The organism is Streptomyces sp. DI166 (genome assembly GCF_900091315.1).
GTDB lineage: Bacteria > Actinomycetota > Actinomycetes > Streptomycetales > Streptomycetaceae > Streptomyces > Streptomyces fuscus.
The window spans coordinates 1-56,912 of sequence record NZ_FLSP01000052.1 but is presented as its reverse complement, the minus strand read 5'-3'; the positions used below and the strand labels follow the sequence as shown (position 1 = coordinate 56,912).

The 56,912-nt window shown below is 71.0% G+C and carries 50 protein-coding genes and 1 pseudogene (1 of these 51 running past the window's edge); 17 read left to right on the top strand and 34 right to left on the bottom strand.

The annotated features are described in order from the left end of the window. A protein-coding gene (locus tag GA0115233_RS24080) for a bifunctional [glutamine synthetase] adenylyltransferase/[glutamine synthetase]-adenylyl-L-tyrosine phosphorylase (protein WP_093722357.1) crosses the window boundary here: on the top strand, window positions 1-1,306 show its 3' end. It extends 1,691 nt beyond the left edge of the window; only the last 1,306 of its 2,997 coding nucleotides appear in the window; the start codon falls outside the window, past its left edge; its stop codon occupies window positions 1,304-1,306. A 10-nt stretch (window positions 1,307-1,316) separates the two neighbouring features. Here GA0115233_RS24080 and GA0115233_RS24075 read toward each other — a convergent pair. Together GA0115233_RS24075 and GA0115233_RS24070 are read right to left on the bottom strand one after the other, a co-directional pair. Then, window positions 1,317-2,182, bottom strand: a pseudogene (locus tag GA0115233_RS24075) (phosphatase PAP2 family protein). A 108-nt stretch (window positions 2,183-2,290) separates the two neighbouring features. After that, window positions 2,291-3,325, bottom strand: coding sequence for a LacI family DNA-binding transcriptional regulator (locus GA0115233_RS24070; RefSeq protein ID WP_093722356.1), 1,035 nt, complete (start codon window positions 3,323-3,325; stop codon window positions 2,291-2,293). A gap of 380 nt (window positions 3,326-3,705) precedes the next feature. On the opposite strand from GA0115233_RS24070, the gene GA0115233_RS24065 reads away from it, so the two are divergent. From GA0115233_RS24065 to GA0115233_RS24035, 7 genes are all read left to right on the top strand, one after another. Further along, window positions 3,706-4,974 (top strand): extracellular solute-binding protein, encoded by a 1,269-nt coding sequence (locus GA0115233_RS24065; RefSeq protein WP_093722355.1) that lies wholly within the window; start codon window positions 3,706-3,708, stop codon window positions 4,972-4,974. A gap of 104 nt (window positions 4,975-5,078) precedes the next feature. Then, on the top strand, window positions 5,079-6,083 hold the full coding sequence (locus tag GA0115233_RS24060) for a carbohydrate ABC transporter permease (protein ID WP_093722354.1): 1,005 nt from the start codon (window positions 5,079-5,081) through the stop codon (window positions 6,081-6,083). A 13-nt stretch (window positions 6,084-6,096) separates the two neighbouring features. Continuing rightward, window positions 6,097-7,005, top strand: a complete 909-nt coding sequence (locus GA0115233_RS24055; protein ID WP_093722353.1) for a sugar ABC transporter permease — start codon at window positions 6,097-6,099, stop codon at window positions 7,003-7,005. Window positions 7,006-7,216: 211 nt separating this feature from the next. After that, a complete protein-coding gene (locus tag GA0115233_RS24050; RefSeq protein ID WP_093722368.1) occupies window positions 7,217-8,896 on the top strand; it encodes a glycoside hydrolase family 13 protein in 1,680 nt (559 codons plus the stop codon). Window positions 8,897-9,104: 208 nt separating this feature from the next. Further along, window positions 9,105-10,481 (top strand): alpha-amylase, encoded by a 1,377-nt coding sequence (locus GA0115233_RS24045; RefSeq protein WP_176711921.1) that lies wholly within the window; start codon window positions 9,105-9,107, stop codon window positions 10,479-10,481. Window positions 10,482-10,610: 129 nt separating this feature from the next. Then, window positions 10,611-16,001, top strand: a complete 5,391-nt coding sequence (pulA, locus tag GA0115233_RS24040; RefSeq protein WP_093722352.1) for a pullulanase-type alpha-1,6-glucosidase — start codon at window positions 10,611-10,613, stop codon at window positions 15,999-16,001. A 61-nt stretch (window positions 16,002-16,062) separates the two neighbouring features. Continuing rightward, entirely contained in the window at window positions 16,063-16,422 is a 360-nt protein-coding gene (locus tag GA0115233_RS24035; protein ID WP_093722351.1) for a 5-carboxymethyl-2-hydroxymuconate Delta-isomerase, read from the top strand. A gap of 3 nt (window positions 16,423-16,425) precedes the next feature. Here GA0115233_RS24035 and GA0115233_RS24030 read toward each other — a convergent pair whose 3' ends face one another. From GA0115233_RS24030 to GA0115233_RS24005, 6 genes are all read right to left on the bottom strand, one after another. Beyond that, window positions 16,426-16,863 carry a hypothetical protein gene (locus GA0115233_RS24030; protein ID WP_093722350.1) on the bottom strand — a complete coding sequence of 146 codons (438 nt, stop codon included), beginning with the start codon at window positions 16,861-16,863 and terminating at the stop codon, window positions 16,426-16,428. Then, a complete protein-coding gene (locus GA0115233_RS24025) occupies window positions 16,860-17,552 on the bottom strand; it encodes a TetR/AcrR family transcriptional regulator (RefSeq protein WP_093722349.1) in 693 nt (230 codons plus the stop codon). The genes GA0115233_RS24030 and GA0115233_RS24025 overlap by 4 nt, the downstream gene beginning before the upstream one ends. A gap of 57 nt (window positions 17,553-17,609) precedes the next feature. Further along, entirely contained in the window at window positions 17,610-18,656 is a 1,047-nt protein-coding gene (locus tag GA0115233_RS24020; protein ID WP_093722366.1) for a PDR/VanB family oxidoreductase, read from the bottom strand. After that, the gene (locus tag GA0115233_RS24015; protein WP_093722348.1) at window positions 18,656-19,570 is read right to left on the bottom strand and encodes a metal-dependent hydrolase; all 915 of its coding nucleotides are present in this window, start codon (window positions 19,568-19,570) and stop codon (window positions 18,656-18,658) included. Before GA0115233_RS24015 ends, GA0115233_RS24020 begins: the two co-directional genes overlap by 1 nt. A 70-nt stretch (window positions 19,571-19,640) precedes the next feature. Beyond that, window positions 19,641-21,563 (bottom strand): hypothetical protein, encoded by a 1,923-nt coding sequence (locus GA0115233_RS24010; RefSeq protein WP_093722347.1) that lies wholly within the window; start codon window positions 21,561-21,563, stop codon window positions 19,641-19,643. 49 nt (window positions 21,564-21,612) lie between these two features. Then, window positions 21,613-22,113 (bottom strand): tetratricopeptide repeat protein, encoded by a 501-nt coding sequence (locus GA0115233_RS24005; RefSeq protein ID WP_176711920.1) that lies wholly within the window; start codon window positions 22,111-22,113, stop codon window positions 21,613-21,615. Window positions 22,114-22,212: 99 nt separating this feature from the next. On the opposite strand from GA0115233_RS24005, the gene GA0115233_RS24000 reads away from it, so the two are divergent. After that, complete coding sequence (locus tag GA0115233_RS24000) at window positions 22,213-22,653, top strand: hypothetical protein (RefSeq protein ID WP_176711919.1); 441 nt, start codon at window positions 22,213-22,215, stop codon at window positions 22,651-22,653. Window positions 22,654-22,746: 93 nt separating this feature from the next. Here GA0115233_RS24000 and GA0115233_RS23995 read toward each other — a convergent pair whose 3' ends face one another. The 9 genes from GA0115233_RS23995 to GA0115233_RS23955 all read right to left on the bottom strand — a co-directional run bounded on the left by GA0115233_RS23995 (window position 22,747) and on the right by GA0115233_RS23955 (window position 32,714). After that, complete coding sequence (locus GA0115233_RS23995) at window positions 22,747-24,318, bottom strand: DUF1996 domain-containing protein (RefSeq protein WP_093722346.1); 1,572 nt, start codon at window positions 24,316-24,318, stop codon at window positions 22,747-22,749. Between the two features lie 147 nt (window positions 24,319-24,465). Next, window positions 24,466-25,122 carry a LuxR C-terminal-related transcriptional regulator gene (locus GA0115233_RS23990; RefSeq protein ID WP_093722345.1) on the bottom strand — a complete coding sequence of 219 codons (657 nt, stop codon included), beginning with the start codon at window positions 25,120-25,122 and terminating at the stop codon, window positions 24,466-24,468. Further along, window positions 25,107-26,360, bottom strand: coding sequence for a sensor histidine kinase (locus GA0115233_RS23985; RefSeq protein ID WP_093722344.1), 1,254 nt, complete (start codon window positions 26,358-26,360; stop codon window positions 25,107-25,109). Before GA0115233_RS23985 ends, GA0115233_RS23990 begins: the two co-directional genes overlap by 16 nt. A gap of 52 nt (window positions 26,361-26,412) precedes the next feature. Then, on the bottom strand, window positions 26,413-27,432 hold the full coding sequence (locus tag GA0115233_RS23980) for an NAD-dependent epimerase/dehydratase family protein (RefSeq protein ID WP_093722363.1): 1,020 nt from the start codon (window positions 27,430-27,432) through the stop codon (window positions 26,413-26,415). A 59-nt stretch (window positions 27,433-27,491) separates the two neighbouring features. Beyond that, window positions 27,492-29,234, bottom strand: coding sequence for a HEAT repeat domain-containing protein (locus GA0115233_RS23975; RefSeq protein ID WP_093722343.1), 1,743 nt, complete (start codon window positions 29,232-29,234; stop codon window positions 27,492-27,494). A 66-nt stretch (window positions 29,235-29,300) separates the two neighbouring features. Then, window positions 29,301-30,329, bottom strand: a complete 1,029-nt coding sequence (gene glnII, locus GA0115233_RS23970; protein WP_093722342.1) for a glutamine synthetase — start codon at window positions 30,327-30,329, stop codon at window positions 29,301-29,303. Window positions 30,330-30,627: 298 nt separating this feature from the next. Continuing rightward, window positions 30,628-31,323, bottom strand: a complete 696-nt coding sequence (locus GA0115233_RS41180; RefSeq protein WP_093722341.1) for a hypothetical protein — start codon at window positions 31,321-31,323, stop codon at window positions 30,628-30,630. A 117-nt stretch (window positions 31,324-31,440) separates the two neighbouring features. Next, on the bottom strand, window positions 31,441-32,277 hold the full coding sequence (locus GA0115233_RS23960) for a hypothetical protein (protein WP_107406457.1): 837 nt from the start codon (window positions 32,275-32,277) through the stop codon (window positions 31,441-31,443). A gap of 74 nt (window positions 32,278-32,351) precedes the next feature. Beyond that, window positions 32,352-32,714, bottom strand: coding sequence for an arsenate reductase family protein (locus tag GA0115233_RS23955; protein ID WP_176711918.1), 363 nt, complete (start codon window positions 32,712-32,714; stop codon window positions 32,352-32,354). A 233-nt stretch (window positions 32,715-32,947) separates the two neighbouring features. Between GA0115233_RS23955 and GA0115233_RS23950 the strand changes: the two genes are divergently transcribed. Then, window positions 32,948-33,262 (top strand): hypothetical protein, encoded by a 315-nt coding sequence (locus GA0115233_RS23950; RefSeq protein WP_093722361.1) that lies wholly within the window; start codon window positions 32,948-32,950, stop codon window positions 33,260-33,262. 46 nt (window positions 33,263-33,308) lie between these two features. On the opposite strand, the gene GA0115233_RS23945 is transcribed toward GA0115233_RS23950, so the two are convergent. Continuing rightward, complete coding sequence (locus GA0115233_RS23945) at window positions 33,309-33,836, bottom strand: DUF1269 domain-containing protein (protein ID WP_093722339.1); 528 nt, start codon at window positions 33,834-33,836, stop codon at window positions 33,309-33,311. Between the two features lie 119 nt (window positions 33,837-33,955). Here GA0115233_RS23945 and GA0115233_RS23940 point away from each other — a divergent pair, with 119 nt between their 5' ends. Next, a complete protein-coding gene (locus tag GA0115233_RS23940) occupies window positions 33,956-34,213 on the top strand; it encodes a hypothetical protein (protein ID WP_093722360.1) in 258 nt (85 codons plus the stop codon). A 22-nt stretch (window positions 34,214-34,235) separates the two neighbouring features. On the opposite strand, the gene GA0115233_RS23935 is transcribed toward GA0115233_RS23940, so the two are convergent. The 4 genes from GA0115233_RS23935 to glnA all read right to left on the bottom strand — a co-directional run bounded on the left by GA0115233_RS23935 (window position 34,236) and on the right by glnA (window position 37,609). Beyond that, on the bottom strand, window positions 34,236-34,823 hold the full coding sequence (locus tag GA0115233_RS23935; RefSeq protein ID WP_093722338.1) for a PspA-associated protein PspAB: 588 nt from the start codon (window positions 34,821-34,823) through the stop codon (window positions 34,236-34,238). A gap of 23 nt (window positions 34,824-34,846) precedes the next feature. Then, entirely contained in the window at window positions 34,847-35,755 is a 909-nt protein-coding gene (gene htpX / locus GA0115233_RS23930) for a zinc metalloprotease HtpX (RefSeq protein ID WP_093722359.1), read from the bottom strand. Window positions 35,756-35,835: 80 nt separating this feature from the next. After that, the gene (locus tag GA0115233_RS23925; RefSeq protein WP_093722337.1) at window positions 35,836-36,099 is read right to left on the bottom strand and encodes an SCO2583/SCO2584 N-terminal domain-containing protein; all 264 of its coding nucleotides are present in this window, start codon (window positions 36,097-36,099) and stop codon (window positions 35,836-35,838) included. Between the two features lie 100 nt (window positions 36,100-36,199). Further along, complete coding sequence (gene glnA / locus GA0115233_RS23920) at window positions 36,200-37,609, bottom strand: type I glutamate--ammonia ligase (RefSeq protein ID WP_093722336.1); 1,410 nt, start codon at window positions 37,607-37,609, stop codon at window positions 36,200-36,202. A 209-nt stretch (window positions 37,610-37,818) separates the two neighbouring features. Here glnA and GA0115233_RS23915 point away from each other — a divergent pair, with 209 nt between their 5' ends. From GA0115233_RS23915 to GA0115233_RS23905, 3 genes are all read left to right on the top strand, one after another. Continuing rightward, window positions 37,819-38,286, top strand: a complete 468-nt coding sequence (locus tag GA0115233_RS23915; protein ID WP_093722335.1) for an RDD family protein — start codon at window positions 37,819-37,821, stop codon at window positions 38,284-38,286. A gap of 102 nt (window positions 38,287-38,388) precedes the next feature. Then, a complete protein-coding gene (locus GA0115233_RS23910; protein ID WP_093722334.1) occupies window positions 38,389-39,540 on the top strand; it encodes an acyl-CoA dehydrogenase family protein in 1,152 nt (383 codons plus the stop codon). Between the two features lie 66 nt (window positions 39,541-39,606). Then, window positions 39,607-40,110, top strand: a complete 504-nt coding sequence (locus tag GA0115233_RS23905) for a flavin reductase family protein (RefSeq protein WP_093722333.1) — start codon at window positions 39,607-39,609, stop codon at window positions 40,108-40,110. 16 nt (window positions 40,111-40,126) lie between these two features. Here GA0115233_RS23905 and GA0115233_RS23900 read toward each other — a convergent pair whose 3' ends face one another. The 4 genes from GA0115233_RS23900 to lipB all read right to left on the bottom strand — a co-directional run bounded on the left by GA0115233_RS23900 (window position 40,127) and on the right by lipB (window position 43,207). Continuing rightward, on the bottom strand, window positions 40,127-40,828 hold the full coding sequence (locus tag GA0115233_RS23900) for a DUF4191 domain-containing protein (RefSeq protein ID WP_093722332.1): 702 nt from the start codon (window positions 40,826-40,828) through the stop codon (window positions 40,127-40,129). A 58-nt stretch (window positions 40,829-40,886) separates the two neighbouring features. Beyond that, window positions 40,887-41,087 carry an SCO2195 family GlnR-regulated protein gene (locus GA0115233_RS23895; protein WP_093722331.1) on the bottom strand — a complete coding sequence of 67 codons (201 nt, stop codon included), beginning with the start codon at window positions 41,085-41,087 and terminating at the stop codon, window positions 40,887-40,889. A 248-nt stretch (window positions 41,088-41,335) separates the two neighbouring features. Continuing rightward, the gene (lipA, locus tag GA0115233_RS23890; protein ID WP_093722330.1) at window positions 41,336-42,301 is read right to left on the bottom strand and encodes a lipoyl synthase; all 966 of its coding nucleotides are present in this window, start codon (window positions 42,299-42,301) and stop codon (window positions 41,336-41,338) included. 108 nt (window positions 42,302-42,409) lie between these two features. After that, window positions 42,410-43,207, bottom strand: coding sequence for a lipoyl(octanoyl) transferase LipB (gene lipB, locus GA0115233_RS23885; RefSeq protein ID WP_093722329.1), 798 nt, complete (start codon window positions 43,205-43,207; stop codon window positions 42,410-42,412). A gap of 233 nt (window positions 43,208-43,440) precedes the next feature. Here lipB and GA0115233_RS23880 point away from each other — a divergent pair, with 233 nt between their 5' ends. After that, on the top strand, window positions 43,441-44,874 hold the full coding sequence (locus tag GA0115233_RS23880) for a regulator (protein WP_093722328.1): 1,434 nt from the start codon (window positions 43,441-43,443) through the stop codon (window positions 44,872-44,874). Between the two features lie 60 nt (window positions 44,875-44,934). Here the strand turns inward: GA0115233_RS23880 and GA0115233_RS23875 are convergent, their stop codons facing one another. Beyond that, complete coding sequence (locus tag GA0115233_RS23875; RefSeq protein ID WP_093722327.1) at window positions 44,935-46,272, bottom strand: NAD(P)/FAD-dependent oxidoreductase; 1,338 nt, start codon at window positions 46,270-46,272, stop codon at window positions 44,935-44,937. A gap of 171 nt (window positions 46,273-46,443) precedes the next feature. Continuing rightward, window positions 46,444-47,340: a TIGR01777 family oxidoreductase gene (locus tag GA0115233_RS23870; RefSeq protein WP_093722326.1), complete on the bottom strand. Its 897-nt coding sequence runs from the start codon at window positions 47,338-47,340 to the stop codon at window positions 46,444-46,446. Between the two features lie 72 nt (window positions 47,341-47,412). On the opposite strand from GA0115233_RS23870, the gene GA0115233_RS23865 reads away from it, so the two are divergent. Next, window positions 47,413-47,910: a GNAT family N-acetyltransferase gene (locus tag GA0115233_RS23865; RefSeq protein WP_093722325.1), complete on the top strand. Its 498-nt coding sequence runs from the start codon at window positions 47,413-47,415 to the stop codon at window positions 47,908-47,910. A gap of 148 nt (window positions 47,911-48,058) precedes the next feature. Here the strand turns inward: GA0115233_RS23865 and GA0115233_RS23860 are convergent, their stop codons facing one another. Beyond that, window positions 48,059-49,243: a MarP family serine protease gene (locus GA0115233_RS23860; protein ID WP_093722358.1), complete on the bottom strand. Its 1,185-nt coding sequence runs from the start codon at window positions 49,241-49,243 to the stop codon at window positions 48,059-48,061. A gap of 198 nt (window positions 49,244-49,441) precedes the next feature. On the opposite strand from GA0115233_RS23860, the gene GA0115233_RS23855 reads away from it, so the two are divergent. Continuing rightward, the gene (locus GA0115233_RS23855; RefSeq protein ID WP_093722324.1) at window positions 49,442-50,260 is read left to right on the top strand and encodes a peptidoglycan recognition protein family protein; all 819 of its coding nucleotides are present in this window, start codon (window positions 49,442-49,444) and stop codon (window positions 50,258-50,260) included. A 25-nt stretch (window positions 50,261-50,285) separates the two neighbouring features. Here the strand turns inward: GA0115233_RS23855 and GA0115233_RS23850 are convergent, their stop codons facing one another. From GA0115233_RS23850 to sucB, 5 genes are all read right to left on the bottom strand, one after another. Continuing rightward, window positions 50,286-50,810 (bottom strand): DUF4240 domain-containing protein, encoded by a 525-nt coding sequence (locus GA0115233_RS23850; protein WP_093722323.1) that lies wholly within the window; start codon window positions 50,808-50,810, stop codon window positions 50,286-50,288. A gap of 56 nt (window positions 50,811-50,866) precedes the next feature. After that, window positions 50,867-51,853, bottom strand: coding sequence for a helix-turn-helix transcriptional regulator (locus tag GA0115233_RS23845; RefSeq protein ID WP_093722322.1), 987 nt, complete (start codon window positions 51,851-51,853; stop codon window positions 50,867-50,869). Window positions 51,854-51,911: 58 nt separating this feature from the next. Then, window positions 51,912-54,614, bottom strand: a complete 2,703-nt coding sequence (aceE, locus tag GA0115233_RS23840; protein ID WP_093722321.1) for a pyruvate dehydrogenase (acetyl-transferring), homodimeric type — start codon at window positions 54,612-54,614, stop codon at window positions 51,912-51,914. Between the two features lie 483 nt (window positions 54,615-55,097). Continuing rightward, a complete protein-coding gene (locus tag GA0115233_RS23835; protein WP_093722320.1) occupies window positions 55,098-55,727 on the bottom strand; it encodes a GntR family transcriptional regulator in 630 nt (209 codons plus the stop codon). Between the two features lie 174 nt (window positions 55,728-55,901). Beyond that, window positions 55,902-56,912, bottom strand: a 1,011-nt coding sequence (gene sucB, locus GA0115233_RS23830) for a 2-oxoglutarate dehydrogenase, E2 component, dihydrolipoamide succinyltransferase (RefSeq protein WP_093722319.1), incomplete at its 5' end; no start/stop codon positions are given.

Below are 56,912 nucleotides of genomic sequence, written 5' to 3'. Positions count from 1 at the left end.
CGGCAAGACCCCGTGGTACCTCCGCCTGCTGCGGGACGAGGGCGCGGCCGCCGAGAACCTGGCCCGCGTACTGTCCGCCGGACGCCTCGCCCCCGACCTGCTGATGCGCGCCCCCGAGGCGGTCGCGCTGCTCGGCGACGGCGACGGCGGCGGACTGGAACCGCGCTCCCGCGCCCACCTGGAGCAGGAGATCCTCGCCGCGGTCAACCGCGCCGACGGCGCCGCCCAGGCGGTCACGGCGGCCCGCGGCGTCCGCCGCCGCGAGCTGTTCCGCACGGCCGCCACCGACATCGTCGGCTCCTACGGCACCGAGGCCCAGCCCGCCCAGGCCGACCAGGGCGCACTGGTGGACCTGGTCGGCGACGCCGTTTCCGACCTGACCGCGGCGACACTGGCGGGCACCCTGCGCGCGGTGGTCCGCGAGGGCTGGGGCGACACCCTGCCGACCCGGTTCGCGGTGATCGGCATGGGCCGTTTCGGCGGCCACGAGCTGGGCTACGGCTCCGACGCGGACGTGCTGTTCGTGCACGAACCGCGCGAGGGCGTGGACGAGCAGGAGGCCGCCAAGGCGGCGAACCGCGTCGTCGCCGAGATGCGCAGGCTGCTGCAGATCCCGAGCGCCGACCCGCCGCTTGAGATCGACGCCGACCTGCGCCCGGAGGGCAAGTCGGGCCCGCTGGTGCGCACGCTGAAGTCCTACGGGGCGTACTACCGGCGCTGGTCCCTGGTATGGGAGTCGCAGGCGCTGCTGCGGGCCGAGCCGGTCGCCGGGGACGAGGACCTCGGCCGCCGCTTCGTCGAGCTGGTCGACCCCCTGCGCTACCCGGCCGCCGGGCTCGGCGACGAGGCGGTCCGCGAGATCCGGCGCCTGAAGGCGCGCATGGAGTCCGAACGCCTCCCGCGCGGCGCCGACCCCAAGCTGCACACCAAGCTCGGCCCGGGCGGCCTCTCCGACGTCGAGTGGACGGTCCAGCTCCTCCAGCTGCGGCACGGGGCGCACGAGCCGGGCCTGCGCACCACCCGCACCCGGGCCGCGCTCGCCGCGGCAGCCGCCGCCGACCTGATCTCCGCGGAGGACGCGGCCACCCTGGACGAGGCCTGGGTCCTGGCCACCCGGGTCCGCAACGCGGTCATGCTGGTCCGGGGCCGGGCGGGCGACACCTTCCCCTCGGAACCCCGCGAGCTGGCGGCGGTGGGCCGCTACCTCGGCTACGGCCCGGGCCACGCCGGCGACATGCTGGACGACTACCGCCGCACGGCCCGCCGGGCACGGAGTGTGGTGGAGGAGCTGTTCTACAGCGGCTGACAGGCCGCGCCTACCGCCGCTTCAGCAGCCGCGAACCCCGACTCGCCGCCTCCTCGGGCACCGCCTGCGGCAAGGCGTACGGCAACGCCCCGTACCACACCCGCGCCACCCCGTAACCGAAGGCCAGGCACAGCAGCCCGCCCACCGCGTCCAGCCAGAAGTGGTTGGCGGTGGCGACGATGACGACGAGCGTGGCCGCCGGATACAGCAGCCCCAGGACGCGCACCCACGGCACGGAGGCCAGCGCGAAGATGGTCAGCCCGCACCACAGGGACCACCCGATGTGCATCGACGGCATCGCGGCGTACTGGTTCGACATGTCCTTCAGGTCGCCCGAGGCCATGGAACCCCACGTCTCGTGCACGAGAACCGTGTCGATGAAGCCGCCGCCGGTCATCAACCGAGGGGGAGCGAGCGGGTACAGGTAGTAACCGAGCAGGGCCACACCCGTGGTGGCGAACAGCACGGTGCGGGTCGCCGCGTAGCGGCCGGGATGACTACGGTAGAGCCACACCAGGACACCCAGCGTCACCACGAAGTGCAGGGTGGCGTAGTAGTAGTTCATGCCGACGATGAGCCAAGTCACCGAGTCCACGGCATGGTTCACGGACCGCTCGAAGGCGAGTCCCAGGGTGTGCTCCGCCTTCCAGATCCAGTCGGCGTTGCGCAGGGCCTCGGCCCGCTGCTCGGGGACCGCGTTGCGGATCAGGGAGTACGTCCAGTAACTCACCGCGATCAGCAGGATCTCGAACCACAGCCGGGGCCGCCGGGGGCGCGCATCCGGTGCAGCAGACCCGGCCCCCGCGATGCCGTGACGGGCTGAGGAACGGCCGCCTGTGTGCGGTCTTCCGCCTCGGTCACGGTCGTGTCACCCATAGGCACAGAGTTTGCCAGAAACGCCTTCCCCCACCGATCATCCCCTGGTCCGGTTCCGGTCGCACGTCCTACGCCAGGCGTACCGTACCGGCGGCGAGTCCATCCGTCCTAGGGACGATTCTGGTCACCAGGGGCCGAAGCGGTCGAACCGCGCACCACCAGTTCCGGCATGAACACGAACTCGCTGTGGGGCGCCGGAGTCCCGCCGATCTCCTCCAGCAACGTGCGCACCGCGGCCTGTCCCATCGCCGGCACCGGCTTGCGGATCGTCGTCAGCGGCGGGTCGGTGAAGGCGATCAGCGGGGAGTCGTCGAAACCGACCACCGAGATGTCCGTGGGGACCTCAAGCCCCCGCTGCCGGGCCGCCCGTATCGCGCCCAGGGCCATCATGTCGCTGGCGCAGACCACCGCGGTGCAGTTCCGGTCGATGAGCGCCGTGGCCGCCGCCTGGCCTCCCTCCAGGGAGTACAGCGAGTGCTGGATCAGCTCGGTCTCCACGACCTCCGGGGCCAGGCCGAACTGGTCCTGCATGGCGCGGACGAAGCCCTCGATCTTCCGCTGCACCGGCACGAACCGCTTGGGACCGAGCGCCAGGCCGATCCGGGTGTGCCCGAGCGAGGCGAGATGCGTCACCGCCAGCGTCATCGCCGCGCGGTCGTCGGGGGAGATGAACGGCGCCTGCACCTTCGGGGAGAAGCCGTCGACGAGGACGAAGGGCACGCCCTGGGCGCGCAGCCGCTCGTAGCGCTGCATGTCGGCGGTGGTGTCCGCGTGCAGCCCGGAGACGTAGATGATGCCCGCGACCCCGCGGTCCACCAGCATCTCGGTCAGCTCGTCCTCGGTGGAGCCGCCGGGTGTCTGGGTGGCGAGCACCGGCGTGTAGCCCTGCCTGGTCAGCGCCTGGCCGATGACCTGGGCGAGGGCGGGGAATATCGGGTTCTCCAGCTCCGGTGTGATCAGGCCCACGAGGCCCTCGCTGCGCTGGCGCAGCCGTACCGGCCGCTCGTAGCCGAGGACGTCGAGGGCGGCCAGCACCGATTGGCGGGTGGTGGCAGCGACGCCCGGCTTCCCGTTGAGGACGCGGCTGACGGTCGCTTCGCTCACCCCCGCCTGCGCAGCGATGTCCGCAAGCCGTGTGGTCACGGCACTGGACTGTACCGGCCGTATGCCGCCTTGCACACCAATCGGGCGCCGGGTGCGGACGGTTGACCGGCGCGTAGCGCCTTGCTGCGACATGGCGTCCCCTCGATGAAACGGATAGCAAGAGCTTGCAAGTCTTGCACAACACCACCCAACACCGCTCAACCCCGCAGAACAACGGTCTCGTGAGGATCGCCCGGAGGTCACGCAGAGGTAACTTCAGTGATGCCTTGCACTTTTTTCTGCAAGGTCTTTCGCAGCGCTTACATGGCTGTTACGTTCACGTCGCCCGGCGGCCGCAACGGCGCAGTCGGCAAGACAGCAGGAACGGCAGACGGGGCCGATTCCTGCATCACACGGGCTTTCACCCTCAAGGAGAACTCATGCGGCGTGGCATAGCGGCCACCGCGCTGGTGGCGTCCCTCGCCCTCGCGGCGACGGCCTGCGGCGGAGACGGCGACAGTGGCGACAAGGCCGACGGCCCGGTCACCATCACTTGGTGGGACACCTCCAACGCGACCAACGAGGCGCCGACGTACAAGGCCCTGGTCAAGGAGTTCGAGGCCGCCAACAAGAACATCAAGGTCAAGTACGTCAACGTCCCCTTCGACCAGGCGCAGAACAAGTTCGACACCGCTGCCGGTTCCAAGGGTGCCCCTGACATCCTGCGCTCCGAGGTCGGCTGGACCCCGGCCTTCGCCAAGAAGGGCTTCTTCCTGCCGCTGGACGGCACCGAGGCCCTCGCGGACCAGAGCAAGTTCAAGTCCAACCTGATCGAGCAGGCCAAGTACGAGGGCAAGACCTACGGCGTTCCGTTCACCACGGACACCCTGGCCTTCGTCTACAACAAGGAACTGTTCGAGAAGGCCGGCGTCCAGGTCCCCAAGACCTGGGAGGACCTGAAGAAGGCCGCCGCCAAGATCAAGAGCAAGACCGGCGTCGACGGCTACTGGGGCTCCACCCAGGCCTACTACGCCCAGTCCTTCCTGCACGGCGAGGGCACCGACACCGTCGACGCCGCCGCCAAGAAGATCACCGTGAACTCCGCCGAGGCCAAGAAGGCGTACGGCACCTGGCTGGGCCTGTTCGACGGCAAGGGCCTGCACAAGGCCGACACCACCGCCGACGCGTACGCCCACATCCAGGAGGCGTTCGTCAACGGCAAGGTCGCCTCGATCATCCAGGGCCCCTGGGAGATCACGAACTTCTACAAGGGCTCCGCGTTCAAGAACAAGGAGAACCTCGGCATCGCCCGCGTTCCGGCCGGATCGGCCGGCCAGGGCGCCCCGACCGGTGGTCACAACCTCTCGGTCTACGCCGGTTCCGACAGCGCCCACCAGCAGGCGGCCCTGAAGTTCGTCAACTTCATGACCTCCGCCAAGGCGCAGGAGACCATCGCCCTGAAGAACTCCACGCTGCCCACGCGTGACGACGCCTACAGCGTCAAGGTCGTCGCCGACCCGGGCATCGCGGGCTACCAGGACGTCCTCACCGTCGCCCAGCCCCGCCCGGCGCTGCCGGAGTACAGCTCCCTGTGGGGCCCGGTGGACACCGAGCTGCTCGCCATCGCCGGTGGCAAGAAGTCCCTCGACGAGGGTCTGAGCAGCGCTGAGACCGCCATCGCCAAGCTGGTGCCGGACTTCAGCAAGTAACCAGCCCGTGACCGCCGGGTCCCGTCTCGACAGAGGGGGAGGGACCCGGCGGTCCACGAGCAAGGCCTGGCCCAACTCCTGATCTCCAGAAGGTGTCGAGAACCATGACAGTCGCCATCGACCGCGCCACCGGCAAGCGCCGCGGTGACCGCGCGCCGCGGCCCGGGCTGGGCCAGCGCCTCAAGCACTCCTACCAGAAGCACTGGTACGCCTACGCGATGATCACCCCGGTGGTCGTCGTGCTCGGTGTGCTCGTGCTCTACCCCCTGGCCTACGGCTTCTATCTGACGCTGACGGACGCCAACAGCCTCAACACGGCCCGCACGATCGGCGTCAACGAGATCGCGGCCACCTACAAGTTCATCGGCTTCGACAACTACGCCGACATCCTGTGGGGCGAGACCTCCTACGAGCGGTTCTGGTCCCACTTCATCTGGACGATCTTCTGGACGGCGGCCTGTGTCACCCTCCACTACACGATCGGCCTGGCTCTCGCGCTGCTGCTCAACCAGAAGCTGCGCGGCCGCACCTTCTACCGGCTCGTCCTGATCCTGCCGTGGGCCGTGCCCACCTTCGTCACCGTCTTCGGCTGGCGGTTCATGCTCGCCGACGGCGGCGTGATCAACTCCGGTCTGGAGTTCCTGCACCTGCCGACCCCGCTGTGGCTGGAGGACACCTTCTGGCAGCGGTTCGCCGCGATCATGGTCAACACCTGGTGCGGTGTGCCGTTCATGATGCTCTCGCTCCTCGGCGGCCTGCAGTCCATCGACTCCACGCTCTACGAGGCGGCCGAGATGGACGGCGCGAGCAAGTGGCAGCAGTTCCGCTACGTCACCCTGCCGGGCCTGCGCTCGGTCAGCTCGACGGTGATCCTGCTCGGCATCATCTGGACCTTCAACCAGTTCGCCATCATCTTCCTGCTGTTCGGCGACACCGCCCCCGACGCGCAGATCCTGGTCACCTGGGCCTACTACCTCGGCTTCGGACAGCAGCCGCGCGACTTCGCGCAGTCCGCCGCCTACGGCATGCTGCTGCTGGCCATCCTGATCGTCTTCACCTCCTTCTACCGCCGCTGGCTGAACCGCAATGACCAGCAGCTCGCGATCTGAGGCAGGAGCTTTGATGAGCACTACCGTTGAGACCCCTGCCGAGCCGAAGAAGGAGATCCGCGTGGCCCCCACACCGGGTACCGTGCGCCGCCGCGGCGAACGCAGCCGCGCCGCCTCCGCCGTCTCGCACGGCATCCTGATCGTGGCGAGCCTGGCCGCGCTCTTCCCGATCGCCTGGCTGGTCTTCCTCTCCCTCGGCCCGGACAAGGACGACTATCTCCACCCCGGTGACATCTGGGGGAAGATGACGCTGGAGAACTACTCCTTCGTCCTTCAGGAGACCAACTTCTTCGACTGGCTGTGGAGCACGCTGATCGTCTCGCTCGGCACCACGGTCATCGGCGTCATGATCGCCGCGACCACCGGGTACGCGGTCTCCCGGATGCGCTTCCCGGGCTACAAGAAGTTCATGTGGGTGCTCCTGGTCACCCAGATGTTCCCGATCGCCGTCCTGATCGTGCCGATGTACCAGATCCTGTCGGACCTCCAGCTGGTCGACACCTACCTCGGTCTGATCCTGGTCTACTGCTCGACCGCGGTGCCGTACTGCGCCTGGCTGCTCAAGGGCTACTTCGACACCATCCCGTTCGAGATCGACGAGGCCGGCCGGGTCGACGGACTGAGCCCCTTCGGCACCTTCGTCCGGCTGATCCTGCCGCTCGCCAAGCCCGGACTCGCGGTCGCCGGCTTCTACAGCTTCATCACCGCCTTCGGTGAAGTCGCCTTCGCCTCGACGTTCATGCTGTCGGACACGAAGTACACCTTCGCCGTCGCCCTGCAGACCTTCGTCAGCGAGCACGACGCGCAGCGGCAGTACATGGCCGCGACGGCGGTTCTGATCGCGATACCGGTCTCGGCGTTCTTCTACCTCGTGCAGAAGAACCTGGTGACGGGCCTGACCGCGGGTGGCACGAAGGGCTGACCCCGCCGGGGGCAGAGCGCCCCCGGGGAGTCCTCCTCACCCCCAGAGGAGCGTTGCCCTTCCTCCCCTCCCCAAAGGGGAGTCGCCCCCTTTCCCCCCAACCCGAGGCGGCCGCGGTGGCCATCCGACCCCGCTGCCACCGCGGCCGCCTCGACAGCCGTCGCTTCACCGCAGCCCCATGACCTCGAACCGATCACGCATCAAGGACACCATGAGCCAGCACTCCGCCGACCCGGCAACGACCTCCGCCGTCGCCACCGTCGCCCACCGCCGCGACTGGTGGCGGGACGCGGTGATCTACCAGGTCTATCCGCGCAGTTTCGCCGACAGCAACGGCGACGGCATGGGCGACCTGGAAGGCGTACGCTCCCGACTTCCCTACCTGCGCGACCTCGGCGTGGACGCCGTGTGGCTGAGCCCCTTCTACGCCTCGCCGCAGGCCGACGCCGGCTACGACGTGGCCGACTACCGTGCCGTCGACCCCATGTTCGGCAATCTGCTGGACGCCGACGCGCTCATCCGCGACGCCCACGAGGTGGGCCTGCGCGTCATCGTCGACCTGGTGCCCAACCACTCCTCCGACCAGCACGAGTGGTTCAAGCGGGCGCTGCGCGAGGGCCCCGGTTCGCCCCTGCGGGAGCGCTACCACTTCCGCCCCGGCAAGGGCGAGAACGGCGAACTGCCGCCCAACGACTGGGAGTCCATCTTCGGCGGCCCGGCCTGGACCCGGGTCACCGAGCCGGACGGCACCCCCGGCGAGTGGTACCTGCACCTCTTCGCGCCCGAGCAGCCCGACTTCAACTGGGAACACCCGGCGGTCAGCGACGAGTTCCGCTCGATCCTGCGCTTCTGGCTGGACATGGGCGTCGACGGCTTCCGCATCGACGTCGCCCACGGCATGGTCAAGGCGGAGGGTCTGCCCGACCTCGGCTCCCACGACCAGCTGAAACTGCTCGGTAACGATGTCATGCCGTTCTTCGACCAGGACGGCGTGCACGACATCTACCGCAACTGGCGGCTGATCCTCGACGAATACGACGGCGAGCGCATCTTCGTCGCCGAGGCGTGGACGCCGACCGTCGAGCGCACCGCGCGCTATGTGCGCCCCGACGAGCTGCACCAGGCGTTCAACTTCCAGTACCTGGGCACCGAGTGGGACGCGGCCGAGCTGCGCGAGGTCATCGACCGCACCCTGGAGGCGATGCGCCCGGTGGGCGCCCCGGCCACCTGGGTGCTGTCCAACCACGATGTGACCCGGCACGCCACCCGGTACGCCAACCCGCCCGGCCTCGGCACCCAGATCCGCACCGCGGGCGACCGCGAACTGGGCCTGCGCCGCGCCCGCGCGGCCACCCTGCTGATGCTGGCGCTGCCCGGTTCGGCCTACGTCTACCAGGGCGAGGAGCTGGGCCTGCCGGACGTCGTCGACCTGCCCGACGAGGTCCGGCAGGACCCGGCGTTCTTCCGCGGCGCGGGCCAGGACGGCTTCCGCGACGGCTGCCGGGTGCCGATCCCGTGGACCCGCGAGGGCTCCTCGTACGGCTTCGGCAGCGGGGGCAGCTGGCTGCCGCAGCCGCCGGAGTGGGCCGAGTTGAGCGTGGAGGCGCAGTCCGGCACGCCGGGCTCGACGCTGGAGCTGTACCGTGCTGCCCTGGCCGCCCGCCGGGAGCACCCGGACCTGGGCGCCGGTGACTCGGTGGAGTGGCTGAAGGCGCCGGAGGGTGTACTGGCCTTCCGTCGCGGTGAGTTCGTCTGTGTCGCGAACACCACCTCCGAGTCGGTGACCGTGCCGGCCCACGGCCGCCTGCTGCTGGCGAGCGGCGAGGTGGCCGAGGTCCAGGGCGAGGCCAAGCTGCCCGCCGACACCACGGTTTGGTGGACGACCGCCTGACCCGGTCGCACACCTGTGAGGGGCCCGCTTCGGCGGGCCCTTCGTATACCAGGGCGCAGAACAGGGTGGCGGAGTTGAGAAGGGCACGTCAATAGAGAGTTGAAACAACTTGCTATGAGTTTCAACTCTCTTGCTGTAAACCTTTCGTTAGCGGTACGTTCCGCGGACGCCGGGCAGGGACGCCCGGCGATCCCCACAAGGAGCCACCGTGATAACCAGATGGTCCGTCACAGCGACCGCGCTAGCCGCCACGGCGGCCGGCGTCCTTTCCCCCACTGCCGCGTACGCCTCCCCGCCCGGCACCAAGGACGTCACCGCGGTCATGTTCGAGTGGAACTTCGCCTCCGTCGCCAAGGAGTGCACCAACACCCTCGGTCCCGCCGGTTACGGCTACGTCCAGGTCTCCCCGCCCGCCGAGCACGTCCAGGGCTCGCAGTGGTGGACCTCGTACCAGCCGGTCAGCTACAAGATCGCCGGACGGCTGGGAGACCGCACCGCCTTCCGGAACATGGTCAACACGTGTCACTCGGCGGGCGTGAAGGTCGTCGTCGACACCGTCATCAACCACATGTCCTCGGGCAACGGCACCGGCACCGGCGGCAGTTCGTACACGAAGTACAACTACCCGGGACTGTACTCCTCCTACGACTTCGACAACTGCACGTCGGAGATCACCAACTACGGCGACCGATGGCACGTGCAGAACTGCGAACTCGTCGGCCTCGCCGACCTCGACACCGGGGAGTCCTACGTCCGCGGCGCCATCGCCGGGTACATGAACGACCTGCTCTCCCTCGGCGTCGACGGCTTCCGCATCGACGCGGCCAAGCACATCCCGGCCGCCGACCTCGCCAACATCAAGTCTCGCCTGACCAACCCCAACGTCTACTGGAAGCAGGAGGCCATCTACGGCAGCGGGGAGGCTGTCCAGCCCACTGAGTACACCGGCAACGGCGACGTCCAGGAGTTCCGCTACGCCTACGACCTCAAGCGGGTCTTCAACAACGAGAAGCTCGCCTACCTGAGCAACTACGGCGAGGGCTGGGGCTACATGAGCAGCGGCGTCGCCGGTGTCTTCGTCGACAACCACGACACCGAGCGCAACGGCTCCACGCTCAACTACAAGGACGGCGCCAACTACACGCTGGCCCATGTCTTCATGCTCGCCCACCCCTACGGCGCCCCGGACATCAACTCCGCCTACGAGTGGTCCTCGATCGACGCGGGCCCGCCCAACGGCGGCCAGGTCAATGCCTGCTGGCAGGACGGGTGGAAGTGCCAGCACAAGTGGCCCGAGATCATCCGCATGGTGGGCTTCCGCAACGCCACCCGCGGCCAGGCCGTCAGCAACTGGTGGGACAACGGCAATGACGCCATCGCCTTCGGGCGCGGCAACAAGGGCTACGTCGTCATCAACCACGAGTCGGGCAGCCTGAACCGCACTTTCCAGACATCGCTGCCCTCCGGGACGTACTGCAACGTGCAGAACAACACGACCGTCACGGTGAACGCGAACGGTCAGTTCTCGGCCACTCTCGGTGCCAACACCGCGCTCGCCATCTACGCGGGCAAGTCCAGCTGCTGAGCCGTGAACGGCACTTGGAGCTGAAAGCTCTTACCAATCATTTCAGGACTCTTGCTGTAACGCTTACGGCGGCGATACGGTCGCGCGGGGTCGGACCCAACAGAGCCGTATCGCAAGGAGTTCACGTCAGTGATACCTAGATGGTCGGCGCCGCCCAGGCGTCGCACAGCTCAGGCCGGACGGGTCGCCGCGGTCACCGTGACCGCGCTGGCCGCGGCGCTCGTCCAGCCACTGGCGGCCAGGGCCCAGACCCCGCCCGCCCCACCGTCGGACGCGAAGCTCGCCGCCGAGCCCGCCCGGCACGACGTCACCCGTGAGCAGTTCTACTTCGTCCTGCCGGACCGTTTCGCCAATGGCGACACCCGCAACGACAAGGGCGGTCTGACCGGGTCCCGGCTCAGCACCGGGTTCGACCCCACCGACAAGGGCTTCTACCAGGGCGGCGACCTCAAGGGCCTGACCAAGAAGCTCGACTACATCAAGGGCCTCGGCACCACCTCCATCTGGATGGCGCCGATCTTCAAGAACCGTCCCGTCCAGGGCACCGGCGCGAACGCCTCGGCCGGCTACCACGGGTACTGGATCACCGACTTCACCCAGGTCGACCCGCACTTCGGGACGAACCAGGACCTGAAGGACCTCATCGCCAAGGCGCACGCCAAGGGCATGAAGGTCTACTTCGACGTCATCACCAACCACACCGCCGATGTCGTCGACTACGAGGAGAAGTCCTACGACTACCTCTCCCAGGGAGCCTTCCCGTACCTGACCAAGGACGGGCAGCCCTTCGACGACGCCGACTACGCCGACGGAAAGCGCCGCTTCCCGTCCGTCGACAACGACTCCTTCGCCCGCACCCCCAAGGCGGCGAAGAACGCCAAGGTCCCGTCGTGGCTCAACGACCCGACGATGTACCACAACCGGGGCGACTCCACCTTCGCCGGGGAGAGCTCCGAGCACGGCGACTTCTCCGGCCTCGACGACCTGTGGACCGAGCGTCCCGAGGTGGTCAGCGGCATGGAGAAGATCTACCAGCGGTGGGTCAGGGACTTCCGGATCGACGGTTTCCGCATCGACACCGTCAAGCACGTCAACATGGAGTTCTGGACCCAGTGGGCCACCGCCCTCGACGCCTACGCGGCGAAGCAGGGCCGGGACGACTTCTTCATGTTCGGTGAGGTGTACTCCGCCGACACGAACATCACCTCCCCGTACGTCACCCAGGGCCGCCTCGACGCCACGCTCGACTTCCCGTTCCAGGAAGCGGCCCGCCAGTACGCCTCCCAGGGCGGCAGCGCGCAGAAGCTGGCCTCGGTCTTCGGCGACGACTACAAGTACTCCACCGACAAGGCCAACGCGTACGAGCAGGTCACCTTCCTCGGCAACCACGACATGGGCCGCATCGGGTTCTTCCTGAAGCAGGACGCCAAGGACGCGACCGACGCCGAACTGCTGAAGAAGGCGAAGCTCGCCAACGAGCTGATGTTCCTCAGCCGCGGCAACCCGGTGGTCTACTACGGCGACGAGCAGGGCTTCACCGGCTCCGGCGGCGACAAGGACGCCCGCCAGACGCTGTTCGCCTCGAAGACCGCCGACTACCTCGACGACGACCAGATCGGCACCGACCGCACCCACGCCGTCGACGCCTACGACACCAAGGCCCCGCTGTACCGCCAGATCAGCGCCCTCGCCGAACTGCGCAAGGCCCACCCGGCGCTGGCCGACGGCGTGCAGACCGAGCGCTACGCGGCCGACGGCGCCGGCGTCTACGCCTTCTCCCGCTTCGCCACCAACCGCACCGAGTACGTCGTCGCCTTCAACAACGCCGACGACGCGAAGTCGGCGACCTTCGCGACCGGTTCGGCCCGGACGGGCTTCAAGGGCATCTACGGCACCGACGCCTCGGTGACCTCCGACGCCGACAAGAAGATCACCGTCACGGTCCCGGCCCGCTCCGCGATCGTGCTGAAGGCGGACGCCCGCCTCGGCAACCCCGCCGCCAAGCCGAAGGTCACCGTCAAGGCCCCGGCCGCCGGTGCCACCGGCACCGTGGAGATCGGCGCCGACGTGGACGGCGGCCAGCTCAACCGGGTCGTGTTCGCCGCCCAGGTCGGCAACGGCAAGTGGCGCACCCTCGGTTCCGTCGACCACGCCCCGTACAAGGTCACGCAGGTCATCGGCGAGGACGTGCCCTCCGGCACCGCCCTGCGCTACAAGGCCGTGGTGATCGACTCCCTCGGCCGCACCGCGAGCGCCACCGCCGCCTCCACCACGGGCACCCCGCCCGCCGAGGAGAAGCCCACCGCCTCCTCCCGGGACTACGCGGTCGTCCACTACAAGCGCGCGGACGGCGACTACGACGACTGGGGCCTGTACACCTGGGGCGACATCGCCGACGGCGAGGCCACCGAGTGGCCCAAGAGCCACCCCTTCATCGGCCGGGACGCCTACGGCGCCTTCGCCTACGTCAAGCTCAAGCCGGGCGCGTCCAGCGTCGGCTACCTGGTCATCGACAAGGACGGCAACAAGGACGTCTCCGCCGACCGCACGATCGACGTCACCAAGAGCGGTGAGATCTGGATCGAGCAGGGCAAGGAGGACGCCCTGACCGAGCGGCCGGAGTACCCGGCCCAGGACAAGACCAAGGCCGTCCTGCACTACCACCGCGCCGACGGCGACTACGACGGCTGGGGCCTGCACACCTGGACGGGCGCCGCGAACCCCACCGAGTGGTCGAACCCGCTCAAGCCGGTGCGCACCGACGCCTTCGGCGCCGTCTTCGAGGTGCCGCTCGCCGAGGACGCGAGCAGCCTCAGCTACATCCTCCACAAGGGCGACGAGAAGGACCTGCCCTCCGACCAGTCGCTGGACCTCAAGGCCAACGGCCACGAGGTGTGGCTGCTCAGCGGCCAGGAGAAGTACCTGCTGCCGCAGCCCGCGGGCAGCGCCGCCGCCCTCGACCTGACCACCGCCAAGGCGGTCTGGATCGACCGGAACACCGTCGCCTGGAACGGCTCGGAGGCCGCCGCCTCCACACAGCTCGTGTACTCCCGCACCGGCTCCATCGCCGCCGAGGACGGCGCCCTCACCGGTGCCGACCAGCGCTGGCTCCGGCTGAACAAGGCCACGCTGACCGACGCCCAGAAGGCGAAGTTCCCGCACCTGAAGTCGTACACCGCCTACTCCGTCGACCCCCGCGACCGCGACCGGGTCCGTGAGGCGCTGCGCGGCCAGGTCGTCGCCTCCCAGCGCGCCGCCAACGGCGCCGTGCTGACCGCCACCGGGGTGCAGATCGCCGGTGTCCTGGACGACCTGTACAACGCCACCAAGGCCGACCTCGGGCCGGTGTTCTCCAAGGGGAAGCCCACCCTGTCGGTGTGGGCGCCCACCGCGCAGCAGGTCAAGCTGGAGATCGGCGGCTCCACCGTCGCCATGCGGCGCAACGACACCACCGGTGTCTGGTCCGTGACCGGCCCGGCGTCCTGGAAGAACAAGCCGTACCGGTACGTCGTGAAGGTGTGGGCGCCCAGCGTCCGCAAGGTTGTCACCAACAAGGTCACCGACCCCTACTCCGTCGCCCTGACCACCGACTCGGCGCGCAGCCTGCTCGTGGACCTCGGCGACAAGTCGCTCAAGCCGGCCGGCTGGACGACGTACACCAAGCCGAAGGCCGTCCCGCTGAAGGACGCGCAGATCCAGGAACTGCACGTGCGTGACTTCTCGGTCGAGGACCGCACCGCGGACCACCGGGGCACCTACCTGGCCTTCACCGACAAGCTCAGCGACGGCTCCAAGCACCTGCGCAGGCTGGCCGAGGCGGGCACCTCCTACGTCCACCTGCTGCCCGCCTTCGACATCGCCACCATCCCCGAGAAGAAGTCCGACCAGCAGTCGCCCGACTGCGACCTGGCCTCCTACCCGGCCGACTCCGAGGAGCAGCAGGCGTGCGTGGCGAAGTCCGCCGCGAAGGACGCCTACAACTGGGGCTACGACCCGTACCACTACACGGTCCCCGAGGGCTCCTACGCGACGAACCCGGACGGCACCACCCGTAACGTCGAGTTCCGCAAGATGGTCAAGGCGCTCAACGAGGACGGCCTCAGGGTCGTGATGGACGTCGTCTACAACCACACGGCGGCCAGCGGCCAGGCGTCGACCAGCGTCCTGGACCGGATCGTGCCCGGCTACTACCAGCGGCTCCTGGCCGACGGCTCGGTCGCCAACAGCACCTGCTGCGCCAACACGGCCACCGAGAACGCCATGATGGGCAAGCTCGTCGTGGACTCCATCGTCACCTGGGCCAAGGAGTACAAGGTCGACGGCTTCCGCTTCGACCTGATGGGCCACCACCCGAAGGAGAACATCCTCGCCGTCCGCAAGGCCCTCGACGAGCTGACCCTGAAGAAGGACGGCGTCGACGGCAAGAAGATCATCCTGTACGGCGAGGGCTGGAACTTCGGCGAGGTCGCCGACGACGCCCGCTTCGAGCAGGCCACCCAGAAGAACATGGCCGGAACGGGCATCGCGACCTTCTCCGACCGGGCCCGTGACGCGGTGCGCGGCGGCGGCCCCTTCGACGAGGACCCGGGCATCCAGGGCTTCGCGTCGGGCCTGTACACCGAGCCCAACTCCTCGAAGAACAACGGCACCGAGGCCGAGCAGAAGGCGCGGCTGCTGCACTACCAGGACCTGATCAAGGTGGGTCTGTCCGGCAACCTGGCGGACTACCGGTTCACCGACACCAGCGGCAAGGAGGTCAAGGGCGCCGAGGTCGACTACAACGGCCAGCCCGCCGGTTACGCGGACGCCCCCGGAGACGCGCTCGCCTACGCCGACGCGCACGACAACGAGTCCCTGTTCGACGCCCTCGCCTTCAAGCTGCCCGCGACGGTGAGCGCCGACGACCGGGCCCGGATGCAGGTCCTCGCCATGGCGACCGCCACCCTCTCGCAGGGCCCGGCGCTCTCCCAGGCCGGCACCGACCTGCTGCGCTCGAAGTCGCTGGACCGCAACTCCTACGACAGCGGCGACTGGTTCAACGCCATCCACTGGAACTGCCAGGACGGCAACGGCATGGGACGCGGGCTGCCGCCCGCCGCGGACAACCAGTCCAAGTGGTCCTACGCCAAGCCGCTGCTCGGCGCGGTGAAGGTGGGCTGCGAGCAGATCGACGGCGCCTCGGCAGCGTACCGGGACCTGCTGAAGATCCGCTCGACGGAGAAGGCCTTCTCCCTCTCCACCACCGGGCAGGTGCAGTCCGAGCTGTCCTTCCCGCTGTCCGGCGCGGACGAGACGCCCGGCGTGATCACCATGAAGCTCGGCGACCTGGTCGTCGTCTTCAACGCCACGCCCGAGGAGCAGGAGCAGCGCGTGGCCGCGCTCGCCGGGACGGGCTACGGCCTGCACCCGGTGCAGGCGGCGGGCGGGGACGCGGTCGTGAAGACCTCGTCCTACGCCAAGGGCACCGGCACCTTCACGGTTCCGGCGCGGACGGTGGCGGTGTTCACCACCACCGGCTGATGCCCTGAACCACTGCGGCTAGTGTGAGCCCTCCTGACCTCGAACAGGAGGGCTCACGCTCATGCCGCAGATCACCGTCGACTACTCCGAGGACCTGGCGGAGTCCTTCGACCGCCCCGCCTTCGCCCGTGACCTGCACACGGCGGTCGTCGAGATCGCGGCGGCGAAACAGCCCGCCTGCAAGACCCGCTTCCGCCGCACCGAGACCACCGTGGTGGGCCAGGAGCCCGAGGGCCACGCCCTGATCCACGTCCACATCGCCCTGCTGGCGGGCCGCACGGACGAGACGAAGTCCCGGCTCACGGAGGCGGTCCTGGACCTGCTCCGCAAGCACATCACGCCGCCCGACGGCCGCCGTCTCCACGCCTCCGCCGAAATCCGCGACCTGGACCCGTCGTACGCCAAGTACGAGACCGAGTAGACCTCAGCCCAGGTCCGGCCGGCCCAGCCAGGACGGCACGACGGGCACTCCGTCCTCGTCCAGCTCGGGCGGCCGCTCCGCCGCCGGGCGGGCTTCGGCGGGCGGCTCCTCCTCGGTGACGGGCTCCGGTTCGGCCGGTGCCTCGACGACGACGGGCGCGGCGGAGTCCTCCAGCAGCTCCGCGACCGTGAACCGGGTGAGGAACGAGCTCCACGCGCCGTCGACGACGAGCAGGAACCCGTCACGGTCCCTGAGCAGGCGACGCCGCTTGGGACTCAGCGGGTGGGCGGGCTGATGGGCCCGAGCCCGCCGCTCCAGCTCCGCGAGCGCCTCCTCCCGCGTTCCCTCGACGTGCGCCACCACCGAGGCTTCGGTGCGCTTGCGGTCGGCGCTGCCCACGGTGGTCTCGACGACCAGGCCCCACGTCGTCGTACCGGTCATGAGGACGCCAGGCTCAGCAGCCGCGCCGCCAGGTCGGTGAAGGGGCCGTCGCCCGGTTCCTGTTTGAGGAGGTTGCTCAGGAGGGTGGCCAGTTCGGTGTCGTGGGCCGCTGCCACCGCGGCCAGGGCGGCGAAGTCCTGGACGAGCTGGACCTCCAGCTCGGCGCGCGGGATGCGGCGGCCGTCCAGCCAGATCAGGGCCGTCGACTCGGCGAGCGAGATCCAGGAGCGGACGACCAGCTCCAGTCGCGCGGGCGGGTTCTCGACCCGCAGATGCGACATGATCTGGTCGTACGCGGCCTGGCGTACCGAGTCGATGAGGGCGTTCGTGGTGGAGGAGCCGACCGCCGGGCCGCCGCGCATCAGGGCCGAGAAACCGGGGCCGTGGTCGTCGACGAAGTCGAAGTAGCGCCCCATCACCCGCAGCAGCCGCTCGCCCAGCGGGCCCTCGTGCGGCTCCACGAACCGGGACGCCAGATCGTCCGAGGCACGCTTCAACGCGGCCTCGTACAGGCTGAGTTTGCCCGGGAAGTAGTGGTAGACCAGCGGGCGGGAGATCCCCGCGGCGGACGCTATCTCATCGATGGAGACATCGTCCGGCGAGCGTCGGCTGAAGAGGTCGAGAGCGACACCGATCAGCTGCTGCCGTCGCTCCTCGACCCCCATTCTGCGGCGTACCCCGGTAGTCATACGAACACCTTACCGATCGGATTCGGCCGCCGAACGAGCCGCATCGTGCACGGGCGTTCACATGTCCAGCACCAGCCGCGCGCCCCGGGCCCGGGACACACAGATCAGCATCGAGTCGTCACGCTCCGCGTCCGTCAGCAGCTCGTCCCGGTGCTCCACCTCGCCCTCCAGCACCCGCTGTTGGCAGGTCCCGCAGAACCCCTGCTCGCAGGAGTACAGCGTGTCCGGCAGCTCGGCGCGTACGGCGGCCAGCACCGTGGAGTCGGCGGGCACCGTCAACACCCTCCCGCTGCGCCGCAGTTCGAGCTCGAAGGCGCCGTTGCCCCGGGTCGAGGTGCTGGGCGCGAACCGCTCAAGGCGGACATCCGGCACCCGTTCCGCCACCGCCGCCATCAGCCCTTCGGGACCGCAGCAGTACACGGCAGCGTCCTTCGGCGCCGCCGCGAACAGCGCGTCCAGATCCGGCCGCCCGTCCTCGTCCTCGGCGACGACCCGTACCCGGCCCCGCCCGGCGTCCAGTTTCGCCAGCTCCTCCAGGAACGGCATCGACGCCCGGCTCCGCCCGCCGTACAGCAGCCGCCAGTCGGTGCCCTCGGGCAGCGCCCGCAGCATCGGCAGGACCGGTGTGATCCCGATGCCCCCGGCGACGAAGACGTACGCGGGCGCCTCGACGAGCGGGAAGCGGTTCCGCGGCCCGCGCACCTCCAGCTCCAGCCCCTCGCACACCTGCTCGTGCACCTCGCGCGAACCGCCCCGCCCGTCCTCCACCAGCCGTACGGCGACCGTGTACGAGGAGGTGTCCTCCGGGTCCCCGCACAGCGAGTACTGCCGTACCAGCCCCGACGGCAGCACCAGGTCCAGATGGGCCCCGGGCTCCCAGCGCGGCAGGTCGTGCCCCTCCAGACGCAGCAGGACGACCCCGTCGGCGACCTTCTCGTGCGCGGTCACCGGCAGCCGCAGCGCCCGCGACCGGGGCCGCCCCGAGGTCGGTTCCGTCAGCGCCGGCATCGGCCACAGCGGGGAGTCCTGGATCCGGCGGCGCAGGGCCCGCCGGGCGAGCAGCGCGGCGCCCGCGACCACCGCCAACGTCCGCAGCCCCGGCATCACTTGGCCCCCTTCTCCGCGGCGAGCGCGGCGAGGGCGGCGGGGGAGGAGGCCAGATAGGCCACCGCCTGCTCGGTGGAGCCCTCCTGGGACGGGTGGTACTCCCGGCTCAGATAGCGGGGTATGGAGCGCAGCATGGCCCCCGTCGAGGGCAGTACGCCGCGCCTGCCGCGTACGTAGAAGTCGCGGAAGCTTCCCTTGCCCTCCAGCAGGGTCGGGTCGTTCGCCAGGAAGAACCGGATTCCGCGCTGCCAGAGGAACACCAGCGTCGTGAACGCCAGCGCCCAGGTCCGCGCCCGCCGCCGGTAGGAGCCGTCGACATGCATGAACAGGTCGAAGGCCACCGACCGGTGCTCGACCTCCTCGGCGCCGTGCCAGCGCAGCAGGTCCAGCATGGTGGGATCGGCGCCGCGCCGGTCCAGCTCCCGCGCGTTGAGGATCCAGTCGCCGAGAAACGCGGTGTAGTGCTCGATGGCCGCGATCAGCGCCACCCGCTCCATCAGCCACCAGCGCCTGGCCCGCCCCGGCGGCAGCGTCCGGTCGCCGAGCAGCTTCTCGAAGAACCAGTCCACCTGCGCGGTGTACGGCGTCGGATCGAGCCCCTGCTCCCTCAGGTGCGGCAGCACCTCGTCATGGGCCTGCGAGTGCACCGCCTCCTGCCCGATGAACCCGAGGACGTCCTCGCGCAGCCGGTCGTCCCGGATGTACGGCAGGATCTGCCGGTACACATGCACGAACCACCGCTCACCGGCGGGCAGCAGCAGATGCAGCACATTCATGGTGTGCGTGGCGAAGGGGTCGCCCGGCACCCAGTGCAGCGGGGTCTCCTCCCACGAGAAGGACACCTTGCGCGCCTTGAGCGCGACCCGCTCACCGGTTACGGGCAGGGGCACCCGGGCCTGCTTGTTAGACATGCTGTCAATGTACTGATGGGTAAGTCCCAGCAGAAGCCCTGTGCCGTACGTAGTTTCCCGGCCGGGACGGCTACTTCAGCCCGCTGATCTCCCGTCCGTCCGTCAGCGTCCCCGTCAGCCCGGCCCGCGCGCCCTGCTCCGCCCGCGCCGTCAGCAGCGGACCCGGCCCCGAGGCGGTCACCCCGCCCGACGCCTCGATCGACGCCGTGTCCCGGCTGCCCGCCGCCAGCAGGTACCAGGACTCGTCCTGCGCCTTCCACAGCACCCCGGCCAGCACATGCGGATCACGCGGACCGCACGCAGGGACGTCCTGGCCCTGCGCCGCCACCGCCCCTTGGGGACCGCCCGGCGTGCGGAACTGGGCCAGCACCTGGGTGCCGCCGCCCCGCCAGGTCTCGGCACGGGTGCACACCCAGTCCGCCGACCCGCTCGCGTCCGGCAGCGGCTGCCGTGCGAACTGCCAGGCGTTCACCGCCCGCACCCCCTGCGCCCGCGCCGCCGACAGCGAGCAGGCGTACGGCGCCCAGGTACGCAGCCCGGCCGCCCCGGCGGCGTCCTTGGCCGAACCGGGCCGGCCCGCGGTCAGCCGGGCCGGGACCAGCTCGGCGAGGTCGGACAGCAGGCTCGTACCCGCCTCGCCGGTCACCTGGAGCACGTTCCACGAGGTGCAGCCCGACTGCTGGGCCGCCGGGCTGGCCAGCGGCGAGGTGGCCCCGTCGGTCAGGGTCAGCGCCATCGCCCCGGAACCGGGCTTGAGCAGATCCCGCTCGGCCGCCTTCTTCACCCACGGCGCCATCAGATAGCGGACGTTGCCGTCGGCCCGCCCCAGCACCACGGCGCTCGCCTCGGCGCCGGTCGCGCCGTCGACCCGCGCGAAGTCGACGGCGGCACCGGCCGTGCCGTCCTTGGGCTCGGCGTAGCGGGCGATGCGCAGTCCGTCGTAGAGGATCACCACGCGGGCGTTGTCGACGGTGCCCGCGTAGAGGAGCTGGGGCGGTCCGGCGGGGCCGCCGGACGGGGTGCCGGGGGTGGCCGAGACGCGGACCTTCTCTCCGGGGCGCGCCCACACGGCGAGGGCGCGGCGCAACAGGGCCTGGTCGCCGGTGAGTTCACCGCGCGCGGGCCAGACGGAGAAGTCCAGCCGGGCGGCGCTCTCCCAGGCGGCCGGCGCGGCCTTCGCCAGCCGGCTCGGGTCCAGGGCGGCCTGCGCCGCCGGGTTCTGCGCGTACGGGGGAGCCGCCGCGCCGTCCGGCGCCCAGCCCTCGCCGGGCAGCCCGAGCAGCGCCCCGCACACCACCAGCGCGGCCCCGGCGACCAGCGCCGCCTTCAGGTGCTGCCTGCGCCGCATCAGGTCCGTCGGCCGGGCCTGGAGCGAACAGGCGTCGAACTCGGGGGAGGCCAGCAGGGCGTACCGCGCGGGGACGGCGTCGGCCTCTTCCAGCGCCTCGTCCACGTCGTCGACACCGGCCGCCGCCAGCAGCTCGTACACCGCGTCGTCGGTCAGCTTCTCCAGGCCGCGCAGCACGTACGCCGCCCGCGCCGGGGCGGAGAGGCCCGAGAGCCGCTGGTCGAGGGCGAGTTCGTCGGCGCCGCCGGACCGGGGGAACAGCCGCAGACCCCACACCTGGGGCAACAGCGGCGGCAGTTGGGCCCGCTTCGGCAGCGCCCGCAGGCTCAGCGGCACCCCCGCCCGAAGCGCCGCGCGCACCACCCGAAGCCGCACGAAGGCGTACCCGGGGTCACCCTCGCGCCCCTTCGCCTGCGCCGGGATCAGCGGCGTGGACGTCCGCCCCCGCGGCAGCGCGCGCTGCGCGAGGGCGTGCGCGGTCAGCACCCGCCGCTTGCGTCCCAGCTCCGGCGGCAGCACCAGATAGGCGAGCCGGACCAGCCGGGGGTAGTGCTCGACGAGCGCCGCCTCGGCCTGTTCGACGTCGACGACGGGATCGGTGGCGGAACCGGCTGAGGGGCGCGGGGCGACATCCTGTGACTGCACGTCCAGCCAAACGAGCGAACCGTTGGGAGGTCACCGCCACCCGGGTGACTCACCCCTCCGGTTCCACCAGCGCCCGCGCGTAGTTCGCCATCGACCGCTGGTAGCGCGGCAGATGGGGTGCCAGCGCGCCCAGGACCAGGGACAGCCCCTCGCGGTCCCGGCCGAGGCTGGACAGACACAGGGCGAGTGTGGCCCGTACCGCGTCGTCCAGCTCGTCGGAGGGCTCGTCCAGCTCGGGTGTCAGGAGCTTGACGCCCTCCTCCGCCTGACCGATGTTCCGCAGCGAGCTGGACAGCTGGATCTTGGCGCGGCGCCCCTTGTATCCGCTCAGGCCGAGGGCGAGGGCCTCGCGGTAGAGCGGGACGGCCTTGTCGGAGTGGCCCGTGGAGTCCCAGGCGCAGGCCTGCTCGAAGGGGCCGAGCGGGCTGTCCTGCGGCAGTTCGGCCACCAAGGCGTCGATCACGGCTCTGAAGTCGGCGGCCCGCTCCTCCGGGTAGTCGTCGAAGGTCGCCCAGGCGGCGCTCACGCGGTCTTCCCAGTCCTTGTTCACCGCGTCACTCTCGCACGCCTGAGCGACCGCCGGAGGGTATTTTGAGCGCTCCGCGTGCGGGAGCCGTATGCACCGGGAGGCCCCTGTATGGAGGAACTGATGAAGGTGACCCGACCGATGCTCGCGGCGGTGGCGGTGCTGGTGCTCGCGGGGTGTGGTTCCGGCGGCGGCGACGAGAGCGACGTGCCGAAGACGGCGTCCGGGAGTCTGGAGCAGCTCGCCGCCGAGGTGAAGTGCGCGCCGGACATCCAGATCGACGCCGACGACGTCCGCCAGGCCATCTGCAAGGGCGGCGGCCACAAGTTCATTCTCGCCACCTTCGCCACCGACCGCGGCCAGCGCGAGTGGATCAACAGCGCCAAGGACTACGGCGGCCACTACCTGGTCGGCCGCAAGTGGGTCGCCGTCGGCGACGAGACCGACACTCTGGCCTCGCTGCGCGAGAAGCTCGGCGGGGACCTTGAGGAGGGCACCGACCACTCGGCGCACGAGGGCGGCGGCGGCAAGGGCGCCGACAGCGGGCACGGCTCCGGGCACTGAATCCGGCGCCGCACACACGCGAAGGCCGGCGGTGAGGAATTCTCACCGCCGGCCTTCTCCGTGGGTCACCGAGAGCGGGTCACCGCGAGTGGATCACTGGCAGCGCTGGCCGCTGTTGATGCACTTGACCATCTTGTTCATCAGCCGCGTGGAGAAGAAGTTGATGAAGTCGTTGTGGTCGGTGATCGGCTTGTGCAGCTGCTCCGGGAAGCTGTCCACCGCGTACGGGTTCACCACTTGACCGTTCTCGATCCTCGGCGCGGGAACGTCGTACACCAGTCGCACCTGGAGCTGCGGGATCGCCTTGAAGCCGTTGGCGCACCTGCCGTCGGCCTGGACGAACGCCGTGTGCGTACGGTGGTTGGCGCTGTCGATGTTCTGGCCGTCCCAGCAGCTCTGGAAGTTGGTCGTACGGACCACCTGGCTGCCCTGCGGGCAGATCGGGTACTTGTCCTTGAGCTGGACCTTGTTCTCGAAGCCGGTGCAGCTCCAGTTGACGTTGGCGTTGCCGTTGCCGTTGACGAACGACTTCGCGTCACCGGTGATGATCCGCAGCGCCCGCGGCATCGCGACGACCTTGCTCCGCTTGTTGCCCACGAACTTCAGCTGGGCCTGGACGGGCTCAAGGATCTTGCCGACGTTGCCCTCGGTACCGCCACCCGCGTTGTTCTGGTCGAACTCCTGGGTGCCGTCCTGGAGACGCAGCACCGGCCAGAAGTACGAGGACCGGTCGCCCTGGTTCTGGCAGGTGGTCTGCGCGTTGGCCAGGTCCTGGTCGCTCGCGAAGGCGTTGTTGCCCTGGTTGCCGACGTAGTCGTGCAGGTGGTGGGCGCCGTTGCTGACACCCGGGGCCGCGATGATGTTGTCGGTGTTGTGGTTGTCGTTGCTGTTGGTGCCGCACTTCGTGATGAAGACGCCACGCGAGCCGGACCGGCCGTTCGCCGGCAGACCGTTGGTGCCGACACCGAGCTGGGCGTTGCCCTGCACCTGGGTGATGTCGACGAAGTCGTCCGCGGTCGGGCCGTTGTTGACCTGACCGCCCTGGCCCTGGTCGCCGCCCTGGTCCTGACCGCCCTGGTCCTGGCCGCCCTGGTCCTGGCCGCCTTGGTCCTGACCACCCTGGTCGCCGCCCTGGTCCTGTCCACCCTGGTTCTGGCCGTCGCCGTTCTGGTCCTGGCCGGCCTGGCCGTCGGTGGTCTGGGCGGGCGTACCGGTGCAGCCGGAGAGGTTGTCCAGGTCCTCGGAGGCATTGCCGCCGGCCCGGTTGATCTCCAGCTGGATGCGGTCGATGATCGCCTTCCGCCGGTCCTTCAGCGGTTGCAGGATGGTGTTCTGGACGAAGCTGCCGTCCCGGGCCTGTGCGTCACGCGTGGTCGCGAGCCGCTGGTACGCCTCGGTGATCTGCTGGTCCAGCGTGGCCAGTTCGCCGTCGACCTCGCCCCGGGCCTGGTTCGGCACATCGGTGAGCTGCTGGCCGACGTCGGGGCAGTCGATCGTGGCGATCTGCGCCGCGGCCGACCTCGTCCGGTTCTGGTCACCCGACTCGTGCGCGGATGCGTAGAAGTTCGCCCAGATCAGCCCGCCCCCACCGAGCGCTAGGGCCGCCGATGCGGCAATGGCCTTGGTGGCCAGCGGCGTACGGCGTTTTCGTGTGTTGCGTCCCATGGAACTCCTCTGACTTCCTTGCGGGGCTTGCGGGGCATTCGAGGCGCCCGACAGGAGTGAAGCGGCTCCGTTCCATACGGACGGAGCCCCAGAGGTGTTCACCAGTCTCAGGAATTTCTCGGCAACTGGCGTGCCGCGCTTGTCATTTCAGCGGTCTTGGTCCAGATAGGCGAGAACCGCCAGGACGCGGCGATTGTCGTCGTCCGAGACCTCCAGGCCCAGTTTGGCGAAAATGTTGGAGGTGTGCTTGGCGATGGCCCGTTCTGTGACGACGAGCTGGGCGGCGATCGCCGCGTTGGACCTGCCCTGCGCCATCAGCTCCAGCACCTCCAGCTCCCGCGGGGTGAGCCGCTGGAGCGGGCGCTGCTCGTCCGCGGCCCGCCGGGACAGCAGCTGCTGGATCACCTGCGGGTCCATCGCGGTCCCTCCGGACGCCACGCGCCGTACGGCGTCCACGAACTGCTCCGCGTCGAACACCCGGTCCTTGAGCAGATACCCCACCCCGCCGTTGCCGTCGGCCAGCAACTCCCGTGCGTACAGCTGCTCCACGTGCTGCGAGAGCACCAGCACCGGAAGTCCGGGGCGCGCGCGGCGGGCCCGCAGCGCGCACTGCAGGCCCTCGTCGGTGAGCGTGGGAGGCAGCCGTACGTCCACCACGGCCACGTCCGGCTCCAGCTCGGCCAGCGCCCGGTCGAGTTCCGGGCCGCTCTCCACGGCCGCGGCGATCTCGAAGTCGTACGCCTGGAGCAGCCGGACGAGTCCGTCGCGCAGCAGGAAGAGGTCTTCGGCTAGGACAACGCGCAAGGGATCTCCATCGTGACCATGGTGGGACCGCCCGCGGGGCTGCTGACGGCCAGGACGCCGTCGAATGTACCCAGCCGGCGTTCCACCCCGGCCAGCCCGGACCCGGGGCTGACCACCGCGCCGCCCTTGCCGTTGTCGGTGACGGAGATCCGCAGCATGCCGTCCTCGTGGTGCAGGTCGACCCAGATCCGGTCGGCGCCGGAGTGCTTCACGGCGTTGGTGAGGACCTCGCTGACGGCGAAGTACGCGGCCGACTCCACCGGCGCGTCCCCGCGCCCCGGCAGCTCCACGGACACCTCGGTGGCCACCGGCAGACGCAGCGCCAACGCCCGTACGGCGTCGCCGAGTCCGCGCTCGGCGAGGACCGGGGGGTGGATGCCGCGCACCAGGTCGCGCAGTTCGGCCAGCGCGTCCACGGAGGACTTCCGGGTCTGCGCGATGAGCCGCTTGGCCTGCTCGGGGTCCTTCTCGATGAGCATCTCGATGGTGTTCAGATCCATGCCCATGGCCACCAGCCGGGCCTGCGCGCCGTCGTGCAGGTCCCGCTCGATGCGCCGCAGTTCGGCGGCGGAGGTGTCCACGGCGTCCCGTCGCGTCTGGGTCAGGATCCGTACCCGCTCGGCGAGTTCGGCCTGGCTGGGGGAGAGGAGCGCCTTGGTGAGCCGGAAGTGGAGCTGGAGGGCGTCCACGGCGTACCGGTGGGCGACGAGGAGAACGACACCGCCGAGCGCCGCCGCCCCGAACGCGGAGGCCTGGTCGCTGACCGGCACGAAGCCGTACCAGTAGTCGTCCGGGAACACCCGCCACAGCCCGAGCGCCAGCGCGAACCCCTCGATCGGCCACAGCACCAGCACCGCCGGGAGCAGCGCGGTGAGGTATCCGGCGCTCATGTCCACCATCAGCCAGCGCAGGTCCCGCCAGGTCGCCGGATCACCGAGCATCGCGACCGTACGCGCCCAGGGGTTGGCGTCCTCGGGTATCGGCCGGTACGCCGACGATATGGACACCCCGCCCCACCGCTCGGCGAGCCGCCGCCGCCAGTCAGCGAACGCCCGCACCCCTCCGAGTACCCAGGGTGTCGTCACGAGCCCGACGCCGATCGGGATCAGCGCGATGGACACCAGCGCGAGCGTGTAGCAGAGCACGGCACCCGGCAACAGCACCGCCGACAGTCCCAGCCCCCGCACCGCGGCACGCACCATGCCCCTGGCCCTGCTCTTGCTCTCCGTATCGCTCATGCCGTAAGTCTGACCGAGCCCCCAGCGGCAGGTCACGGGGCCGGGCCCCCGGTCAGGGGGTGGTGCCAGGTACACCGTCGCGCGCCGCCAGCACCCGCGCCTCCACCTCCGGATCAACTCCCTTCCCCGCGCGGTCCGGCCGCAGGGGGGCGACCCCGCCCAGACTCCGCAGCCAGGCCCAGGCATCGGCGACCGTCTCCTCGACGGGGCGGCAGCGCAGGCCCGTTGCCAGGGCGCGGGAGACGTCCGCACTGTGCAGGGCGTCGTGCAGATCGCTGCCCGGGGGCACCCAGACGGGGAGCTGGGTCCACGGTTCGATGCCGTGCGTGAGGATCAGGTCGGGGTCGGTCCAGCGCAGGTCCGCCCCGCCGCCGGTGACGGCGGCGCAGGCTTCCAGCAGGGTGCCCATGGTGGCGTGGCCCGAGGGACTGATCAGGTTGTACGGGCCGCCGAAGTCCCCCTCCGCGGCGTGCAGGAGCCAGTTCGCCAGGTCGCGGACGTCGATGTACTGCAAGGGCAGGTCCCGGGGGCCCGGGGCGAGGACCGGGCCGCCGCGGGCCGTGCGGTTCAGCCACCAGGGCAGACGCCCGACGTTCTCGTACCGTCCGATGATCAGCCCCGCCCGCGCCAGTACCGAGCGTTCGGGCCCGAAGGCGTCCAGGACGGCGAGTTCGCCGCCCCGCTTGTCCTCGGCGTACCCGCCCTCCCCGGCGTCGGGGGAGGCGGCGACCACCGGCGCGTCCTCGGTGTACCCGGCGGGCGGCGCCCAGGCGTACACCGAGCAGCTCGACACGTAGACGTACCGCCCCACCCGGTCCCGCAGCAGCCGTGCCGTGCCCCGGACCGCGCCGGGCGCCCCCGACCAGGTGTCGACCACGGCGTCCCACTCGCCGTCCCCCTCCAGCGCCGCGAGCCCGCCCTCGGCCGTGCGGTCGCCGTGCAGCGCCTTGACCCCGTCCGGCGCCTCGTGCCGCCCCCGGTGGAAGACGGTCACCTCCCACCCCCGGCCGAGGGCACCCTCCACCACGGCCCGCCCCACGAACTCCGTACCGCCCAGCACCAGAAGTCTCATGCGGCCGACTCTGCCCGAGGGGGAGACGGCACGGAACATGGCTCTGCCGACAGCAGAGGTCAGGCCGTCGCAAGGAGCGCGCGCACCGCCTCGCGCAGGACGTAGTCCGGGTGCTGCTCCGGGCCGCCGCCCAGGTCCTCGACCACGCGGCGCGGCGACTGCGCCGTCGCGCGCAGCGGGGCCACGGCGAACCGGGGGAGCGGGCCGATGCCGGTGAGGGCTCTGACGGCGGCCAGGCGGTCGGTGTGGTGGATGCCGGCGTCGGCCGCGCAGTGGGCCAGAGGCTCCAAGGTGTCCTCGACGCGGCCCGTGATGGATACGACCGCATGGGCGGCCCGGGCACGGGTGACGGGGTGCTCGTCGGGGGAGAGGAGCGGCTCGAAGTGCGGCAGCAACGGGGCCGCCGCGGGGCCGAGTCCGGCGGCGAAGGCGGGCCAGCGCGTCGGCCCGTCCTCCTCCAGCAGGCGCAGGGCGAGCGCGGGGTCACCGGTGACCCGGTGGTGCGCCATCGCCGCGTACACCGCGACCGAGGAGTGGGCGCCGCCGGTCGCCTCCTCGCGCAGGGCACGTGCCGCCCCCTCCCCGGCGGCCGGACCGAGCGCGCCGAGCAGTTCGACCGCCGCCCAGGCGTGGCTGCCCTCGTAGCGCGGCACCAGCGCGGCGATCTCGTCCACCACCCCGAGCGCCACCTCCGGGTACCGCTCCAGCACCCGGATCAGATCCGCGTGCGTCCGCCCGATCCGCCCGGCCACCGCGCGGGCCACCGGCAGGGCGTCGGCCCCGAAGACCTCGGTCACCGCCCGCACGGCGAGCACCACCGAGTACGGGCCCGGCGGGGCACCCGGATCGTCCGTCACGAGCCGCACGGCCTCCCCGACCGCCTCCGGGGCACGGACCCGGGCCAGTACGGTGACCGCCGCCGCCCGCTCGCTCTCCGGCAACGGCCGTACGCGCTCCCGCACCGGTGCCCACGACTCCTCCGGCAGGTTCTGGCACAGCCGCGCCAGCCGGTGCAGCTCCCCGTCCTCCAGATCGCGCAGGGCGTACGGCAGCACGTCGGCCTCGCGGTCGCGCCAGCGCGCGGTGATCTCGTGCGCCAGCGGCACACCCTGGGCGGCGGCGCGCAGCGCGGCCTCGGGATCGTCCAGCAGACGGTCGGAGAAACGCCGGTGGGGCGCCGGGGCCCAGTGGCCCTCGTCCAGGTCGTACGGGTCGGCCGTGTACGCCGCCGCGCAGATGTCCACCAGGTCGTGCGGGAAGGGCGGTTCGGCGGTGCGCAGGAGGTCCTCGGCCGCGGCGAGCCGTACCGGGGGCTCGGGGTCGGCGAGCAGCGCGCGCCGCCAGTCGCCGGGCTCCAGCAGGGCCAGCGCGGTCACCGCGTGGCCGCGCACCCCGGGTTCGGGCTCCTCGGCGACACGCGAGCGCAGCAGCGGCAGCGCGTCCAGATGCCGGCAGGACAGGACCAGCGCCGTCACGCTGTCCCGTACGGCCGGGTCGGGGTCCTGGGCGAAGGACAGCAGGGACGGCAACTCGGCGCCCACCGGGGGTAGTTGCGTGTCCTCGGGCCAGTCGTCGCGTTCCGCGAGGTCGGCGAGCAGGCGCAGCAGGTCCGCGCGGGCGGCGGGCAACTCCCGGGCGAGGCGCGCCAGTTCCGGCACCGCTCGCGCCGTGGCCACCGCGAAGTCGTCGTCCCGCCAGGCCGCGGAGGCCAGCCGGTCCAGCGCCTCCTCGCGCACGTCCGCGTCAGCGGACTCCACCGCCTCCAGCAGCGTGGCCACGTCCGGTGTGCCGTCGAGATCCATGCGGCGCACGATACGCGGAAGGGGCGCCCACCGGATCGGCGGGCGCCCCTCGCTGAAGGCTGCGGATCAGACCTGGCCGGCCTTCTCCAGGGCGGAGCAGCAGGTGTCCACCAGGAGGCGGGTCACGACGTACGGGTCGACGTTGGCGTTGGGGCGGCGGTCCTCGATGTAGCCCTTGCCGTCCTTCTCGACCTGCCACGGGATACGCACGGAGGCACCGCGGTTGGAGACGCCGTAGCTGTACTTGTCCCACGGGGCGGTCTCGTGCAGACCGGTCAGACGGTCGTCGATGCCGGCGCCGTAGTTCTTGACGTGGTCCAGCGGCTTGGAGCCCTCACCGAGCGACTCGCAGGCGGTGATGATCGCGTCGTAGCCCTCGCGCATCGCCTTGGTGGAGAAGTTGGTGTGCGCACCGGCGCCGTTCCAGTCGCCCTTGACCGGCTTGGGGTCGAGGGTGGCGGCGACACCGAAGTCCTCGGCGGTGCGGTAGAGCAGCCAGCGGGCCACCCACAGCTGGTCGGAGACCTCCAGCGGGGCCAGCGGGCCGACCTGGAACTCCCACTGGCCGGGCATGACCTCGGCGTTGATGCCGGAGATGCCCAGGCCCGCCTTCAGGCAGTTGTCCAGGTGCGCCTCGACCACGTCACGGCCGAAGATCTCGTCCGCGCCGACACCGCAGTAGTAGCCGCCCTGCGGGGCCGGGAAGCCGCCCTTGGGGAAGCCGAGCGGGTAGCCGTCCTTGAAGAAGGTGTACTCCTGCTCGATGCCGAAGATCGGCTCCTGCGAGGCGAACTTCTCCGCGACCTCGGCCAGCGCGGCACGCGTGTTGGTCGGGTGCGGGGTCATGTCGATGTTCAGGACCTCGCACAGGACGAGGATGTCGTCGCCACCGCGGATCGGGTCCGGACAGGAGAAGACCGGCTTGAGCACGCAGTCCGAGGCGTGGCCCTCGGCCTGGTTCGTGGAGGACCCGTCGAAGCCCCAGATCGGCAGCTCGGCGCCCTTCGCGTCGTCGCCAAGGATCTTGGTCTTCGAACGCAGCTTGGCCGTCGGCTCGGTGCCGTCGATCCAGATGTACTCAGCCTTGAAGCTCACGGGCCACATCCTTCGGGGTGGGTCACTAGGCGCACTTGCGGGTGCTGCGGCGCTGCGGCACTGGGGCGCCGCTCCTGATGCCCCGGAGCCTGTCAACAGGCGATTTCCCGGTCATTGCTCGAATGTGAACCCCGTGTTACCTGGTGGTGCTGTGGTGCGACTCACGTTGTGAGGGAGGTGGGGGCGGCGCGGGAGGGCAGGTCACGGGCCGTATGCGATGGGCCCGGCCGCCGGCTTCCCCTCCGCGAAGCCGGTGACCGGGCCCATGCCCGCACCCCCTACGGTGTTACCCGGCGGCTCATCCCACCTTCTCGATCACGGCCCGGCGGATCAGGAACTTGCCCGGCTCGCGGACCTGCTCGAAGGCCGCGTTGTTCAGCAGCACACAGGAGCCGGAGACCGAGGTGACCTCGACCGTCGTGGACTTGTTGTTGTCCAGGTTGGTGACCTTCAGCTTGGTCCCGGCCGGGAACTGGTTGCTGGACGCGGCCGGGGCGCCGCCCTCACCGGAGAGGGTGACCGTGGAGCCGTTGCAGACCTGCTCACCGGCGGCGGCCTGACCCCCGTCCTGGTTCTGGCCCCCGCCCTGGTCCTGACCCTGCTCCTGGCCCTGGCCCTGGCCCTGCTCCTGGCCCTGGTTGCCGGCCTCGGCGGGCGGCGCGGCGGGTGCACCGGCCTGGGAGCCCTGAGCCGACTCCCCGACGACGCAACCCGACGCCTCCTGCTGGACCTTGATCTGCTTGACGACCGCCTCGCGGTTGGCGATCCGGGCCTGCGACTGGGCGTCCGGATTGGCCTTCTGGTCCGCGATGAACCGCTCGTTGTTGCCGAGCGCGGTGGCGAGGCCCTGACAGACGCTCGACTCCGCGGCGGTCTTCGGCGGCGCGGCGTTGGAGGTGCTCGCCATGACGAAGGCACCACCACCCGCCACACTCGCCGCGCTGACGAGCAGCGCGATCTTCTTCTTCGTGCTGAGTGTGCGCCTGCGTGACATACGCGCCTCCTGAGAGGTCGGGAGTTGTACGCCGCTAGGTACGAGATACCGAACGAAGCTACTCAGCGGTTTACAGGAGTCACTCAAGTGACCTGCGTCACAGGCGAGTTGAAATGATCAGTCGTCGCCGTCCTCGTAGGCCACCACCGTGTCGTTGACGTGCTGAAGCAGTCCCTGGGTCTGCCCGGTGATCTCCTCCACGCCCGTCGTCGCGCCGTCGCCCCACTGCCCGTTGGCGAACACCACGGACCGCACGGTCATCAGCCGCTCGAAGACCCCGGGCGTCCCCGGCGGCACGGTTGGCATCCCGGCGCCGGGCGGCGGGTCGAGGGAGACGACCTGGTAGGTCACCGGGTCCATGGAGGCCATCATGAACACGCGTGAGGCGTCCTCGACGCGTTCGAAGCTCAGCACGGACACCGTCACCTGGGAGCGCCGGTCGGCGTCCGTGAACAGCGCTGAGCTGAGCCGCGCGCACGGCTCGCCCTGCTCGATCAGCTCGGCCAGCTCCGGCGCCATGGCGCGCGCGCAGTCCGTGGTGGTCGCCAGGTCGACCCGCGTGTAGGTGGAGCCGTCCTTCAGCGTCACCGTCTTCTCGGGGAACGCCTGTTCCAGGCTGATGATCGGGCGCGCCAGCAGCGAGGGGAGCGAACTCGGGGCGTTCGACGGATCGCCGACGTCGACGCGCGGGACCGCGGAACCGGTGGCGGAGGGGGAGGCGCTCGGCGCGGCGGCCGAGGTGTCCTCGTCGTCACCGCCGCTCGTGAGCAGGAACGCGGCGACCGCCACCGCCAGCACGCCGCCGGCCACCCCGGCCGCCATCACGCGCCCGCGCCGCTGCCGGCGTATCCGCTCCCGCTCGGCGGCCCCCTCGTCCAGCACGTCGTTGCCGTAGGGGTGGCCGTGGCCGTACGGGGCGCCGGGCTGCGGCGTTCCATGATCACCGAATGTCATGGCCGCGGAGGGTAACAGCCCGCCGGACCCGCGCTCACCCCCGGCGACAAAGGGCCAACAACCCTACGGAACCATCACTTTCGGGACAGCGCGTCCCGTACCGCCTCCTCCGAGCGGCCCACGACCGCCGTGCCGTCCTCGGCGGTGATGATGGGCCGCTGGATCAGCTTGGGGTGCGCGGCCAGGGCCGCGATCCACCGGTCCCGCGACTCCTCGTCCCGCGCCCACTCCTTGAGCCCCAACTCCTTGGCGGCGGCCTCCTGGGTGCGGGTGATGTCCCAGGGTTCGAGACCGAGCCGGTCGAGTACGGTCCTGATCTCGTCCTCGCTCGGGACGTCCTCCAGGTAGCGGCGGACGGTGTAGTCGGCGCCCTCCGCGTCGAGCAGGCTCAGGGCGCTGCGGCACTTGGAACAGGCGGGGTTGATCCAGATCTCCATGGCGACCACGGTAGCGGGGGTGCGTCCGGGCCGACTCTGTTCGATTTCTTGCCGCCCCAGGAACCCCTCCCTGATCTGCCGTGACAGGCCGCCAATTACCTCGTCCACCTGGGCTTTTGAGGGCTCTCGCGGTCTGCTGATTGTCAGTGGCGGGCAGTAGAATGGAAGCAGTGTTCGAGGGTGTCGCCGGAGCGTCCGGACGACGGCGCCCCGACCGCGACAGGAGGATGCCCGTGCCCGCTGCCGCACTGAAGACGAAGCCGTTGCCGACCCAGTCCACCGCGAAGCGCCCCGTCCTGCTGGACCTGCCGTACGCGCCGCTGGCCAAGCGTCCGCTGCCGGCGGGCCGCCCGCGCGAGTGGTACGTCAGCCACAACCGCCGGCTGAAGGCCATGCGCCTGGCCATAGCCCTGCTCGACTCCGGCGTCTACCTGCCCAACCAGGCCCGCAACGAGACGATCCGCGACACGGCGGAGCTGATCGGCGTCCACCCGCCGTCGGACACCACGTGCCACATGGTGCGGGCCCTGCTGCGCTACACCCGGTGAACGAAAGGCGCCGGGCCCCGGGCACCCGGGACCCGGCGCCGCACGCTCACTCCGCAGGCGACTTCTCCGCCTGCTCGGTCGGCGTCTTCAACGCCACCTCGATGGCCTCCCGCAGGTGCTCCTCGTCCACCTTGCTCAGCGAGGTCTGCACCAACTCGCCGCCGTACGGCGCCAGTTGAGGGATCACCTTGTCGTCGGCGGCCTTCTTCACCAGCACGAACAGCGCGGCCGCGCCCGGCCGCAGGTTCTGGCTGAGGTTCTTCATGAAGTCGTCGTTGATCCCGGTGTCGGTGAACTTGCCCCCGGCCGCACCGGCCGCCGCGCCCACCGCCGCGCCCAGCAGCGGCGCCAGGAACAGCAGCCCGATCACCCCGCCCCACAGGGCGCCCCCGGCCGCGCCGACGGCCGTGTGGTTGACCGCCTGGTGCAGCTTGATCTTCCCGTCCTGGTGGCGCTCGACCACCACCGCGTCCTCCAGCTCCACCAGGTGCTGCTTGGACAGCTCGAACAGCTTCTCGCGGACCTGGTTCGCCGTGTCGACGTCGTTGTAGGCGATGACGAAGAGATCACTCATTCCAGGACACCCCTTTGTTCCCTGTTTCACCGATATTGCGGCTTTCGCGCAATTGGTCCGACTCTAGAACCGGAAAAAAGGGGATGCACGCCGAGTTCCGGGCTTCCTACGCTGGTGTCATGGGCACCATCGTCCTCACCGGGACCGTCGTCCTGGTCATCATGGGATTCGGAAACCCCCTCTACTGGCTCGCCGCGGTCGCCGTCCTCTACCTGTATGTGCGGTACGGACGCACCGCGACGCCGACACCCCCGACGGGCGGTACCGGCACCGGTACGCCGTCCGCTCCGGCCGACTACCGCGCCTACCGGGCGCGCCGGGACCTCCAGGCCAAGTGGGAGCGCCGCTACGAGCGCGAGCGGGGCCGCCGCGGCTGAGGAGCCACCCCGGCGGCCGGGGTCACAGCCCCGGCGCGCCCCACACCGGGAACCAGCGGCCGAGGTCCTCCTCCAGCCGCAGGTCGTCGCCGAGGGCGGCGCGCACCTTCAGTTCGAGCGCGTTGTCACGCCGCTGCTCCTGGCCGGGCAGCGGCGCGAACGGGTAGAAGGTGCCCCGCTTGTACAGGTAGACCAGCGCCAGCGTCCGCTCCTCGGCCGGATTGCGGAAACCCACCAGGGAGCAGAGCAACTGCGGGCCGAAGCCGTTGGCCTCCATCGCGCTGTTCACCGCGTGCAGATCGTTGACCAGCTCCGGGAGCCGGTCGGGGGTGCGCTCGGAGACCAGCCAGGAGTAGCCGTAGCCGTCCCGCGTCAGCCGCACCGGCCGCCCCTCGCGGTCCGCGTCGGCGTCGAGCAGGGCCTGCACCTCGCGGTGCGTCTGTTCGAAGGCCGCGCCCTCCACCGTGGCGAAGCACACCGCGCCGGTGCCGGTCGGCACGAACCCGGTGGCCGCCTCCAGCGTCACCGCCGCCGAGGGCAGCCCGAAGAGCCGGTCCAGATCGGGCGCGACCGCCTTCGTACGGCCGAGCAGAATGTCCAGCAGTCCCATGCGCACGCCCCTCGGGGAGCCGGTCAGGGAGCGGTGGCCTCACCCAGCTCGGCGGAGATCCGCCCCAGCTGGTCGAGGCGCTGCTCCAGGGTCGGGTGGGTCGAGAAGATCCGCGCGAAACCGGGGTTCCGGCCCAGCGCCGGGGTGAAGTAGAAGGCGTTGAACGCCTGCGCCGTACGCAGGTCCTTGGTGGGGATGCGGCCGATGTCCCCGGTGACCTTGGTGAGCGCCGAGGCCAGCGCCGAGGGCCGCCCCGTGAGCAGCGCCGCCGCCCGGTCCGCGGCCAGCTCCCGGTACCGGGACAGGGCCCGGATCAGCAGGAAGCTGATGGCGTACACGGCCGCCGAGATCCCCATCACGGCGGCGAACACGATCGCGGTGTTCTGGTCCCGGCGCCCACCGCCGAAGAGCTGCGAGTAGAAGGCGAACCGCACGATCAGCCCGGCGATCACACCGAGGAACGAGGCGATCGTGATCACGGCGACGTCCTTGTGCGCGACGTGCGACATTTCGTGCGCGAGCACGCCCTCCAGCTCAGCGGGCTCCAGCCGCCGCAGCAGCCCGGTCGTCACGCAGACCACGGCGTGATCGGGATTGCGCCCGGTGGCGAACGCGTTGGGCATCTCCATGTCCGACACGGCGACGACCGGCTTGGGCATGTCGGCCAGCGCACTCAGCCGGTCGACCACGCCGTGCAGCTCGGGATACTCCTCGCGCTCCACGGGCCGCCCGCGCATCGCGAACAGCGCGAGCCGGTCGGAGAACCAGTACTGCGCGCCGAGGAACGCCGCGGCGATCACCACGACCAGCACCCAGGACTTGAGCAGCACGATCAGGGCCGCCACGAAGGCCACGTACACCAGACCCAGCAGGAACATGGTGACGCCCATCCGGGCGGTCAGACCCCGGTCACTGCGAAAGCGACTGCGCATCTGCATCACCCCGCGGTCAGGCACTCGTCCCACTGCCAGTGTGCACCGCCGCGGAGAATCGTGAGGAACCGCGCCTTTTGTCAGTACGAATTACGCATGCTCGTATACCCGAGCAACACGATGACGGCCGCCACACAGCCGAAGACGATCAGCGTCGACACCCACGGCCGCCGCTCACGCGAGCGCCGGGCCGGAGTCGGTTCGGGCCGGAAGGGCACAGGTCCGGGCGGGTTCTCCTTCCACCGCGCGGCGAGCATGCGCGCCCGGGCCGACGGCTCCTTGTGCGCGGCGGCATCCGCCCACTTGATGTCGAACTCCCGCTCGTCATCGCCCTGTTCGGCCATCCCCGTCAACCCTTCTCGAACAGCAGTACTGCCACGATACGACGCCGCCCCCGCCCTGAGAAACAGGAGCGGGGGCGACGGCGAACCGGTCAGGCGCCGATCACACGTCGAAGTAGAGCTCGAACTCGTGCGGGTGCGGGCGCAGCTGGAGCGGGGCGATCTCGTTGGTGCGCTTGAAGTCGATCCACGTCTCGATCAGGTCCGACGTGAAGACGTCGCCCTGGAGGAGGAACTCGTGGTCGCGCTCCAGCGAGTCGAGGACGGCCGGGAGCGAGGTCGGGACCTGGGCCACGTTGGCGTGCTCCTCGGGAGCCAGCTCGTAGAGGTCCTTGTCGATCGGCTCGGCCGGCTCGATCTTGTTCTTGATGCCGTCCAGGCCCGCGAGCAGCAGGGCCGAGAAGGCCAGGTACGGGTTGCCGGAGGAGTCGGGCGCGCGGAACTCGACGCGCTTGGCCTTCGGGTTGGAACCCGTGATCGGGATACGCATCGCGGCGGAGCGGTTGCGCTGCGAGTACACCAGGTTGATCGGCGCCTCGAAGCCCGGGACCAGGCGGTGGTAGGAGTTCACCGTCGGGTTGGTGAACGCCAGCAGCGACGGGGCGTGCTTGAGGATGCCGCCGATGTAGTAGCGGGCGGTGTCCGACAGGCCCGCGTAACCGGCCTCGTCGTAGAACAGCGGGTCGCCGTTGCTCCACAGCGACTGGTGCACGTGCATGCCCGAGCCGTTGTCACCGAAGATCGGCTTCGGCATGAAGGTCGCGGTCTTGCCGTTGCGCCAGGCCACGTTCTTCACGATGTACTTGAAGAGCTGGAGGTCGTCGGCGGCGGCGAGCAGCGTGTTGAACTTGTAGTTGATCTCGGCCTGGCCGGCGGTGCCCACCTCGTGGTGCTGGCGCTCGACCTGCAGGCCGACCCGGGCCAGCTCCAGGGAGATCTCGGCGCGCAGGTCGGCGAAGTGGTCGACCGGCGGGACCGGGAAGTAGCCGCCCTTGTAGCGGACCTTGTAGCCGCGGTTGTCCTCCAGCGCACCGGTGTTCCAGGCGCCCGCCTCGGAGTCGATGTGGTAGAAGGACTCGTTCTCCGACGTCTTGAAGCGGACGCTGTCGAAGACGTAGAACTCGGCCTCGGGGCCGAAGTACGCGGTGTCCGCGATACCGGTCGAGGCGAGGTACGCCTCCGCCTTCTTCGCCACGTTGCGCGGGTCACGGGAGTACTGCTCGCCCGTGATCGGGTCGTGGATGAAGAAGTTGATGTTGAGCGTCTTGTCGCGGCGGAACGGGTCCAGGCGGGCCGTCGACAGGTCGGGGCGCAGCGCCATGTCGGACTCGTGGATGGCCTGGAAGCCGCGGATCGACGAACCGTCGAACGCGAGCTCCTCCTCCGGGTCGAACGCCTCGACGGGCAGCGAGAAGTGCTGCATGACGCCCGGCAGGTCGCAGAACCGGACGTCAATGAACTTGACCTCATTGTCCGCGATGTACTTCTTGACCTCGTCGGCGTTCTGGAACATCCAGCTCCTCCTACTCCCGAGCGCCTCGCCGGGGTGGTAGTTCGATGGTGCGGCCAGTGCGGTGGCACACGCTGGCCTCGACCCTAGGGACGCGGGATTTCTCGGGCGTGACCCATTTGTTTCGCACAAGTTAACCGGGTCCTCTTCCACCGTAGCCCCGACGCACCCCGCCTGCCCCCGGTCATATACGGGCGCAGTACCGTGGACGGGTGGACAACAGGCAAGCAATCGGATCGTGGCTCTCCGGACCCCGCGCGGCCATGGAAGAGGCCGGTATCGATCTCGGCTACCGGGGCGAGCAGCTCGGTCTGCCGGAGCACGGACCGGGCTCCATCGCCCGCCCCGGAAGGCGGCTCGGCGCCCTGGTCGTGGACTGGGGTCTGTGCCTCTTGATCGCATACGGCCTGATCACCGAGGGCTACAACACCGCCACCGGAAACTGGGCGCTTCTCATCCTGTTCCTGATGAGCGCCCTGACGGTGGGCAGCATCGGGTTCACTCCCGGTAAGCGCCTCTTCGGTCTCCGGGTGGTCGCCCTGGACACCGGCGGCGTCCAGCCGCTGCGCGCGCTGCTGCGCACGGCCCTGCTCTGCCTCGCCGTCCCCGCCCTGATCTGGGACCGCGACGGCCGGGGTCTGCACGACCGGCTGGCCCGCACCGTCCAGGTCCGCGTCTGACGCCGGTCGGGTGACTGGCACCCGGGCCACGGCCCGGGGTCCCGGCTGCGTCGAACCCTGTTCGAAACACTGGCCGCCGTACCCGGCGGAGGTGGTTGGACAGTGTCGTACGACAACACGTCGACGATCGTGACGCGGGCGTCCCGCGTCGCGGACATCGCGGCCCAGCACGCGGAGGAGGCGGAGGCCGCGCGGCGGCTTCCCCAGCAGGTGGTCAACGCGGTACGGGAGGCGGGCTTCGCCCGGCACTTCGTGCCCCGCGCCCACGGCGGCGACGAGGGCGGTTTCGGCGAGCTGAGCTCCGCGGTCTTCCTGGTCGGCGAGGGCTGCGCCTCGGCTGCCTGGGCGGCCTCGCTGTCCGCCTACGCCGGCCGGTACGCCGCCTTCCTGCCCGAGGAGGGGCAGCGGGAGATCTGGGCCGACGGCCCGGACGCGCTGGTGGCCGCCGCGCTGATGCCCTCCGGCACCGCCGAGCGGGTGCCCGGCGGCTGGCGGCTGAGCGGCGAGTGGAAGTACATCAGCGGTGTGCACGTCGCCGACTGGGCACTGGCCTGCGCGGCGGTGCCCGACGAGCCCTCCGCCGACCCCGAGGGGCGGCCCGAGGTGCGCTACTTCGCGGTCCCGGCGGCCGACTTCACGATCAAGGACAGCTGGTACTCGGTCGGCATGCGCGGCACCGGCAGCGACACCCTCGTCCTCGCCGACGCCCATGTGCCCGAGCACCGCACCCTGGCCCGCTCCGCCGTCCACGCGGGCCGCGCCCCGGTCTCGGACGCGCGCTGCCACATCGTGCCCATGTACGCCGTGAACTCCCTGCCCTTCGCCGCCCCGCTGGTCGGCGCCGTCCGCGGGGCCATGCGCTCCTGGACCGAGCGGACCGCCTCCCGCGTCGACCGGCGGGGCAGGGCGGTGGGCGAGCAGCCCGCCACCCAGGTCGCGCTGGCCCGCTCCGCCGCCGAGACGGACGCCGCCGAGCTGCTGATCCGGCGCACCGCGGCCGTCGCCGACGGCATCGAGTCACCGCCCGAGGGCGAGGCCGCGGTACGCGGCGCCCGGGACCTGGCGCTGGCGGTGGAACTGCTGGTCTCGGCGGTGGACCGGATCTTCCGCACCAGCGGCACCTCGGGCCAGTCCCAGACCGACCCGGTGCAGCGCTTCTGGCGCGATGTGAACAGCGCCGCCTCCCATGTGGCGCTCTCCTTCGAGACCACGGGCGCGGCCTACGGCGCCTGGGCGCTGTCCGAGCGGCGGTAGCGCCCGGTTGCCGCCCGGTGACACCACGCGCATAGTCGACGTGAACGCGGAGGTGGTGCGGCCGTCATGACGGACCAGGACACACACATACCGGAGGCGGCGGTGGCGCCCGAGGAGTTCCGGGCCGCGATGAGCCGCTTCCCCTCGGGCGTCGTGGTGGTCACCACCCGGTGCCCGGACGGCACCCCTCGCGGGTTCACCGCCAGCTCGTTCTGCTCGGTCTCGCTCCAGCCGCCGATGGTTCTGGTGTGCCTGGCGAACGCGGCCGACTCGGCGTCGACCTTCGCCCGCTGCGACCGTTTCGCGGTCAGCGTGCTCCGGCCCCGCCACCGCTCGCTCGCGGAGCGGTTCGCCACCAAGGGCGCCGACAAGTTCGCCTCGGGCGGACTGCGCCCCGGCCCCGGCGGGCTGCTGGCGGTCGAGCGGGCCCTGTCCGTACTGGACTGCGCCGTACACGCACGACACCCGGCCGGGGACCATACGGTCCTGATCGGCCGGGTGACGGAGGTACGGCTGGGGGAGGGCGCCCCGATGGTCTACTACGACCGGTCCTTCCGGACGCTGGCCTGAGCAGCCGGGGCGCGGCTCAGCGGGCCTTCGGGCCGCCCTTGGGGAGCTTCATGCCCTTGGGCATCGGGCCCTTTGGCAGCGGCATGTTGCTCATCAGGTCGCCCATGGCGCGCAGCCGGTCGTTGGTCGCCGTCACCTGCGGGCCGGTGAGCACCCGGGGGAGCTTCAGCATCGTCGTGCGGAGCTTCTTCAGCTCCACCTGGCCCTCGCCGGTACCGACGATCAGATCGTGCACCGGCACGTCCGCGACGATCCGGTTCATCTTCTTCTTCTCGGCGGCCAGCAGGCTCTTGACCCGGTTCGGGTTGCCCTCGGCGACCAGCACGATGCCGGCCTTGCCGACCGCCCGGTGCACCACGTCCTGGCTGCGGTTCATCGCCACCGCCGGGGTGGTCGTCCAGCCCCGGCCGATGTTGTCGAGCACGGCCGCGGCGGCGCCCGGCTGGCCCTCCATCTGCCCGAAGGCGGCCCGCTCGGCCCGGCGCCCGAACACGATCGCGGTGCCGAGGAAGGCGAGCAGTACGCCCAGGATGCCGAGGTAGATCGGGTGACCGATCAGGAAGCCGATCGCGAGAAAGACACCGAGGATGAGGAGGAAGACGCCCGCGAGGACGAAGCCGATCTTCTTGTCGGCCCTGCGGGTCATCTTGTAGGTCAGGGCGATCTGCTTCAGACGCCCGGGGTTAGCGGCATCCGCCGCCCTGTCACTTCTCGCCATGGCACGAAGTCTACGTGGCCCCGGGAGCGCCGACGACGGCAGTGCCGGTCGCGGGCGGTCAGGGGCGGGGGGTGCGCACCCGCTCCAGCACGCGCTGGGCCTCGACCCGGTCCTTGGCCCGGCGGCGGTCCTCCAGGACGGAGGTCCAGGCGTTGCGGCGCGCGGTGCGCTGGCCGCTGCTCATGAGCAGCGATTCGACGGCACGGAGTGCAGTGGTGAACGACGGGATGGCGGTGGCGCGTACCGGCGCGGCCTGCATGGTTGAGGTCCCCCCTCGTGAGCGGCTTCGGTGTACGTGGTGTGAGTCCAGCGTCACTGTTTGGTGTTACCAGGGCGTGACCGACCGGTCAAACGCCCATGAAGCCTTGATTTGGCGTCCGCAAACAGTGACGCGGCCCTGCCGGCGCCCCCATCTGCGGGGACGCGGCAGGGCCGCGTCAATCAGCCATTACCGAACGGTAGTTACTTGTGCGCGGATTCACACGCGCACGGTGGCACCCGGTGCCGTCAGACCGCCTGGGAGGCGACGAACGCGCCGCGCTTCTCGACGGCCATCTGGTACAGGCGCCCGGCGCGGTAGGACGAGCGCACCAGCGGGCCGGACATCACACCGGAGAAGCCGATCTGCTCGGCCTCCTCCTTCAGCTCCACGAACTCCTGCGGCTTGACCCAGCGCTCCACGGGGTGGTGGCGCACGGAGGGGCGCAGGTACTGCGTGATGGTGATCAGCTCGCAGCCGGCCTCGTGCAGTTGCTTGAGCGCCTCGCTGATCTCCTCGCGGGTCTCGCCCATGCCGAGGATCAGGTTGGACTTGGTCACCAGGCCGAAGTCGCGGGCGTCGGTGAGGACCTTCAGCGAGCGCTCGTAGCGGAAGCCGGGGCGGATGCGCTTGAAGATCCGGGGCACCGTCTCGACGTTGTGCGCGAAGACCTCGGGGCGGGACTCGAAGACCTCCCGCAGCAGCTCCGGGACGGCGTTGAAGTCGGGGGCCAGCAGCTCGACCTTGGTGCGGCCTGCCTCGCGGTCGGCGGTCTGCTGGTGGATCTGGCGGACCGTCTCCGCGTACAGCCAGGCGCCGCCGTCCTCCAGGTCGTCGCGGGCGACGCCGGTGATGGTGGCGTAGTTCAGGTCCATGGTGACCACGGACTCGCCGACGCGGCGCGGCTCGTCGCGGTCCAGCGCCTCGGGCTTGCCGGTGTCGATCTGGCAGAAGTCACAGCGCCGGGTGCACTGGTCGCCGCCGATGAGGAAGGTCGCCTCGCGGTCCTCCCAGCACTCGTAGATGTTGGGACAGCCGGCTTCCTGGCAGACCGTGTGCAGTCCCTCGCTCTTCACGAGCTTCTGCATCGCGGTGTACTCGGGGCCCATTTTCGCCCGGGTCTTGATCCACTCGGGCTTGCGCTCGATGGGGGTCTGGCTGTTGCGGACCTCCAGGCGCAGCATCTTGCGTCCGTCCGGAGTGACTGCGGACACATCGGCTCCCTGTGACTTCGATTCTTCGGCGTACACCAGGGTACGCCCGTGCTTATTCAGCTCTGCCGTGGAGGCCAACCACTGCACCGCAGGGCTGATTCCCCGCTGTCAGGCGGTCGCCTTCTCGATCTCGCGGGGCCTGAGGTCCGCGTTCTCCAGGACGTCCTTCAGATGGCGTTCGACGACCGGCAGGACATCGGCGATCGTGATGTCGCGGCCGAGTTCGTCGGCGAGGGAGGCGACGCCCGCGTCGCGGATGCCGCACGGGATGATGCGGTCGAACCACTTGTTGTCCGGGTTCACGTTCAGGGCGAAGCCGTGCATGGTGACGCCCTTGGCGACCCGGATGCCGATCGCGGCGATCTTGCGGTCCTCGCGGCGCTGGCCCGCGTTGGACGGCGCGTACTCGGGGCCGTTCAGGCGCGGGTCGAACTCCTCGTCGTGCAGCCGGGGGTCGAAGTCGAGGGAGAGCCCGCCGATCGCCGGGCGCTGCTCGACCGGGTCACCGAGCACCCACACGCCGCTGCGGCCCTCGACCCGGCTGGTCTCCAGGCCGAACTCCGCGCAGGTGCGGATCAGGGCCTCCTCAAGGCGCCGCACGTGCGCCACCACGTCCACCGGGCGGGGCAGCTTCTGGATCGGGTAGCCGACCAGCTGGCCCGGACCGTGCCAGGTGATCTTGCCGCCGCGGTCCACGTCGATGACCGGGGTGCCGTCCAGCGGGCGCTCGTTCTCCTGGGTGCGCCGGCCGGCCGTGTAGACCGGCGGGTGTTCGAGCAGCAGCACGGTGTCGGGCACCTCGTCGGCGAACCGCGCCGCGTGCACCCGGCGCTGCTCGTCCCAGGCCACCTGGTAGTCGACGGCTTCCGCGCCGAACCCCATACGGACGAACCGCAACTCACTCACGGCAAGCGCCTCCCTGGACGTCGTAAGGCACGAACGGTGCCCACGCCACTGTACGACTGCCGGTCGAGCGTCAGTCTCGCGGCCAATCCTCACACGATCGGATGAACGGGTGGCGAAGTGTGCGATCACGTGCTCACTCTCCGCTACATTCGCGCCGTTCACAGAGGCCATAAGGGCTGCTCACAGGCAATCCGGGCATGTCAGAGCCCGGGAGGCAGGAGACCGCACCGCAGATGACGGAACGACCCGCGCAGCGCACCCCCAACCGCCAGCTCGCCGCGCTCATCGCAGAAGCGGGGTTCTCCAACGCGGGACTCGCCCGTCGCGTGGACCAGCTCGGACTCGAACACGGGCTGGACCTCAGATACGACAAGACATCGGTGACCCGATGGCTGCGCGGCCAGCAGCCGCGCGGCACCACCCCTGCCCTCATCGCCGAGGTCTTCACCCGCCGCCTCGGCCGCCGCCTCACCGCCCAGGACCTCGGCCTGGACGCGTGCGCCCCCGTCTACGCGGGCCTGGAGTTCGCCGCCACCCCCGAGGAGGCCGTCGACATCGTCAGCGGGCTGTGGCGCAAGGACTCCGGCAGCCATGCCGAACTCCGCAAGATCGCCTTCACCCCGGCCGGGCTCGTGGTGCCCAGCCGGGACTGGCTGATCGGCCGCGCCGACGACAAGGTCGCGCACGAGCAGACCGCCCGCGTCCCCGCCCAGGGCCGCCCCACGATGCCCCGCCAGCGCGGCCAGGGCGAGCGCCCGCCGGGGCAGAAGGTCACCGCGGGCGACATCAACGCCCTGCGCTCGGTCGGCGAACTCTTCCGCACCCTGGACAACATGTACGGCGGCGGCCACGCCCGCCAGGCCCTCGTGCGCTACCTGGAGCACGAGTGCGAGCCGATGCTGCGCGGCACCTACGGCGAACAGACCGGCCGCCGTCTGTTCGCCGCCGCGGCCGACCTCACCCGGCTCGCGGGCTGGACCTCGTACGACATCGCCGCGCACGGGCTGGCGCAGCGCTACTACGTCCAGTCGCTGCGGCTGGCCCAGGCGGCCGGGGACCGGGCCTACGGCAGCTATGTGCTGGTCACCATGAGCCGCCAGGCCGTCTACCTCGGGCACGGCCGGGAGGCGGTGCAGCTCGCCCGGGTCGCGCAGCAGGGTGTGGGCACCAACGCGTCGCCCACCGTGCAGGCGCTGCTGCACGCCGCCGAGGCACGCGGGCACGGGGTGCTGGGGGAGGTACGGGCCTGCACGGCGTCGCTGGTACGGGCCGAGCGGGCGCTGGAGGCGGCGAAGCCCGGTGACGAGGTGCCGCACTGGGCGCGGTTCTTCGACGAGGCGCAGCTCGCCGACGAGTTCGGCCACTGCCACCGCGACCTCCAGCAGTTCCGGGCCGCGGCCCAGCACGCCGAGCGCTCGCTCCAGCTGCGGGCGCCCGCCTTCGCCCGCAGCCGCCTGTTCTGCCGGGTCGTCCTCGCCTCCGCCCGCCTGGGCCTCGGCGAGCTGGACCAGGCGTGCGCGCTGGCCGTGGAGGCGGCCGGACAGGCGGCCGAGATGCGCTCGGTCCGGGCGGTGGAGTACATCAAGGACTTCGAACGCCGCCTGGAGCCCTACAAGGACGCCGCCCCCGTACGCGGCTACCGCGACAAGGTGGCAGCCCTGGCCTGACCGGGACCCGGCCCGGTGCCCGGCACGCCGCTCGGAGTGGGCGTGCCGGGCAGGGGCGGATCATGCCGCTGTTGGGAGGGGGTCCGCGCGGTGCAGGGAACCGGCCGCGCCCAGGTCTGTCAGGAGTGAGCCTGTGGCGCGGGCGGCGGAGCGCAGGGCGGCCTGGACCGTGCTGCCGGCGTCCCGGTGGTCGCCGCACACGTACAGGCCCGCCAGCAGCCGTACCGGACGGCCGGGGTCGTACGGAGGGCGGGTGGCCGGGACCGCGTCCGGGGTGTGGTGCACGGCCAGGGTCTCCCAGCTCGCCGTGGACGTGCCGTAGAGGCGGGCGAGGTGGGTGCGTACGGCCGTGTCCAGGTCGGGCGGGGGAGTGCCCAGCACCGTCGACGAGATCAGGGCGCGGCCCGCCGGGGCGCGGGTCGGGTCCACGGCGCTGACGACCGCCGTGTGCGCGACCGGTCCGCCCCGGTCGGCGTCCAGCAGCAGCGCCCCGCCGGTCGTGGGCGGCCGGTCCGTGGTGTGGTGGACGACCGTCACCGGGTGGGTGTCCGGCACCCGCAGCCCCGGCAACAGCCCCGCCGCCGTGCCCGCGCCGGTGGCCAGCAGGATCGCCCGGCACCGGAACACCCCGTGCTCCGCCGTGGTCACCGAGGTCGTGGAGACCGAGGTGACCCGAACCCCGGTGCGCACGGTCCCGGGCGGCAGCGACCGGGCGAGCAGCTGCGGCAGCGCCTCCGCGCCGCCCTCCGGGACGCACAGACGGCCGCTCGCGTAGGCGTGCAGGGCGAGGTCCGCCGAGCGGCTGGACGCCGTCAGCTCCGGGTCGCACAGCAGCGCCGCCAGCAGGGGGCGCAGGAAGCTCTCCACCGCGCGGCCGGGCAGACCCCGTTCGGTCAGCGCCTGCCCGGCCGGTGACTCGGCGCGGGCCAGCAGCCGTTCGACCGGTGTGCCCGCGATCCGGGCGAGCGCGGCGGCCAGGCGGGCCTGATCGACCGCCGTCCCCAGCGGCGTACGGGGCGCCGAGGCCGGACGGGGGGCGCTCGCGAGGGCGCGCACCGCGTGGAGTGCGCCCCTTGCGCCACCCTGGGGCGCCGGAGCGCCCACCCGGTGGCGGTGTCCGTCGCTGTGCAGCAGGACTCCGGGTGCGAACGAGCACAGGGCGAGCGCGTCGAGACCCGGGGTGTGGCGCAGTTCGGGATACGACGTGGACATCAACTGCCCGATGCGGTCGAGCCGGAAGCCGTCGACCTTCTCGGTCGACATACGGCCGCCCACCTCATGGGCGGCCTCCAGGACTGTGGTCGTCACTCCTGCGCTGGTCAGCCGATGTGCCGCGGCGAGGCCGGCGATCCCGGCTCCCACCACGACGACGTCCGCCTGGTACGCGGGCTCAAACACGTGCCCCTCCTCGACGTTGCGCGGCCGGTGGAGACCTCATGCCCCCAACTGGCTCCCGGGATACCCGAGTTCGGGTCGAGGTTAGGTCCGGTACCGGTCAGCGGAAGTCGCGCGTCGACCGGGCACGGTCGCACAACGGTCGCATACGGAAGGGAAGTTGATCGCGCTCCGTCACAGCGCGGCACGTACGGCCTCATCGATACCGGGGTAGGTGAACCGGAACCCCGACTCCAGCAGCCGCTTCGGCACCACCCGCGCACTGCCGAGCACATCCCCGGCCATCTCCCCGAGCACCGTGCGCAGCACCGCGGCGGGCACCGGGAACGGGGTCGGCCGCTTCAGCACCCGGCCCATCGCCGCGGTGATCTCACGGTTCGTCACCGGCTCCGGCGCCGTCACGTTGAACGGGCCCGACAGCTCCTCGGAGTCCAGCAGATGACGGATCGCGGCCACCTCGTCGTGCAGCGAGACGAACGACCAGTACTGCCCGCCGTCCCCCATCCGCCCGCCCAGGCCCGCCCTGAACAACGGGAACAGCCGGGCCCACGCCCCGCCGTCCCGCGCCACCACCAGCCCCGAGCGCACGAGCACCGTCCGCACCCCGGCCCGCTCCGCCGGAGCCGTCGCCGCCTCCCAGCGCACGCACAGTTCGGGCAGGAAGCCCTCCCCGGGCGGCGCGCTCTCGTCGACGATCCGGTCGCCGGTCCTGCCGTAGTAGCCGATCGCACTGCCGTTGACGAACACCCGCGGCGGGCTGTCCATGGCCGCGATCGCCTCCGCGAGCGCCGCCGTGCCCAGCACCCTGCTGTCCCGGATCCGCGCCTTGTACGTCTCCGTCCAGCGCCGTGAGCCCACCCCGGCGCCCGCCAGATTGACCACCGCGTCGCACCCGGCGAGATCGCCCGCGTCGACGAACCGGGCCCCCGGGTCCCACCGGATCTCGTCCTGCGACCGCGGCGCGCGCCGCACCAGCCGTACCACCTCGACACCGTCCGCCCGCAGGGACCGGGTCAGGGCACCGCCGATCAGCCCGGACGCGCCCGCGACGGCCACTCGTGAGATCCGCATGCTCCCCATCCTGTTCCCCCCCGCCGAAAATGCCTGGTCGGAACCGCCCGTGTCCCCCATAAGGTGAGCCCCATGTCCGAGACCCAGCCGCCGCGCATACGTATCGCCCGCCCCGCCGACGAGCAGGACCTGGCCCGTCTCGACCGCGACACCTGGTCGACGCTGCACGCCGTCACGCCCCGCCCGCAACCGCCGTACCGTCCCTTCTTCGACGAGCGGCACCTTCCCGAGGACTTCCTCGTCGCCGAGCTGGACGGATGCGTCGCGGGCTACATCCGTATCGTCCCGCCCACTCCGCTCGCCTCGAACGCGCACGTCCAGCAGATCCAGGGCCTCGCCGTCACGGAGTCGGCGCGCGGGCGCGGCGTGGGGCGGGCGCTGATCCGGGCGGCCGTCGAGGAGGCCCGACGCCGCGGCGCCCGCCGCCTCACGCTGCGCGTCCTCGGCCACAACACCCCGGCCCGCAAGCTGTACGAGTCCGAGGGGTTCGTGGTGGAGGGCGTACTGCCCGAGGAGTTCTGCCTGGACGGCACCTATGTGGACGACGTCGTCATGGGGCGCCGTCTCTGACCTCCTGGTCCAGGGCGGCGGCCGCCCGGCGCCTGCGCACCGCCACCGCGAGCGCGGCGCCCGCCACGAGCAGGGAGATCAGGAAGAACACGGCCACGAGAAACCTCCCGGGGATCGGAGGTCTCCCATGATCGTGGAGCGGGGCGCCCTACGAGGTGATCAGCTCGCCCGTGTCCACCGGCGCGGTCGCCCGCGCCGCCCGCTCGGCGTCCTCGGCGACCTCCGCCGCGGTCAGCACATAGCCGGTCTCGGCGTCGGAGGTGGAGCGGGCGAAGACCACACCGAACACCCGGCCGTCGGTGGTCAGCAGCGGCCCGCCGGAGTTGCCGGGGCGGACGGTGGAGCGGATCGAGTAGATCTCCCGGGTGACGTTCCTGTCGTTGTAGATGTTCTGGCCCGTCGCCCGCACCCGGCTCGCGACGGTGGCCGCCTGGAGGTTCAGGTCACCGTCCTCGGGATAGCCCGCCACCACCGCGGAATCACCCCGGTCCGCGTCGTCGTCCCACTTCAGCACCGGCGCCTTCAGCTCCGGCACGTACAGCACCGCCACGTCCTTGTCGGGGTCGAACAGCACCACGCGGGAGGCGTACGACCGCCCGACTCCGCCCACCCGCACGCTCGGCTCGTCGATGCCGGCCACCACATGCGCGTTGGTCATCACATGCCGGGCCGCGTACACGAACCCGCTGCCCTCGCGGCCCTGGGTGCCCGCCACTCCCTCGATCTTGACCGTGCTCAGCTTGGCGGCGTCGGTCGCGGCGGCGGTGACGCTGTCCCCGGTGGGCTTGGCGACCTCGGCGGTGGACTCGCTCTCGAACGGGTTGAACACCTGCGGGAACCCCGCCTCGGTGAGCGCGGAGGTGGCCCGCGAGAACCAGGCGGGCGTGGTGTCCGGCATCGCGTCCTGCACGGTCCCCAGCAGCCGGGAGTCCCGGATCGCCGACGTCAGCAGCGGCGAGGAGGAGGCGGCCAGCACGCTCGCCGCGACCCAGGCCACGATCAGCACCGCCACCGAGTTGGCGACGGCGCCGCCGACCCCGTCGACCACCCTGAGCGGCCCCTGGTCCAGCTCCCGGCGCAGCCGCAGCGCCAGCCGCCCCGCCAGCTCGTGCCCCACCGCCGCCGGGACCAGCACCGTCAGCACGGCGGTCACCGTCGCCGCCGTGGTGCCCGGCTCCACCAGCTCCATCAGCCAGGGCAGCACCCACACACCGACGGCCGCGCCGCCCACGAACCCGGCGAGCGCCACGCAGCCCGCGACCAGACCGCGCCGGTACCCGGAGGCCGCGTAGGCCAGAACAGCCAGTAACAGCAGGATGTCGAGCAGGTCCACCAAGCCGCCTCTCTCTCGACCATTCAGTACGCACGGAACGGGCTCAGTGATCAGTCACGCGCGCGTGCCGCGGCGAACCAGTCACGCGTGCGTGTACCCCGGAAAACGTCCCAGACCATGACGATGGTTCCATCGGGTGTTCCTTCGGGTGGCAGCGCACATATCGCGAACGGTCCGGATCCGTCGGACAGTGGTGCCATGCGTGTCGAGAGACCCGTCCGGCGAAGACCGCGGGGGGTGCGGAGCCGCCGTACCCCCCGAATACCCCGCGCGGCCCTGGTCGCCCTGGGCTGGCTGCCGGGGCTCGCCGCCGTCACGGCGCTGGCCCTGTGCGCGAACGGCGTGGAGGACGCCGCCACGACCGCCGCGAAGCCCCCGGCGGCCCGCCCCGCCGTCGCCCACACCGCGGCCCGGCCGCCGATCGTGCCGCGCTCCGCGTGGCTGGACCGGGACACCTGGCGCGAGCAGCCCCCGCCGCGCTACGACGACAAGGTCGTCGCCGTCTTCATCCACCACACCGACTCGCCCAACGCCTACGACTGCGCCGAGTCCCCCCGGATCATCCGCTACCTGTACAGCGGGCAGACCGGCTCACGGGACTGGGACGACATCGGCTACAACTTCCTCGTCGACCGCTGCGGCACCATCTACGAGGGCCGCGCGGGCGGCACCGACCGCCCCGTCACCGGCGCCCACACCCAGGGCTTCAACCACCGCACCGCCGGTATCGCCGCGCTCGGCACCTTCACCGCCGGGGTCGAGGTACCGAAGGCGATGACCGACTCCATCGCCGCGCTGGCCGCCTGGAAGCTGGGCCTGTCCGGCGTCGACCCGCGCGCCGAGGTACGCCTGGTCTCCAGCAACAGCGGCAGCCGCTACGCCCGCGGCACCACCGCCACGCTGCACGCCCTGGCGGGCCACCAGGAGGGCTACATGACGACCTGCCCCGGAGCGGCCCTGATGGCCGAGCTGCCGGAGATACGGGACCTGGCGGCCCGCCTGCAGGGCCGCCGCTGAGCGGGTTCGGCGCCGACACGGCGGCTCAGTCGCGGAGGCGGAACCGTTCCCAGAGCTTGGGGTAACGATCCGCCAGAGCCTGCTCGTTCTCGAAGTCCAGGGCGGCGCCCACCGGTTCCGCCGGGGCGGGCGCGATACCGAGGTCGGGGGCGATCGTCCCGGTCAGCTGTTCGTACGCCTCGTCGGCCGCGTACCCCAGCTCCTCCCCGTCCCCGTCGAACTCCTCGTCGAAGTCGTCCAGCAGGTCCGCGAGCGAGTCGGGATCGTGCACCGCGCTCTCGTACATCTCCCGGCCCTGCCCGATCAGCCAGCACCGGAAGAAGTCGAAGGCGTCGTCGCTGGCGCCGTCCAGCAGGAGCCACGCGGCACCCCACAGATCCCAGGTGTACGCGCGGTTGTAGCGGGCCTCGAAGTGACGGGAGAAGTCCAGGACCATCTCGGGGTCCAGTTGCAGGAGCCGTTCGACCAGCAGGTCCGCCTGCTCCTCCGGGTCGCCCTCGGCGGCCTCGCGGGTGGCGTCCACCAGCTCCCAGAACTCCGTCTCGTCCATCACGGGTCCAGCATCGGCCCTGGAGAGGTGGGGCGCACGTGGAGTGCGGCGGATTGTTATCGGTCCCGGGGCGCCGAGTACAGGGCGTTCAGCCGTGCCGCGTCGGCCACGAAGCGCGCCCGCAGACTCTCCGGCGCCAGTACTTCCGCCTCCGGCCCCAGCGTGGTGAGCTGCGCGTGCGCCACGTCCTCCGACTCCACGGGCAGGGTGACGGTCACCCATCCGTCCGCGTCCGGCTCCGGGGCGCCCGCCAGCGCCTCCCGCGCCGCCTGCGGATCACCGGCGTACGGCAGCCTGCGCACCCCGTCCGGGGAGAGCCGTACGACCACCTCGGCGTGCAGGATGGAGCGCGCGAACTGCTCGGCCCGGTCCTCCCAGAAGGCGGGCAGGTCGAACTCCTCGTCCCGTTCGAACCGTTCCCCGGCCGCGTCCACGGAGGTGAAGCGGTCGATGCGGTAGACCCGGTGGGTGCCGTGCCCGGCGACCCGTGCGCACAGGTACCAGACCCCGGCCTTCAGGACGAGCCCGTACGGCTCCAGCTCCCGCCGGACCTCGCCGTCCCCGCGCCGGTACACCGCGGCGATCCGCCGGTCGTCCCAGACCGCCTGCGCGACCGCGGGCAGCAGCGCGGGCGTCTTCGGCTCCTTGAACCAGTCCGGCGCGTCCAGATGGAACCGCTGGGCGGCGCTGCGCGGGGCGTCCCGCAGGGAGGGCAGGAGCGCGGCGGAGACCTTCAGCCGCGCGGCGGAGGCGGCGTCCTCCAGGCCCATCTCGCGCAGCGCCCCCGGCACCCCGCTGAGGAAGAGCGCCTCGGCCTCGCTGCGGGCAAGCCCGGTCAGCCGGGTGCGGTAGCCGCCGATCAGCCGGTAGCCCCCGGCCCGACCCCGGTCCGCGTAGACCGGCACCCCGGCCTCCGACAGCGCCTGCGCGTCCCGGGTCACCGTCCGCTCGGACACCTCCAGCTCCCGGGCCAGCTCGGCGGCGGTCATCGAGGGGCGGGACTGGAGCAGCAGAACCATCTTGATCAGTCGGGCGGCACGCACCCGACCATCATGCAATGAGGCCCCCGCCGCAGCGGGGGCCTCATCGGCACAGTGCCTTCTACAGGCCGTAGCGCTCGCGGGCTTCCTTCACCGCCGTCGCCTTGGCCTCGCCGCGCCGGGCGAGCTGGGCGAGGGCCGCGACCACGATGGACTCGGCGTCCACCCCGAAGTGGCGGCGGGCCGCGTCACGGGTGTCCGACAGACCGAAGCCGTCGGCACCGAGCGAGGCCCAGTCCTGCTCGACCCACTGCGCGATCTGGTCGGGCACCTGGCGCATGTAGTCGGAGACCGCCAGCACCGGGCCCTCGGCGCCCTGGAGCGCCTGCCGGACGAACGGCACCCGCTCCTCGCCGCGCAGCAGCGCCGCGTCCGCCTCCAGCGCGTCGCGCCGCAGCTCGGTCCACGACGTCGCCGACCACACGTCGGCCGCGACACCCCACTCCTCGGCGAGCAGCTTCTGCGCCTTCAGCGCCCAGTGGATCGCCGTACCGGAGCCCAGCAGCTGGATGCGCGGGGCGTTGGCCGGGACGGTCAGGCCCGCGGACTCCGCCGTGTTGAAGCGGTACAGGCCCTTGACGATGCCCTCGTCGACACCGGGCACCGACGGCTTCGCGGGCTGCGGCAGCGGCTCGTTGTAGACCGTCAGGTAGTAGAAGACGTCCTGGTCCTCGCCGGGCGCCGCCTCGCCGTACATCCGGCGCAGGCCCTCCTTGACGATCGCCGCGACCTCGTAGGCGAAGGCCGGGTCGTACGTCAGGGCGGCCGGGTTGGTGGCCGCGATGACGGGGGAGTGGCCGTCGGCGTGCTGCAGGCCCTCACCGGTCAGCGTGGTGCGGCCGGCGGTGGCGCCGACCAGGAAGCCGCGGCCGAGCTGGTCGCCGAGCTGCCACATCTGGTCGGCCGTGCGCTGCCAGCCGAACATCGAGTAGAAGATGTAGAACGGGATCATCGTCTCGCCGTGCGTCGCGTACGACGTCGAAGCGGCGATGAAGTCGGCCATCGAACCGGCCTCGGTGATCCCCTCGTTGAGGATCTGGCCGTTCTTGGCCTCCTTGTAGTACATGAGCTGGTCGCGGTCGACCGGCTCGTACGTCTGGCCCTTGGGCGAGTAGATGCCGAGCGACGGGAACAGCGACTCCATACCGAAGGTGCGCGCCTCGTCGGGGACGATCGGCACCCAGCGCTTGCCCGTCTCCTTGTCGCGGACCAGGTCCTTGATCAGGCGGACGAAGGCCATGGTGGTGGCCACGTTCTGGGAGCCGGAGCCCTTGTCGAAGGAGGCGAACGCCTTCTCCGCCGGGGCGGGCAGCGGCGCGACCGGGTGGACGCGGCGGGCCGGGGCCGGGCCGCCGAGGGCCGCGCGGCGCTCCTGGAGGTAGCGGACCTCGGGGGAGTCCGCGCCGGGGTGGCCGTAGGGGACCTGGCCGTCGGCGAAGTCGCTGTCCTTGATGGGCAGTTCCAGCAGGTCGCGCATCGCCTTGAACTCGTCCACCGAGAGCTTCTTCATCTGGTGGTTGGCGTTCTTCGACGCGAAGCCCGCACCGAGGGTGTGGCCCTTGACCGTCTGGGCCAGGATCACGGTCGGCGCGCCCTTGTGCTCGACGGCGGCCTTGTACGCGGCGTACACCTTGCGGGACTCGTGGCCGCCGCGGGAGAGGTGGAAGCACTCAAGGATCTTGTCGTCACTGAGGAGCTTCGCCATCTCCGCGAGCGCCGGGTCCTTGCCGAAGAAGTCCTGGCGGATGTAGGCGGCGTCGCGGGTCTGGTACGTCTGCACCTGGGCGTCCGGTACCTCGCGCAGCCGGCGTACCAGCGCGCCGGTGGTGTCGAGCTGGAACAGCTCGTCCCAGGCGGAGCCCCACAGGGTCTTGATGACGTTCCAGCCGGCGCCGCGGAACTGGGCCTCCAGCTCCTGCACGATCTTGAAGTTGGCGCGGACCGGGCCGTCGAGGCGCTGCAGGTTGCAGTTGATGACGAAGGTCAGGTTGTCCAGGCCCTCGCGGCTGGCCAGCGCGAGCGCGGCCGTCGACTCCGGCTCGTCCATCTCGCCGTCGCCGAGGAACGCCCACACGTGCGAGGCGGAGACGTCCTTGATGCCGCGGTTGGTCAGATAGCGGTTGAAGCGCGCCTGGTAGATCGCGGAGAGCGGGCCGAGGCCCATGGAGACGGTGGGGAACTCCCACAGCCAGGGCAGCCGGCGCGGGTGCGGGTACGACGGCAGACCGTTGCCGCCCGCCTCCTGGCGGAAGTTGTCCAGGTGCTGCTCGGTGAGCCGGCCGTCGAGGAAGGCGCGGGCGTAGATGCCGGGGGAGGCGTGGCCCTGGATGTAGAGCTGGTCGCCGGAGCCGTCCGCCTCCTTGCCCTTGAAGAAGTGGTTGAAGCCGGTCTCGTACAGCCAGGCGGCCGAGGCGAAGGTGGCGATGTGGCCGCCGACGCCGTATTTGCTGCCGCGGGTCACCATGGCGGCCGCGTTCCAGCGGTTCCAGGCGGTGATCCTGGCCTCCATCTCCGGGTCACCGGGCACGGCGGGCTCGGCGGCGGTCGGGATGGTGTTGACGTAGTCCGTCTCCAGCAGCTTGGGCAGCGCGACTCCGGCGCCCTCCGCGCGCTCCAGGGTGCGGCGCATCAGGTAGGCCGCACGGTGCGGGCCGGCCGCCTTGGCGACCGCGTCCAGGGAGGCCTGCCATTCGGCGGTCTCCTCGGGGTCCCGGTCGGGGAGCTGGTCGAGCTCGCTGGGCTGGATGGCGTTGGGGTCGGTCATGTCGCCGCCTTCCTCAGTCGAAGGGGGTTCCCTCATCGGTAAGGGTTCGGGGGTGCCCTTGGTCTTTGGCAGGACAGGGCGAGGGGCTTGGGTGGCAAGCCCGCCGCGACTGTAACTCCCTGATCGATGATCGATCAAAGGGTTGAGGGAGAAAACCTCTTGATCACGAGAAAGTCGGCACGGGGTGCCTCCGGCGGTGGCACGGGGTGACCGTTCTGCCGGTGATTTGCGCAGGTGAGATGGGGTGGGCGCGGATGAGCTCGGGGCGTTCGGAGGGGTGGCGGGTGCGGGGCGGTGGGGGCTGGTCGCGCAGTTCCCCGCGCCCCTTTATGGCTCGTGCACGCTGTACGGCGCGGGGTGTAGGGGCTGGTGGCTGCGGCTGGGCTCGGGTCCCCCGGAGGGGCGGCGAGTGCGGGTCGCAGGGGGCTGGTCGCGCGGTTCCCCGCGCCCCTTCAGGGCGCGGGGGCCGGCCCCCGCGGACGTCTACGGCTCGTGCCGCGGGGCGCAGCCCAGGACGTGGGCCTTGACCAGCTCGGCGATCCTCGGGTCCCGGCGCTTGAAGGCCGCGACCAGCTCCTCGTGCTCCTCCGCGTAGGACTGCTGGACCGTGCCCAGCCAGCGGATCGACAGGGCCGTGAAGACCTCGATGCCGAGCCCCTCCCAGGTGTGCAGGAGCACGGAGTTCCCGGCCGCGCGCACCAATTCGCGGTGGAAGCCGACGGTGTGCCGCACCTGGGCCGTGCCGTCCGCCATGCGGTCGGCCTCGTACAGCGCCGCCACATGCGGCTCCAGCGCCGAGCAGTCCATCGCGAGCCGCTCCGCCGCCAGCTCCGCCGCGATGGCCTCCAGACCGGCCCGGACGGGGTAGCTCTCCTCCAGGTCCGCGGCGGTCAGATTGCGCACCCGTACGCCCTTGTTCGGCGCCGACTCGATCAGCCGCAGCGACTCCAGCTCGCGCAGCGCCTCACGGACCGGCGTCTGGCTGACCTCCAGCTCGGTCGCGATCCGCCGCTCCACGATCCGCTCACCCGGCTGCCAGCGCCCGCTGATGATCCCTTCCAGGATGTGCTCGCGGATCTGTTCGCGCAGCGAGTGGACGACGGGCGCGGTCATGAGGGCTCCTTAGGGCGCGCGTTTGACGTTTAGACAATAAGGCCGCGAGCCCGCCCCGCAGGGGCGCACAGGGGCGCTTTCGCGCAGGTGAGACGAGACTTACACGGCGGTAGGGCGAAGCCCCCGCCCGGAACGCTCCGGACGGGGGCTTCGCCGTGGTACCGCGGAAGCGGGTTACAGGCCGAGCTCGACCTCGAACTCGCCCGCCTCCAGGATCGCCTTGACCGCGGTCAGGTAACGGGCCGCGTCGGCGCCGTCCACCAGACGGTGGTCGTAGGACAGGGTCAGGTACGTCATGTCGCGGACGCCGATGACCGAGCCCTCCTCCGTCTCGATGACGGCCGGGCGCTTGACGGTGGCGCCGATGCCGAGGATCGCGACCTGGCCCGGCGGCACGATGATCGTGTCGAAGAGCGCACCGCGCGAACCGGTGTTGGAGATGGTGAAGGTCGCGCCCGACAGCTCGTCCGGCGTGATCTTGTTGCCGCGGACCTTGCCCGCCAGCTCCGCCGTGGCCTTGGCGATACCGGCCAGGTTGAGGTCACCGGCGTTCTTGATGACCGGGGTCATCAGGCCCTTCTCGGAGTCCACCGCGATACCGATGTTCTCGGTGTCGAAGTAGGTGATGGTCCCCTCGGCCTCGTTGATCTTGGCGTTGATGGCCGGGTGGGCCTTCAGCGCCTGCGCGGCGGCCTTGACGAAGAACGGCATCGGGGAGAGCTTGACGCCCTCACGGGCCGCGAACGCGTCCTTGGCGCGGGCGCGCAGCCGCATCAGCCGCGTGACGTCGACCTCGACGACCGACGACAGCTGGGCCTGCTCGTGCAGCGCCTTGACCATGTTGTCGCCGATGACCTTGCGGATGCGCGGCATCTTGACGGTCTGGCCGCGCAGCGGGGAGGCCTCCAGCACGGGGGCCTTCTTCGCGGCGGCCGGAGCGGCGGCAGCGGCCGGAGCCGGGGCGGCCTTCGCGGCCTCGGCGGCGGCGAGCACGTCCTGCTTGCGGATACGGCCGCCGACGCCGGTGCCCTTGACGGTGGACAGGTCGACGCCGTTCTCGGCGGCGAGCTTGCGCACCAGCGGGGTGACGTAGGCACCCTCGTCCGTCGCCTTGGCGGCGGCGGGCGCGGGGGCGGCCGGGGTGACCGGGGCCGGAGCGGCCGGAGCGGGCGCGGGGGCGGCCGG

What these genes read in the sequence shown, in the direction of transcription:
- GA0115233_RS24065 (WP_093722355.1), top strand. Translation starts at nt 3,706, where the DNA reads ATGCGGCGTGGCATAGCGGCCACCGCGCTGGTGGCGTCCCTCGCCCTC.
- GA0115233_RS24060 (WP_093722354.1), top strand. Translation starts at nt 5,079, where the DNA reads ATGACAGTCGCCATCGACCGCGCCACCGGCAAGCGCCGCGGTGACCGC.
- GA0115233_RS24055 (WP_093722353.1), top strand. Translation starts at nt 6,097, where the DNA reads ATGAGCACTACCGTTGAGACCCCTGCCGAGCCGAAGAAGGAGATCCGC.
- GA0115233_RS24050 (WP_093722368.1), top strand. Translation starts at nt 7,217, where the DNA reads ATGAGCCAGCACTCCGCCGACCCGGCAACGACCTCCGCCGTCGCCACC.
- GA0115233_RS24035 (WP_093722351.1), top strand. Translation starts at nt 16,063, where the DNA reads ATGCCGCAGATCACCGTCGACTACTCCGAGGACCTGGCGGAGTCCTTC.
- GA0115233_RS24030 (WP_093722350.1), bottom strand. Translation starts at nt 16,863, where the DNA reads ATGACCGGTACGACGACGTGGGGCCTGGTCGTCGAGACCACCGTGGGC.
- GA0115233_RS24025 (WP_093722349.1), bottom strand. Translation starts at nt 17,552, where the DNA reads ATGACTACCGGGGTACGCCGCAGAATGGGGGTCGAGGAGCGACGGCAG.
- GA0115233_RS24020 (WP_093722366.1), bottom strand. Translation starts at nt 18,656, where the DNA reads ATGCCGGGGCTGCGGACGTTGGCGGTGGTCGCGGGCGCCGCGCTGCTC.
- GA0115233_RS24015 (WP_093722348.1), bottom strand. Translation starts at nt 19,570, where the DNA reads ATGTCTAACAAGCAGGCCCGGGTGCCCCTGCCCGTAACCGGTGAGCGG.
- GA0115233_RS24000 (WP_176711919.1), top strand. Translation starts at nt 22,213, where the DNA reads ATGAAGGTGACCCGACCGATGCTCGCGGCGGTGGCGGTGCTGGTGCTC.
- GA0115233_RS23995 (WP_093722346.1), bottom strand. Translation starts at nt 24,318, where the DNA reads ATGGGACGCAACACACGAAAACGCCGTACGCCGCTGGCCACCAAGGCC.
- GA0115233_RS23985 (WP_093722344.1), bottom strand. Translation starts at nt 26,360, where the DNA reads ATGAGCGATACGGAGAGCAAGAGCAGGGCCAGGGGCATGGTGCGTGCC.
- GA0115233_RS23980 (WP_093722363.1), bottom strand. Translation starts at nt 27,432, where the DNA reads ATGAGACTTCTGGTGCTGGGCGGTACGGAGTTCGTGGGGCGGGCCGTG.
- GA0115233_RS23975 (WP_093722343.1), bottom strand. Translation starts at nt 29,234, where the DNA reads ATGGATCTCGACGGCACACCGGACGTGGCCACGCTGCTGGAGGCGGTG.
- GA0115233_RS41180 (WP_093722341.1), bottom strand. Translation starts at nt 31,323, where the DNA reads ATGTCACGCAGGCGCACACTCAGCACGAAGAAGAAGATCGCGCTGCTC.
- GA0115233_RS23960 (WP_107406457.1), bottom strand. Translation starts at nt 32,277, where the DNA reads ATGACATTCGGTGATCATGGAACGCCGCAGCCCGGCGCCCCGTACGGC.
- GA0115233_RS23955 (WP_176711918.1), bottom strand. Translation starts at nt 32,714, where the DNA reads ATGGAGATCTGGATCAACCCCGCCTGTTCCAAGTGCCGCAGCGCCCTG.
- GA0115233_RS23945 (WP_093722339.1), bottom strand. Translation starts at nt 33,836, where the DNA reads ATGAGTGATCTCTTCGTCATCGCCTACAACGACGTCGACACGGCGAAC.
- GA0115233_RS23940 (WP_093722360.1), top strand. Translation starts at nt 33,956, where the DNA reads ATGGGCACCATCGTCCTCACCGGGACCGTCGTCCTGGTCATCATGGGA.
- GA0115233_RS23935 (WP_093722338.1), bottom strand. Translation starts at nt 34,823, where the DNA reads ATGGGACTGCTGGACATTCTGCTCGGCCGTACGAAGGCGGTCGCGCCC.
- htpX (WP_093722359.1), bottom strand. Translation starts at nt 35,755, where the DNA reads ATGCGCAGTCGCTTTCGCAGTGACCGGGGTCTGACCGCCCGGATGGGC.
- GA0115233_RS23925 (WP_093722337.1), bottom strand. Translation starts at nt 36,099, where the DNA reads ATGGCCGAACAGGGCGATGACGAGCGGGAGTTCGACATCAAGTGGGCG.
- glnA (WP_093722336.1), bottom strand. Translation starts at nt 37,609, where the DNA reads ATGTTCCAGAACGCCGACGAGGTCAAGAAGTACATCGCGGACAATGAG.
- GA0115233_RS23905 (WP_093722333.1), top strand. Translation starts at nt 39,607, where the DNA reads ATGACGGACCAGGACACACACATACCGGAGGCGGCGGTGGCGCCCGAG.
- GA0115233_RS23900 (WP_093722332.1), bottom strand. Translation starts at nt 40,828, where the DNA reads ATGGCGAGAAGTGACAGGGCGGCGGATGCCGCTAACCCCGGGCGTCTG.
- GA0115233_RS23895 (WP_093722331.1), bottom strand. Translation starts at nt 41,087, where the DNA reads ATGCAGGCCGCGCCGGTACGCGCCACCGCCATCCCGTCGTTCACCACT.
- GA0115233_RS23880 (WP_093722328.1), top strand. Translation starts at nt 43,441, where the DNA reads ATGACGGAACGACCCGCGCAGCGCACCCCCAACCGCCAGCTCGCCGCG.
- GA0115233_RS23870 (WP_093722326.1), bottom strand. Translation starts at nt 47,340, where the DNA reads ATGCGGATCTCACGAGTGGCCGTCGCGGGCGCGTCCGGGCTGATCGGC.
- GA0115233_RS23865 (WP_093722325.1), top strand. Translation starts at nt 47,413, where the DNA reads ATGTCCGAGACCCAGCCGCCGCGCATACGTATCGCCCGCCCCGCCGAC.
- GA0115233_RS23855 (WP_093722324.1), top strand. Translation starts at nt 49,442, where the DNA reads ATGCGTGTCGAGAGACCCGTCCGGCGAAGACCGCGGGGGGTGCGGAGC.
- GA0115233_RS23850 (WP_093722323.1), bottom strand. Translation starts at nt 50,810, where the DNA reads ATGGACGAGACGGAGTTCTGGGAGCTGGTGGACGCCACCCGCGAGGCC.
- aceE (WP_093722321.1), bottom strand. Translation starts at nt 54,614, where the DNA reads ATGACCGACCCCAACGCCATCCAGCCCAGCGAGCTCGACCAGCTCCCC.
- GA0115233_RS23835 (WP_093722320.1), bottom strand. Translation starts at nt 55,727, where the DNA reads ATGACCGCGCCCGTCGTCCACTCGCTGCGCGAACAGATCCGCGAGCAC.